Source organism: Nocardioides sp., from assembly GCF_041913365.1.
GTDB lineage: Bacteria > Actinomycetota > Actinomycetes > Propionibacteriales > Nocardioidaceae > Nocardioides.
Map to the genome: position 1 here is coordinate 56,307 of NZ_JAYSFM010000003.1, position 56,764 is coordinate 113,070.

A 56,764-nucleotide genomic window follows, 5' to 3' on the forward strand; every position below is an offset into this window, starting at 1 on the left:
GGCGGAGGTCGAGGAGGAGCGGCGCCTGCTCTACGTCGCGATGACGCGGGCGCGCGACGAGCTCGCGGTCTCGTGGGCGACGGCCCGGGAGCCCGGTGGCCGCGCCACCCGTGGGAGCTCGCCGTTCCTGGCGCCCCTGCTCGACGGCGTGCCGGGGGTGTCGGCGCAGCGCCGCGAGCGCAGCAAGCGCAACCGCGCGGCGATGCACTGCCGCGAGTGCGGCAAGGCCCTGTCCACCTCGCGCGAGAAGAAGACCGGCCGCTGCGCGGACTGCCCCGCGTCCTACGACGAGGCTCTGTTCGAGCGGCTGCGGGAATGGCGCCTGGCCCGCGCCTCCGACGACGGTGTCCCCGCCTTCGTGGTCTTCACCGACGCCACCCTCCAGCTCATCGCCGAGCACGTCCCCCAGGACGCCGCAGGGCTGCGCACGATCAGCGGCGTCGGCCCCAGCAAGCTCTCCAAGTACGGCGACGAGGTCCTCGCCGTGGTCGCTGGAAACGCCGTCCAGGAGGCCCTCGACGGCACTTCTGAAAAGAAATCTGAGTAATACCCATAAAATCGTTTGCCCCTGACGTCGGTCAGGGTCTAGCGTTCCTCTCACAACAACCCCGCGCATGGGATCGCTGACAACGATCCGCGCCCGATGCCCCGAAGGAGGTGGCCCTCATGGAGAACAACACGATGACGATGACGGCGTGGACGCCGTCCCTCGGCATGTCCACCCTCGGCCGCCCCTGCGCGCACCTGCGCGCCTTCGGCGCTGCCGTGGTGGCCGTCCAGGGCGACGCCGCCATCGTTCGCATCAAGGGCGATTTCCCGGGTTCACCTGCCTGGAGTCCGTCGAGCTAGGTCCACACCTCGCACCGGCAGCCTCCAGGCCGCGGAACCCACACCGGGATCCGCGGCCTTTCTGTTTGTCCCACCGAGTTTTTCCAAACCCGCGATCAGGTCAACGAGTAGGAGGTGAACACATGACCATCAGCGTTCTCGACCGCAACCGAGCTGCCGACAAGACCGAGCTGGAGCCCCAGGCCCCGCTCGGAGCCCTGCACGACGCAGCTGCCGGAGTGGATGAGGAGTTGCTGCCCTGCCGCGTCAACGACGCAGAGCTGTGGTTTGCCGAGTCCCCCGCGGACGTGGAGCACGCCAAGGCCCTTTGCACCGACTGCCCCGTGCAGGCGCTGTGCCTCGACGGAGCCCTCGAGCGGCGTGAGCCGTGGGGCGTCTGGGGAGGCGAGCTCTTCCTCCAGGGCGTGGTGATCCCGCGCAAGCGGCCGCGAGGCCGGCCCCGCAAGTCCGACCAGACCGTCCAGGTCGCCTAGGTCGGGCAGCACCCAGCAAGGACGGGGCCGCCGCGAGGCGTCACCGCGAACTCATCCCTCCGAGGAATCACAGGAAACACACCTCAATGAAGACCTACCGAAATGGAAGCAACGACATGAATCTCATGCATGAAGAACTCGCACGCGCGCAAATGACCGCGCGCCTGGGAGAGGCGCACGAGCTGCGGCGCGGCCACCAGCTGGCCCTGGCCCGCCGTATGAGCCGCAAGGCCGAGCAGGCCGCGCAGCAGGCGCGTCTCGCACTCGCCCGCGCGATCTGATCAATCCCCCACGGGGGAGGCTCTCGCCCTGATCGCGGGTGAGCAACACACGAGCCGGTACGACGTCACCGTGACGTCGTACCGGCTCGTGTCGTGTCCGGACCGGACGCGGGGGAGTAGCCTCGACGAGGTGAGCGAGCTCGTCACCTGCGCCTTCTGCGGCACCCAGGCTCCCGAGGCGGAGACCCTGACCTGGACGACGGCCGTGGAGAACGGGCGGCGCCGTGCCTTCTGCGACACCTGCTCGCGCACCCACCTGCGGGCGATGGAGAGCAAGCTCGACAGCGAGTGGTGGTGACCGGCCGGCGACGAGTCACGCCGTGTCGAACCACGTGCACCCGCAGTAGGGGTGGCGCTCCCACCGCCGCTCGCGCGGCAGCGGCTCGTGGTCGAGCTGCCACGAGGTGAGCCACGTGCCGGGCGTCTCGCCGCGCGACCAGGCGGCGAGGTCACGTGCCGCGAACCCGGCAGCCATCGTCAGCAGCGAAGGCTGCAGGTGGCGGGACGAGCTGCGGCTGCCGTCGTCGAGGACAGCCGCGGCGACGCACCGGGCGCACGGCCCGACGCCCGCCAGCACCCACGGCCCGACCTCGACCGCATGCGGGCGCACGCCGACCAGCAGGTGGGGGAGCGAGGAGACGGTCCAGTCGTCGAGGGTGTGCGACACCAGGCGACCCGGTGCGACGGCGAGACCCACCGGGGCCGACCGGTCGGTGGCCACGCCGGCCACGAGGAGGGCGGCGGTCACAGGCTCGAGCCACTCCTCGGGGCAGTCGAGCTGGGCGCGCAGCGGGGCGTCATACATGCCGCCCACGCTGCCAGCCCGCGGTCCCGCCCGGGCCGTCATCCACAGGCAGGCCGAAATGCAGAGCGGCGGCGCCACCCGAGGGGTGTCGCCGCCGCTGTCAGCTCACGGGGTGAGGCTCACGCCTTGCCGAGGATGCGGTTCAGGTTGGTACCGCAGACCGGGCACACGCCCTTGGCCATCTTGGTGCCCTTGTCGTTGACCTTGATCTCGCCCTCCGCCTCGCGCTTCTCCTTGCACTTGACGCAGTAGAACTCACCGCTCCAGGTCTCCGCCATGACGGCCTCCTTGCTTGTTTCTCTTTGGTCGTCGCGACGGGGTTGCTCGTGGGGGAAGCCCGCCGGGGAGCTCAGGCGGCTGCCCATGCTCCGACGACGACCCTACGCCACGCGTGGCCCACGCTCACGCACCACACGCGCTGAGCGTGAATCCGGATGATTTCACGCTCAGTCGCATCAGTACCCTCACCCCATGTCCGAGCACCCTCCTGGCCCCCTTCCCGGCCCCCTTCCCGGCCCCCTTCCCGACCTCGTCCACCTGCGCCTCGAGCGCCCGTCGGAGGGGGTCGTGCTGCTGACCCTCGACAACCCCGACATGCGCAACGCGATGAGCGACGAGATGACCTCGTCGTGGGTCGCGGCGATCGACGCGCTGGCCGCCGACCCGACCGTGCGAGCCGTGGTCGTGACCGGCGAGGGCAGCGCCTTCTGCTCCGGCGGCAACACCTCGTGGATCGCCAGCGAGCCCGACGCGAGCGTCGACCACCTCCGGGCGCGGATGATGCCGTTCTACCGGGCGTGGCTCTCGATACGCCGGCTCGAGGTGCCGACCATCGCCGCGGTGAACGGCCACGCCATCGGCGCCGGACTCTGCCTCGCGCTCGCCTGCGACATCCGCTACGCCGCGTCGGGCGCCAAGCTGGGCCTGCCGTTCAACAAGCTCGGGATGCACGCCGGCATGGCCGGCACCTACCTGCTGCCCAACGTCGTCGGGCCCGCGCACGCCCGCGACCTGCTCCTCACCGGCCGCGTGGTCGACGCTGACGAGGCGCTCCGGCTCGGCCTGGTCTCGCGCGTGGTCGCGGGCGACGGCTTCCTCGACGACGTGCTGGCGACCGCGGCCGACATCGCCGCGACGGCCCCGATCGCGGCCCGCCTCACCAAGATCGCGCTCGCCGACGGCGGCCACGCCGACTTCGAGTCCGCCCTGCAGTGGGAGGCGCTCGCCCAGCCGATGACCCTGGCGACCGCCGACCTGCAGGAGGGCATCGCGGCCGCGCGGGAGAAGCGAGCGCCGCAGTTCCGCGGCCGCTGAGCGGATCGACCCACGGCCCGAGATGAAGAAGGGCGCCCCTCGGGACGGAGAAGGGGCCCCGCAGCCATCGACGCCTGCCTTCCCCTGCTGACGTCGACGAGCCGTGGGGCCCTTCTGGGGCGCAACGCTAGGAGGCCGGTCACGCACGGTCAACGGGTCGACGTCCACCCCTGTGGACAGGCCTGTGGACGCGGTGTGCACAGCAGCCGGCCGGTGGTGGAGGGCGGCTCCGGCGGTGGGGAGAGCCCTGTGGGCGACACGCCCGGCGCGTCGCCGTACTGTGCGGGTGACCAGCGCGTTCGGCGGGACCGGGCCTGTGGAGGGGAAGAAGTTGACGGAGAAGGGCCAGATCGAGCGCGGTCCGGTGGCCACGCTGCGCCGGATCGCCTTCCTCATGGAGCGCCAGCGCGAGGAGAGCCGCCGGATCGAGGCGTTCCGCAAGGCCGCACGCACGATCCTGCCGCTGCCCGAGGACGAGGTACGCCAGCGAGCCGCTGCCGGCACGCTCACCGAGCTCCCCGGCATCGGGCCGAGCACCGCCGCGGTGATCACCGACGCCTGCAACGGCGTGGTCCCCGAGCGGCTGGTCAAGCTCGAGCAGACCGCCGGGCCGCTGGCCCGGGGCGGTGAGGAGCTCCGGGCCAGGCTGCGCGGCGACCTGCACTCCCACTCCGACTGGTCCGACGGCGGCTCGCCGCTGGAGGAGATGGCGATGACGGCCATGGAGCTCGGCCACGACTACCTCGTCCTCACCGACCACAGCCCCCGGCTGCGCGTGGCCAACGGCCTGAGCGCCGAGCGGCTGATCCGCCAGCTCGGCGTGGTGGAGGCCGTCAACGAGCACCTCGGCGGCAGCTTCACCCTGCTCAAGGGGATCGAGGTCGACATCCTCGACGACGGCTCGCTCGACCAGACGCCCGAGATGCTGGGTCGGCTCGACGTCCGGGTGGCGTCGGTGCACTCCAAGCTCAAGATGGACCCCGAGCCGATGACGCGGCGGATGGTCGGCGCGGTCCGCAACCCGCACACCAACGTGCTCGGGCACTGCACCGGGCGGCTCGTGACGGGCAACCGGGGCGTCCGGCCGCAGAGCCGGTTCGACGCGAAGGCCGTCTTCACCGCCTGCGCGGAGGAGGGCGTCGCGGTGGAGATCAACTCCCGACCCGAGCGACGCGACCCGCCGACGAAGCTGCTCGAGCTCGCCCGCGACCTCGGCTGCCTGTTCTCCATCGACTCCGACGCGCACGCGCCGGGCCAGCTCGACATGCTCGACCACGGCGCCGCGCGGGCCACCGAGGCCGGCATCGACCCGGACCGGATCGTCAACACGTGGGAGCGGGACCGGCTCCTCGCGTGGGCGTCCGCCCGCCTGTGACGGGACCGCGCCCGCGCGTACGACGTACCGGCGTGGGTGGTGGCGGCTAGGTTCGAGCCATGACCCAGTCGACCGGGGCCGCGCCCGAGGTGGAGGTGCGCCGTTCGCGGCGGCGCCGGCGCACGGTCTCGGCCTACCGCGACGGCGACCGGATCGTGGTCCTCATCCCCGCCACCATGAGCAAGCGCGACGAGGCGACCTGGGTGGCCGACATGGTCGCGCGGATCCAACGCCAGGAGCGCCGCAAGGTGCGCTCCGACGACGAGCTCGTCGCGCGGGCGGGCAAGCTCAACGACCTCTACCTCGGCGGCATGGCGGTCCCGTCGTCGGTGCGCTGGGTGACCAACCAGAACGCCCGCTGGGGCTCGTGCACCCCGGGCGACCGCACGATCCGGCTCAGCGACCGGCTCAAGCAGATGCCGGCCTGGGTCGTCGACTACGTGCTCGTGCACGAGCTCGCCCACCTGCTCGAGGCGGGGCACACGCCGGCCTTCTGGGCGTGGGTGGACCGCTACCCCCGGGCCGAGAAGGCCAAGGGCTACCTCGAGGGCTACTCCGCCGCGGCTCGCCTCGAGCCGCCACCGGGCGGCGACGAGGACGAGTGAGTCAGCCGCGCACCCGCGCGAGCGCCGCGTCGATGAGGGCGTACATGTCGTCGAACGTGTGCGGCAGCGCGTCGACCGGCCACCACCGCACGTCGAGCGACTCCTCGCTGGTGGCGTGGGAGGCGTCGGGGCCGGCGACCGCGACGAAGCGGACGTCGAGGTGGTGCACGGTGCCCCGGTCGGAGCAGAACTCCACGGCGTGCGCGTCGAGGCACAGCGGCTCGGGGTCGAGCTCGAAGGCGCTCAGCCCCGACTCCTCGACCAGCTCGCGCCGGGCGCCGTCGACGAGCGTGGCGTCGCCCGGCTCGAGGTGACCGCCGAAGGCCAGCCATGCGTCGGCCTTGCGGTGGTGGTTGAGCAGGACCGCGTCCGCGGCCGGGGACACCACGAGCGCGCCGGCCGTCAGGTGGTCGGGGAAGCACGCCTTCGCGAGCCCGTCGCGGTGTGCGTGGAGGTGCGTGACGAAGCGGTCGCGCAGGGCGGCCTGGTCGGGAGCGGGCGGCGTCCAGCCAGTCAGGGTCGCCAGCGCGCTCGCGTGCAGGTCGCTCACTCGCCGGGGCGCGGGTCGGAGCCGCCGTCGAGCAGGTCGCGCAGGCCGGCGTCGAACTCCTCCTCCGACAGCTCGCCCACCGCGTCGGAGCCCTCGCGGAAGCCCAGCGGGTCGTCGAGGTCGGCGGCCGTCGGGAGCAGGTGCGGCGACATCCACACGCCGTCGCGGGCCTCGGCGCCCTGCCGGGTGCGCAGCGCGCCCCACAGCGTCGAGGCGTCGCGCAGGCGGCGGGGCCGCAGCTCGAGGCCGACGAGGGTGGCGAAGGTCTGCTCGGCCGGGCCGCCGGCAGCGCGGCGACGGCGTACGGTCTCCTGCAGCTTGGCGGCGGCGGGCATCCGGTCGGCCGTGGCGAGGCCGACGACCTCGTCGACCCAGCCCTCCACCAGCGCGAGGGTCACCTCGAGCTTCTCCAGGGCGGCCTTCTGCGCGGCCGACGGCTCGGGGTCGAACAGCCCGCCGGCGAGGGCGTCCTGCATGGCGGCGGGGTTGGTCATGTCGATCTCGCGGAGCTTGGCCTCCATGCCGGAGGTGTCGAAGTCCATGCCCGCGCCGTACTCGGCCACCGCGCTGATCAGGTGGTCGCGCAGCCACGGCACGCCGGCGAACAGCCGCTGGTGGGCGGCCTCGCGCAGCGCGAGGTAGAGGAGCACGTCGTCGGTGGTCACGTCGGGCAGCTCGGCGGCGAAGGCCGCGACGTTGGTCGGCAGCAGGGCCGCCTTGCCGATGGGGCCGAGCGGCAGGCCGATGTCGGAGGCGCTGAGCACGTCGCCGGCGAGGGCGCCGAGGCCGCTGCCGACCTGGGAGGCGACCATCGCTCCGCTGGCCTTGCCGAGCATCGCCATCAGCGGCCCGGCGAGCTGGCGCATCTCCTCGGGCATCGCCTGGCCGAGGGCGGTGGTGGCGGAGCCGGCGATCGGCTCGACCAGCACCTTCCAGACGTCGATGGTCTCCACGATCCACTCAGCGCGCGACCACGCCGCAGTGGTGGAGACGCCGGAGGGGAAGGCGGTGGTGGTGTCGAGCCAGTGGTCGGCGAGGCGTACGGCGTCGGCGACCGCGCCGGACTGGGCGGGGCTGACGGCCGGGTCGGGCTCCTGTGCCGCGGTCTTGCGGGCGAGGTCGACCACGGTGTCCCAGTTGACGGGGCCGTCGTGCGGCGCGAAGAGCGACTGCATCTGCGCCATCAGCTGGTTGAGGTCGGGCATGCCGCCGCCCGGGCCGAAGCCGCCCATCTGGGAGAAGATCTGCTCGAACGGCGTGCCCTTGAACGGGTTGTTGTCGTCGGGGTCCTGGCCGGACGATCCGGGGCCGCCGGGGGTCTCACTCATGGACCCCACGGTACTCACCGGGCCCAGACCGGCGCCGGTGCGCGGGCCTACACTCGGCCCGTGACCGACGCCCCGTCCGATCCCGTACGCCTCGTCGCCATCCGCGACGCCCCCCTCGACGTGGCGGAGGTGGTCGACGCCCTGGGTGACGAGGGCGCCGGCGGGCTGACCCTCTTCATCGGGCAGGTGCGCGACCACGACGGCGGCAAGGGCGTGACCGCGCTCGACTACTCCGCCCATCCGACCGCGCTCGCCCGGCTCGAGGACGTGTGCCGCCGGGTCGCGGACGAGCACGACGTACGCGGCGTGGCGGCCGTGCACCGGGTCGGCCAGCTGCGCATCGGTGACCTCGCGGTCGTCGTCGCCACCACGGCGGCGCACCGGGGCGACGCCTTCGCGGCCTCGCGCGCGCTGATCGACACGCTCAAGGCCGAGGTGCCGATCTGGAAGCACCAGGTCTTCGACGACGCGACCGAGGAGTGGGTCGGCACGCCGTAGTGCCTCCCCGCCGCAGGCCGCGCGCGCACCTACGCTCACCACGTGGAGATCCTGCTCTGGCTCGCGCCGGCCGCCGTCGTGACGGTCGTGGCCATGCTCTGGGTGAGCTGGGTCAGCCGGGACGGTCGTGGCGAGGTCGACCGGGACGTCGCCGTCGAGCGGCTCGGCAGGGCGCTGTCCAAGGAGCTCCCGGCCGGGACCCGTCGACCCTCGGCACCCGCGCGCGACCGCAGCACGGGCATCGCGGTGCGGCCCAGCCACGGCGGTCCGCCGGCAGGCGACCGCACCCGCCGGGCGTCCTAGCCGGCTGCTGGGTGTCGGCTGGTTGTCGCGTGGTTGTGGTCGTTTGAGAGAGTTACGCCCATGAGTCAGCGGACCAGGGCGGGGCTTCTCGCGCTGTGCCTGCTGGCCGTGCTGTGGGGGACCGCCGCCTTCGTGCCGCTGCCCTACGTCACCTACTACCCCGGCCCGACCGTCGACATCCTCGCCGAGAACGACGGCGCCGAGACCGTCAAGGTCACCGGGCACCGGGCCTACCACGACGACGGCGAGCTGCGGATGACCACGGTCTACGTCAGCCAGCCCGAGGACGACGTGACGCTGCCCGAGCTGCTGCGGGCCTACTTCGACCCCGACGCGGCGGTGTGGCCACGCTCCTCGATCTACGCCCCGGACGAGACCGACGAGTCCAGCGACCGGGAGTCCGCGGTCGCGATGGTGTCCTCCCAGGACACCGCCGTCGCGGCCGCCCTGACCGAGCTCGGCGAGAAGGTCGACCCGATCGTGGAGGTCCAGGACGTCACGCCGTCGCTGCCCGCGGACGGCAAGCTCGAGGTCCGCGACGTCCTGCTCGAGGTGGGCGGCACCCCGGTGACGGACGCCCAGGACGTCGTCGACGCGGTCGACGCCGCCGAGGTGGGCGAGCCGCTCGCGTTCGTCGTACGCCGTGACGGCGAGAAGCTGACCGTGGAGGTCACCCCGCGCGAGGTCGACGGCGACAAGCGCATCGGCATCACGCCGGGGGTCGGCTTCGACTTCCCGTTCCAGGTGAGCGTCAGCATCTCCGAGAACATCGGCGGCCCGAGCGCCGGTCTGATGATGTCGCTGGCCATCCTCGACACGCTGACGCCCGGCTCGATGACCGGAGGCGAGGAGGTCGCCGGCACCGGCACGATCACCCCGTCCGGCGAGGTGGGGCCGATCGGCGGGATCCAGCAGAAGGTCGCGGCCGCGCGCGACGCCGGAGCCGAGCTGTTCTTCGTGCCGGCCGACAACTGCGATGCGATCGGCGACGTCGACACCGGCGACATGCGCCTGGCCAGGGCGACGACGATGCACAAGGCGGTCCAGACCCTCGCGGACTGGGTGGCCGACCACGACACCGAGCTCCCGACCTGCGAGGACACTGCCTCATGACGACCGACGACCCGGCCGCCCCCGCCCTCCTGCCCGAGGACCCCGCGCTGGCGGCCGCCGTGCTCGAGATCGAGTCGCACGTCGCGGCCGACGGGTGGGACCAGCCGGCCCGGCTCTACGCCCTCGTCGACACCGCGGAGCTGGTGGCGCAGGAGCCCGCTCTCGCCGCGGCGATGGCCATCGACGGCCCCGGCGACGAGGGGTCGTTCACCCCGATCGAGCAGGAGGGGCTGCCACCCGGCCAGCCGCTCGAGGAGGCGCTCCACTCGATCGCCTGGCCCGACAGCGTCGCCGGCTGCGCCGCGGTGATCGAGCGGCTGGTGCTGCCTCCGGGCGTCGACGACGACATCCCCGACGACCCGATGGCCGCCGAGCTGTTCGCTCGTGAGCACCCCGACCGCCAGGAGGTCCGGATGGTCGCCGGCGTCACCCGCGCCGGGGCGTCGTACTGCGCCCTGCGGCTGCGGGCCCACGACGACGAGCTGTCGGTGGTCAACGGCACCGAGCTGGTGCCCGGACTCCTCGAGCTCCTCCACGCGACGTTGCACGACACCCCCACCGAGAACGCCTGAGCAGGGACCGTCATGAGCACTCCGTTCGACAACACCCGACCGACCCCGGCGCGACCGGCGTCGACCTCCCGGCGCCCCGGCGCGCTGGTGATCACCGCGATCGTGCTGATCATCGCGTTCATGGTGCTGAGCGGCTTCGCGTCGTTCTGGACCGAGCGGCTGTGGTTCCGCTCGGTCGGCTACGGCGAGGTCTTCACCACGTTGCTGCTCACCCGCGTGGGGCTGTTCCTGGTCTTCGCCGGCCTGATGGCGACGACCGTGGCGCTGGCCATGGCGATGGCGTACCGCTTCCGGCCGGTGCTGTGGCCCGGGATGCCGGGCATGCCCGACGACGGCATGGACCGCTACCGCGAGCTCCTGGCGCCCCGGATGGGCTGGGTCATCGGTGGCGCGGCGGTGGTGATGGGCCTCTTCGCCGGCGCCTCGGCGACGGGCCAGTGGCGCAACTACTCGATGTGGCGGCACAGCCAGACCTTCGGCAGCCGCGACCCGTACTTCGAGAAGGACGTGGGCTTCTACGTCTTCGACCTGCCGTTCTGGCACTACGTCGTCGACTTCGTGATGGCGCTCGCGGTGGTCGGGCTGCTGGCCTCGATCCTGGTCAACTACCTCTTCGGGGGGATCCGGCTCTCGGCCCGGCCGGGGGAGCGGCTGACCAGCGCGGCGCAGATCCAGGTGTCGGCCCTGCTGGCGCTGTTCGTGCTCGCCAAGGCCGTCGACTACTGGCTGGACCGCTTCGACCTGGTGACCAACTCCGGGTCGATCTTCACGGGGATGGGCTACACCGACGACAAGGCCGTGCTGCCCGCCAAGGAGATCCTGGCCGGCATCGCGATCGTGTGCGCGATGCTCTTCCTCGCCAACATCTGGCGCCGCACCTGGCTGCTGCCGTCGGTCGGCGTCGCCCTGTTCGCGCTGTCGGCGATCATCCTCGGCCTGATCGTCCCGACGCTCGTCCAGGCGATCCGGGTCAACCCCAACGTGCCCGACCGCGAGGGGCAGTACATCAAGGAGAACATCGACGCGACCCGCGAGGCGTACTCCCTCGACGAGGTCGAGATGGGCACGGTCACCGGCTCGCCCGTGACCGGCGGCGGACGGCTCGACACCCTCGACGGGATGACGTCGAGCGTGCCGCTGGTCGACCCCGAGGTGGTCAGCCAGGTCTTCGAGACCCAGCAGCAGGTGCGCGCCTACTACTCGGTCAACGACGTGCTCGACGTGGACCGCTACGAGATCGGCGGCAAGGACCGCGCGGTCGTGCTCGGCGTGCGCGAGGTGGACCAGAGCGGCATCGCGGAGGGCGACCGCAACTGGGCCAACCTGCACACCGTCTACACCCACGGCAACGGCGTCATCGCGGCCTACGCCAACCAGCGTCCCGAGGACGACGAGAGCCAGTCGCTCAACATCCAGTGGGCCGAGGGCCAGGAGGCCGACGAGGACGCGCTGACGAGCCTGTCGCCCGAGGGCTACGAGTCCCGTGTCTACTACGGCGAGAAGAGCCCGTCGTACAGCATCGTCGGCAGGCCGGCGTCCAGCAACGACGTCGAGCTCGACCTGCCCAAGGGCGCCCGCGAGGAGACCAGCGACGCCACGACGTACACCGGCACCGGCGGCGTGCCGGTCGGCAGCCTGTTCAACCAGCTGCTGTACGCCGTGAAGTTCAGCGAGCCGAACTTCCTGCTGTCCAGCCGGGTCTACGACAACTCCAAGGTCCTCTACGACCGCAACCCGCGCACCATGGTCGAGAAGGTCGCGCCCTGGCTGACCGTCGACTCCGACCCCTACCCGGTGGTCGTCGGCGGCCGGATCCAGTGGGTGCTCGACGGCTACACCGTCACCGACAAGTACCCGCTGTCGCAGCGCGAGTCGCTGGAGACGATGACCGACGACTCGCTGCAGGAGAACACGGGCTTCCAGACCCTGCCGACCGACGAGATCAACTACCTCCGCAACTCGGTCAAGGCCACCGTCGACGCCTACGACGGCACGGTGACGCTCTACGCGTGGGAGGACACCGACCCGATCCTCAAGGCCTGGGACGAGGTGTTCCCGGGCGTGATCAAGGCGCGCGACGAGATCCCCGACGAGCTGCTGGAGCACCTGCGCTACCCCGAGGACCTGTTCAAGGCCCAGCGCTACCAGTTCCAGCGCTACCACGTCACCGACGCGCTCGACTGGTACGAGGGCTCGGGGCGCTGGGAGGTCCCGACGGATCCCCAGTCCTCCAACAGCCTCCAGCCGCCGTACCGCCTCTTCGCCGACACCGGTGAGGGCGAGAACTGGTCGCTGACCTCGGTCTACGTGCCGCGCCAGAAGGAGAACCTGGCCGCCTACATGGCCGTGAACAGCGACGCGACGAGCGACGACTACGGCAAGATCACCGTCCTCGAGCTCCCCAACGAGCGCACCGACGGACCCAACCTGATCGCCAACACGTTCGCATCCAACGAGGACGTCAGCCGGGCCCTGCTGCCCTACACGACGGGTGACGCCAAGCGCGTCCCGGGCAACCTGCTGACGCTGCCGGTCGGTGACAGCTTCATGTACGTCCAGCCGGTTTACACCCAGCGCGCGGGAGCGTCGAACTTCCCGATCCTGCGCTTCGTGCTGGTGTCGTACAACGGCAGCGTCGGGATCGGTACGACGTTGCGCAGCGCCATCGAGGACGCCCTGCTCGGCGACACCTCCTCGGAGCCGACGGAGACCCCGACCGAGACGCCGACCGAGACGTCGAGCGCGTCGCCGACCGAGTCGCCCACGGAGTCCCCGACGACCCCGGCGGGTGGCACGCAGGCGCAGATCCGCGAGCTGCTCCGCCAGGCCGAGGCGAAGTTCGCCCAGGCCGACGCGGCGCAGCAGGCCGGCAACACGGTCAAGTGGGCCCGGCTGATGGAGGAGGGACGCGCGCTGATCGAGGAGGCCGTGCGGCTGGCGGGCTGACCCCGATTTGGGTTCCCCAGCACCACCCCTGTACTGTTCCTTTCACCGACGCGGGGTGGAGCAGCTCGGTAGCTCGCTGGGCTCATAACCCAGAGGTCGCAGGTTCAAATCCTGCCCCCGCTACTCAAGAATCAAAAGATTCGCACCTTGGCCCCCACATCTTGTGGGGGCCAAGCGCATTTCAGCCCACATCTAGTGGCCCGATGCGCCTATCCGGGGTCGATTGTCGGCTTGATTGTTTCTCGAATGACCTAGGTGACCCTGGTCGCACCAGGTGCATCCCCCGTTCGATCCACGCGTGTACTGCACCGCCTTGCGTCCCCGATCGAGGGCGATCGGGGGCTTCCGGGGGCGTCGAGGGACGACTCCTGAAGAAAGTTGAGCCCGGCTGGTGGCGGGGATTGCCGGACCCTGATCGCCTCGGACGGTCCTGCGACATGACCCCCATGACGCCCGGCGACACGCCGGCCACCTACAGCCCCGACACCACCCTCACCCTCAGCGAGATCGCCGACCTCACCGGCCGCGACCTCAAGACCATCAAGACCTGGAACGACTCCGGCAAGGGCCGCTGGCCCAACGCCACCCAGGACGAAACCGGCCGCAAGACCTGGCGCGTCCCGGTCCGCGACCTCGTCGCCACCGACGTCCTCGACGCCTCCCAGATCGAGCAGGTCGCGAACGAGCTCGCCGCCCGGCGCGAGTCCAAGGAGACCAAGGCCCTCCGCGAGCAGGTCATCCGCCTCGAGGAGAAGCTCACCGCCGCGGCGGCCCTCGCCGATGAGCGCGCCAACACCATCGCCCTCCTCAAGAGCCTGGTCCGCAAGGGCGGTGCAGCATGAGCCGCAAGCTGACCGGTTCCAAGAAGCAGACCGACGGCGGCTGGACCGCCAGCCTCCCGATTCGCCGCGGCGCCACCAAGCGCCGGACCTACACCTTCACCACCGAAGAGGCCGTCGACCGCTGGATCGCCGCCGGCATCGCCGCCATCGAGAGCGACACCGACCTCCCCACCCCCGGGGCCGAGGGACGCGTCGCGAACAAGCGCACCCAGAAGACCGGGACCGACTTCCGCGCCATGGCCGACCGGTGGCACGCCGAGCGCTACGAGGAGCTGCGGCGCGGCAAGCACGACCGCGCCACCTCGACCCTCGGCCACATCAAGCGCATCGCCGCCTTCATGAACGAGCGCGGCCTCGTGCTCGAGACCATGGTGCGTGACGAGGTGAAGGCGTTGCAGGCGACCCTCACCCGGTCGAACACCGACATCACGGTCCGCGTCCCGGACGGCGTCGACCCGACCCAGCTGGTCACCATGGCCGAGGCCCTCGAGCTCCCCAAGATGGCATCCAAGTCGACGCTGAAGCGCCGCAAGGCCGAAGGCAAGCTCGTTCCCGTCGACCCGTCTTCCGCGGTGCACCGCTTCCTCGTCTCCGATCTCTACAACGAGGACATCCTCGGCCCCGGCGGCGAGCTCCGCCGAGGACCGCGCACCAACGGCAGCCTCTCCCAGGACGTCGCCAAGGACGTCATGTGGGCCTTCGAGGAAATCTGCAAGTACGCCCTGGACCACGGCGTCGACGTCCCGCAGGACCGCAGCAGCCTCGCCATGCACATCACCGACAAGGCGCCCAGCGCTGAGCGCCAGCCCGTCAGTCTCACGCGCTGCGCCGACATCGCCTCGCGGTTGCACGTCGTGCACCAGCTCGCCCTGTGGGTCATGCGCATCCTCGGGCTGCGCATCAGCGAGGCCTACGGCATCCGCGTCTACGACGTGCTCGACCAGGGGCCGGGCCAGTACGGCGCCGTCGCGGTCAAGACGCAGGGCGGCAAGAAGTTCACCCAGATCGCCCCGGACGGCACCAAGGTCACCAGCGACGACAAGGACGAGCTCAAGACCAAGAACTCCAAGCGCGCGCTCGTCGTCCCGCCCGCCCTCATGGACTTCATCCGCCTCGTCGTCGCTGTCTTCCACACCGACGCCGACGGCGTGATCCGCCAGGACGCTCGCCTCATCCCCGGCCTCAACCGCCGAGACGCCGGCGGCCAGGCTGCCTTCCGCACCGCCCTGGCGGATGCTGCCGAGGCCGCCCGCGTCGACTGCACGCCTGAGGAGGAGGTGATCGACGAGGTCTTCTCCTGCACGCCCCACGACATGCGACGGACCATCCTGTCCGACCTCGATCGCCTCAAGGTGAAGGGCACCCACACGCGGCGATTCGCCGGCCACCTCGCCGGCACCGCCGTCCTCCACCGCAGCTACCTCCTCGACGACCCGAAGCTCCGCCCCGCGCGGAAGATCGCCGTCCTCATCCAGAAGGAGCTCACCACCAACCTCCCGGTCGGACTCGTCATCCCCACCACCGTCCGCTGCACCACCGGCAACCAGAAGTTCCTCGCGTTGGACGGTCCGCGCATCGACGCCGAGCTCGCCGAGCGTGGCTCCCTCGTCCTCACGACGGACGAGGGCGGGGAGCCGCTCCTCGGGACCGTCGAGGCTGCCGATCTCTGGGACGTCACGCCCAAGACGGCGCGTCTCTGGATGGCCGAGGGTCGAGTGCCGTCAGTCCCGTGCGGCGGTCGTGGCAAGGGGCAGGAGCGGCGGGTGCGTCTCTGCGACGCCATGGCACTGCGCCAGCGGCTCAGCACCCAGATCACGCTCGTCCGGCTCGCCGATGAGGTCCAGACGACCTACCACACCGTGTACCAGTTCGTCCGCGCGAAGGGGCTCGAGCTCGAGGCCTGGGGCGAGCGCGACTTCATCGTCCCGCCCGCAACTGCCGCCCTCCTGCGCGAGCACTACGCACACCAGGCAGAACTGCACCGCCGCGCCGTGCCCTACTCCAAGGCAGCGAAGGAGCTCGGTACGACGGTGGCTGCGGTCGAGCACCTCGTGGAGGACGGGACGTTGGACAAGGACGAGCGCGCCTACGACGGTCGTCGCATGGTCACCCGCGAGAGCCTCGCCGGGGCCACCCAGCAGCCGGTTCGCCGTCCCACTCCGACGGTCCGCGACGACCTGATGACGTGGGCCGAGGTGTCGGCCGCAACCGGACTGGCGAGCGCGGACATCGACGCACTCGTTGCTGACGGAATGCTGGTGCGCGTGCAGCACCAGCGGCGACGCCACGTGACTCGGGTCAGCGTGCTGAGGTATCTCGCCGAGCACGACCCGTCACGCCTCGCGCTGGCCGTCTGACGGGTCCAAGCTCGATACCCCTCCCTCCACGCGACCGATGAGGCGGTCCGGCTCGCGTGGAGGTCGTGGGTGCCGCCGTCAGCGTGACTCTTTGCTGCGCAGGGCGTGGCCAACGGCACCCGGAACAAGGTGCCTACGACCCTTGACTACATACCCCCTAGGGGTATGGTTGAGGACATGAACGCGCACGTGCACGAACCGGACACCGCTACGACGCACCAGATCACGGACCCGGTGTGCGGAATGAGCGTCGACCCGACCGCGACAGAGCACACGCTCACGCACGACGGACGGGAGTTCTACTTCTGTTCGGCGAGCTGCAAGGACAAGTTCCAGGCCACGCCCGACCGGTACGCAAGCCACGACCAGCACGACCAGCACGACCACGCCGGGAACGCTCACGATCGCGGCGGACACGCTGCGACGGCCAGCGGCACTGCCCCACCCACGCCCGGCGACGGGGAGGCTGTGGAGTACACGTGCCCGATGCACCCCGAGATCCGTCGACCCGGCCCCGGGGCGTGCCCCATCTGCGGCATGGCGCTCGAGCCGGTCGTGGTCACGGTCGACTCCGGCCCGTCGCCGGAGCTGCGCGACATGACCCGCCGCTTCTGGTTCGGCGTCGCGCTCTCCATCCCCGTCGTCATCCTCGGCATGGGCCGCGACCTCGTCGAACCGCTGCACGACGCCGTGTCCGCCACGACGTCCGCGTGGATCCAACTCGTCCTGGCCACACCGGTGGTCCTGTGGGCCGGGTGGCCGTTCTTCACCCGCGGCTGGGCGTCGGTACGCACCATGAGGCTGAACATGTTCACGCTCATCGCGATGGGCACCGGCGTCGCCTGGCTGTTCTCCGTCGTCGCAACGTTGGCCCCGGGCATCTTCCCCGCGGCGTTCCGCGAAGACGGCGCAGTCGACGTGTACTTCGAGGCGGCCGCCGTCATCACCACCCTCGTCCTCCTGGGTCAGGTGCTGGAGCTTCGCGCCCGTGAGGCGACCTCTGGTGCCATCAAGGCGCTTCTCGACCTGTCCCCGAAGACCGCCAGGCGGGTGCGTGACGACGGCACAGAGGAGGAGGTCACTCTCGACCAGGTTCAGCTCGGCGACCTGCTCCGCGTCCGCCCCGGCGAGAAAGTTCCCGTCGACGGCGTCGTCGAGGAAGGGAAGTCCGCGGTCGACGAGTCGCTGGTCACTGGCGAGTCCATGCCCGTGACGAAGGAGCCGGGCGACAACGCGATCGGCGGCACCCTCAACTCCACCGGGGCGCTCCTCGTGCGCGCCAGCGCGGTCGGTCGAGACACCATGCTCGCCCGCATCGTGCAGATGGTCGCTGAAGCGCAGCGCTCCCGTGCGCCCATCCAGCGCACCGTCGACAAGGTGTCCGCGGTGTTCGTGCCGGCCGTCATCGGCATCGCCGTGCTCGCGTTCATCATCTGGGCCCTCGTGGGCCCCGACCCGAAGCTCGCCCACGCGCTGGTCGTCGCGGTCAGCGTCCTCATCATCGCCTGCCCGTGTGCGCTCGGCCTGGCCACGCCCATGTCCATCATGGTCGGGGTCGGCCGGGGCGCCCAGATGGGTGTCCTCATCAAGAACGCCGAGGCGCTCGAGCGGATGGAGAAGGTCGACACAGTCGTCGTCGACAAGACCGGGACGCTTACCGAGGGCAAGCCGGCGGTCGTCGCGGTCGAACTCGCAGACGGGTTCAGCAACCTGAGCGCCGCGGAGCTGCTGCGGCTCGCAGCCGCGGTGGAGAACGCCTCTGAGCACCCGCTCGCGCGTGCCATCGTCGACAAGGCCCAGGCCGACAGTGCCGGCGGCTCGAGGGCGAGCGGGGCGCGGCTGCCCGAGGTGGCTGACTTCGACGCCCCGGCCGGCAAGGGCGTCCTCGGGACCGTCGAGGGCCGCAAGGTACTCATCGGCACCGCGGGGTTCCTCACCAGTCAGGGCATCGACCCCGCAGGACTGGCCGAGACGGCGGACCGGCTGCGCCGTACGGGGGCGACCGCGGTTCTCGTCGCCGTCGACGGCACCCCCGCGGGTGTCATCGGCATCGCCGACCAGGTCAAGGAGACGACCCCGGCTGCTCTGGCGGCGCTGCGCAAGGAGGGCATCGAGGTCATCATGCTCACCGGCGACAACCAGGTCACCGCTCAGGCTGTCGCCGCCGAGCTCGGCATCGACCGAGTCGAAGCCGAGGTGCTGCCCGACCACAAGGCCGACGTCGTCAACAAGCTCCGTGCTGAGGGCCGCGTGGTCGCGTTCGCCGGCGATGGCGTCAACGACGCTCCGGCGTTGGCCGCTGCGGATGTGGGCCTGGCGATGGGCACCGGCACGGACGTCGCGATGGAGTCTGCCGGCGTCACGCTGCTGCGCGGCGACCTCAACGGCATCGCCCACGCCCGCCAGCTCTCCCACGCCGTCATGGGGAACGTTCGTATCGGAATTCTCGCCGCCTTCGGCTACAACACCGTCGGCATCCCCATCGCCGCCGGTGTGCTCTACCCGGTGTTCGGGTGGCTGCTGTCGCCGGTCATCGCCGCGGCCGCGATGGCGTTGTCGTCGGTCAGCGTCATCATCAACGCGCTCCGGCTGCGGACCCAGAAACTGGCGTGAGACCAGCGGCTCCGTACCATCGAGAACGATGAAGCCAGTGCCTTCCACCGCCGTCAGCACCCGTAGGCGAGTCCTACGGGCGCTGACTGCTGGGCGCGGCGCCCGCCGCCCCTGGCTGCCCGCCCTCGTGGCGGCCCTGGTCGTCGGCATCCTCGGCATGCACGCCCTGGCCAGCCACGGCGCCCCGTCCGCCGCCGCGGCTCCTGCAAGCACGATGGCCGCGATGAGCACGCCGGCAGGCCACGACGCGGCGATGGCAGCAGGGACATCCGACGCCAGTCACCACCACGCCGCCGCTGCCGCACACACCGCGATGGCGGCCGCCGGCACCAGTGTGAACGGTGACTTCGGCTCGGGACACGGCTCAGGACACGGGATGGCCGGCATGGTCATGCTGTGCGTCGTCATGCTCGCCGCGGCGGCGCTCACGCTGCTGGTGGTGCTCGCCGCGCGACTCTTCCGACCGCTGCTGCCGGCCGCGTTCATGCCCGCCGCTGTGCGTGAGCGGGCGTTGCAGTGGGTGCGTGGCACCGGCCCGCCCTACGAGTGGCAGTTCTCCGTCATCAGGTGCTGACAGGTCCTGCGACCGCCCGCCACCGCTGAGCTCGACCGCGACTGCCTCGCGCGTTCGACAGCAGCGTTCCGGCCGGGTGACGCCTCCGCCTGCCTCCAACACCCCACTGACTACCTGAGACCAGGAGAACTTCCCATGCACAAGACCAAGACCCGCACGCGTGCGCTCACCGCGCTCGCGCTCACCCTTGTCCTCGGCGCCGGCCTCACCGCCTGCGGCGACGACACCTCGGACGCGGCCGGCCAGGCCGAGGTCAGCACGACCGAGCACAACGACGCCGACGTCACTTTCGCCAGCGACATGATGACCCACCACGCGCAAGCGCTCTCGATGGTCGACCTGACCCTCAACCGCCCCCTCGACCCGGAGGTTCAGGGGCTGGCCGAGGACATCCGAGAAGCGCAGGGCCCCGAGATCGAGACGATGGCCGACTGGCTCACCGAGTGGGGCGAGGACGTGCCGGAGACGATGCGCGACCACGTCAACGGTGGCCACGACATGGACGACATGTCCGACAACATGGACGACATGGGCCACGACGACATGCCCGGGATGATGACCGCGGACGACATCGACGACCTGGAGAACTCCGCCGACGGCGAGTTCCAGGACATGTGGCTCGAGATGATGATCGAGCACCACGAGGGCGCGGTCGAGATGGCGCAGACCGAGCAGGCCGAGGGCAAGTTCAAGGACGCCGTCGACCTCGCCGGTCAGGTCATCGAGACGCAGACGGCCCAGATCGACACCATGAAGGAGCTCCTCAGCTCCTGAGCTCGAGCGCAGGCGGACGCCATCGGCTCCTCGGTGACGTCCGCCCGCGCGCCTCCCCCGTCCCGCATACCGGCCGAGACCGGACGCGTCCCCCTCTCTTGGAAAGTAGAGCGTCGTGAAGACCCCCACCCCCATCGTGCTTGCGGCCGTCGTCACGACGGCCCTCACGTTGACCCTCGCCGGATGCAACAACGAGCCAGCCACCACCAGCGACACCAGTCCGACCGGCGCGAGCGGTTCGACCTCGTCCAGTACCGCCGCGGCGGCGCCCGACGACGCCTCTCTCCCGCCGTGGCCCGCCCCGGCCGACGTGCCCGCCCGCGTCGCCGCCGCCGGCCTCGACCTCGGCCCGATGGGGACCGCCGAGCACTACCACCCCCACCTGGCCGTCACCATTGACGGCCAGCCGGTACCCGTGCCGCCCAACATCGGCGTCGACCCGAACACCGGCGCCATGTCCGCGGTCCACACTCACGAGGGTGACGGCACCATCCACATCGAGGCCCACACGGTCGGTGAGAAGTTCACCCTCGGCCAGCTGTTCACCCAGTGGGGCGTGACCCTCACACCCACCCAGGTCGGCGGCGTGAAGGCAAAGGGTGACGCGAAGGTGACCGTCACCAGCAACGGCACCCCGGTCGCCGGAGACCCGGCCGACCTGCGGCTCGAGCCCGACCAGCAGATCGAGCTCACTCTCGGGTGAGTTCGCCGGCACGATGAAGCGTCTGGGGTAGCGGCCCACCGGTTCGACCTCTGGCCGGCGTGTTGTGGACCAGCCGGTCCTGCTGTCGGGCGCGCTGACAGGATGCGCCTGCTGGCGAGGGGAGACGATGTGGACTGGCAGCGGGACCTGGTGGGGCTGGTGGCCGGCTTCGTGCTCGCCACGGTGACCACGCCAGTGGGTGTGTCCGGCGCAGTGTTCCTGCTCCCGGTGCAGCTCTCGGTGCTTCACGTGCCGAACCCGCGGGTGACCCCGACGAACCTGCTCTTCAACGTCATCTCCGGACCCGGCGGATTGGCGCGCTACCGCCGGCGCGGGCAGTTCGACCGCGCGCTCACGCGCCAACTGCTGGCCGGCTCGGTGCCCGGGGTGGTGCTCGGGGCGCTCATCCGCGTGTACGTGGTCGCGGACCCGGACGTGTTCCGGGCGCTGGCGGCGGCGGTGCTCGCCCCGGTCGGGCTGTTCATCTTGCGCAAGCCCGCACCAGGCTCGATCGAGCGGCGGCTGTCCCCGAGGACGGTACGTGTGCTGGCGTTCGTCATCGGGGTCGTGGGCGGCATCTACGGCATCGGCGGCGGCTCCGTCCTCGGCCCCATCCTGGTCGGCACCGGCATGGCGGTGGCCACCGTGGCACCGGTGGCGTTGCTCTCAACCTGGGTGACGTCCTTGGTCGGGGTGGTGACGTACGCGGTCATCGCTTTGGATGCGACCGGCCCGGTGGCGCCGGACTGGTCGTTGGGCGTGGCGACGGGTCTCGGTGGGCTGGCCGGCGGGTGGGTCGGAGCCTCGCTCCAGCCCCACATCCCCGAACGGGCGTTGAGAACGCTGCTCGGGGTGATGGCGCTGGCGCTGGCGGTGCTCTACCTGGTGCAGGTCGTACTCGGCTGACCCAGGCGGCGTGGGCCAGTTGTCGTCGTCCACGGTCGGCAGCACCCGCGAGAAGCTGAACCGGCGTCAAGGCGGGACGAAAGACCCTACCCCCGGGGGGTATGCGGGGCGACCATGGGAGCAAGAGCTGAACCCGTGAGGAGCCCGCCATGGCCGCAACAGAAAGCACCCGAGACGCGACCCGCCCGACTAGCGCGGCAGCGCACGAGTGCCACCTGCCATCCGACGCGTCCGCCGGTACGCCCCTACCTGCTACCCGCGGCTACGCCGGCAGGCGTGAGGACTACCTGGTGCGGCTGCGTCGCATCGAGGGCCAGGTCCGCGGCGTGCAGAAGATGGTCGCCGACGACCGCTGGTGCCCGGACGTGGTCAACCAGCTCGCCGCCGTGACCCGAGCGACCGAAGAGGTCGCCGCCGGGCTGCTCGACGACCACGTGCGCCACTGCGTCCTCGAAGCCGCCCGCCAGTCCGGTGACGCCGGACAGGCCCGCATGGACGAGGTCGCCGCCGCCATCCGCCAGGTCATCCGCCTCTGAACCCACCCCACGCGCTCACCCACGAGCCACCCGTTCACCCACCCACGAGAAGGAGCAGAACGATGAACACCAACATGACCCGGAGCCCGAACCTCGGGCTGTTCGCGGTCGCAGCCGCCATCGCCGTCGTCGGCGCACTGTGGGTCGGCGTCCCCGCCGGCACCCTCGCCGTCGTCGGCATCGCCCTCATCTGCCCGCTGATGATGATGGTGATGATGGGCGGAATGATGGGGATGCACCACGGCGGCAGCAACGACAGCAGCACGCCGTCCCACGACCGCTCCGACGACCAGCACCCTCAGGACCGCTGAGGTCGTCATGACCGCCCACGCCACACCTCACCCCGCCGGCCACACCGCATCTGCGGCGGCTGGCCGGCCGCTGATGACCGCGTCCGGTGTCGAGAAGTCGTACCGGCGCGGCATCTGGCCGGCCCGTCACGCCCAGGCGGTCCTCAAAGGCGCGAACCTCGAGCTGCTGCCAGGTGAGGTGGTCGGCCTGGTTGGGGAGAACGGGTCGGGGAAGTCCACACTGATGAAGGTCCTCTTCGGCGAGCTCGCCCCGGACGCCGGCACCGTGGAGCACGTCGGACGGCTCGGCTACTGCCCCCAGGAGCCGGTCGTGTACGAGCGCCTGACGTGCGATGAGCACTTCGAGCTGTTCGGGCACGCCTACCGGATGAACCCGGCCGACGAGCACACGTCGCGTCGCCGGCTCTACGAGACCCTCGGGTTCACCCGCTACGCTGGCACGCGCGCGGACCAGCTCTCCGGCGGCACCTTGTCGAAGCTCAACCTGGGGCTGGCGCTGCTCGCCGACCCCGAAGTGCTGCTCCTCGACGAGCCGTACGCCGGGTTCGACTTCGACACCTACCTGCGGTTCTGGGACCTGGTTGCCGAACGCCGGGCCGCAGGCCGAAGCGTGCTCATCATCAGCCACTTCGTCGTCGACGAGCACCGCTTCGACCGCATCGTCCAGCTGCACGACGGCACCACCCACGACCGACCACCGCACGACCGTCCGTCTGAGTGAGCACCCGATGAGCACCGTCGACACCTCCGTTCGCGTCCCCATCGGCGGCGGACTGCTGGTGCGCCGCTTCCTCGTCGAGGCAGCCCGCAACCGGGTGACCCTCGGCCTGCTCGTCGTCGTCCCGGTCGTGTTCGTCGCCATCGTGGGCGGTGTCATCACCGACGCCGGTGAGCTCCTCGGCGGCCAGGGTGGACCTCAGGCCGAGACGACCACGGCCGGCTGGACGGCCGGGTTCGTTGCCGCGGTCGCGATGTACTTCCAGGTCCGCTCCGCCCGCGCCGCCGACCAGCGCCTCGTCCTGGCGGGACTACCCGCGGCACGCCTGGTCCTGGCACGCATGACGACCGGAGCCGCGCTCGCGGTGGTGGCCGCCACCGCGTCCTACCTGACGCTCGTGGTCCGCGTCGGTGGCCTCGACCACCCCGCCCGAGTCGCCGCGGCCACCGTGATGTTCGCGGTCATCTACCTGGCCCTCGGCGCCCTCATCGGCGCCCTGGTGGCCAACCCGGTCAACGGCACGGTGCTCGTCCTGTTCGTCTGGCTCGTCGACGTCGTCTTCGGGCCCGCGTTCCGGCCCGCCGACACCCTCGTGTCCAAGGTCTTCCCGACCCACTACCTGAGCCTGTGGATGATGGACGAGCCGTCCGGTCACGCGGGCGGGCCGGGCGACCTGGGCTGGGCGCTCATCTGGACGGTCGTCGCGGTCGCAGTCAGCTGGACGGTCGTCGCGACCACCAGTCGCACCGCGCGGACCCACGCCCGCACCAGCTCGGGCTCGGCCCGCGGCCAGCTGGCCGTGGGCACCCGGATGGGACTGAGGGAGGTCGGCCGCAACCGGGTGCTGTGGGCGCTCCTGGTCGCTGTCCCGGGCCTGTTCGTCGCCCTGTCCGCCTTCACCACGCCCGAGGGCTACGAGATGATGATGGTCCGCGAAGCCGGCCGGAACGTCGCCGCGACGTTCTGGTTCCCGGACACGCACCCAGGTCTGATGGCGCCCATCTCGGTCGGAGCGCTGGCTGCCGTCGTGGGGCTGTTCACCGCGCTCGGTGCACGCGCCGCGGACCGCCGGCTCGCCCTCGCGGGGTTCCACCCGGTCAGCCTGCTCACGTCCCGGCTTCTCGTCGTGGCCGTGCTGGCCGTCGTCGTCACCGCCGCCTCGCTCGCGGTCACCGCGCTGTTCTTCGAGCCCAGCCAGTGGGCCCCGTACGTGCTCGCCAACCTCCTCATCGCCCTCACCTATGCCCTCGTCGGCGTCCTGGTCGGCTGGCTCTTCGGCCGCGTCGGCGGCGTCCTCGTCGCGTTCCTCCTCCCGTTCCTCGACCTCGCCATCGAGCAGAGCCCCATGCTCAACCCCGAGCTCTCCACCCTGGCGCACCTCCTGCCGGGGTACGGAGCCAGCCGAGTCCTCTACGACGCCGCCCTCACTAGCAGCTTCGACGCGTCGCGGTCAAGTCGCGGCCGCCGCCGGCCTCAACATCGAGACGCTGCGCTACTACGAACGCCGCGGCCTCCTCGCCACCCCCGACCGCAGCCCGGGAGGACACCGGCTCTACCCACCCGAGACCGTCACCGTGCTCAGGGTCATCAAGGCCGCCCAACGCCTCGGATTCACCCTCGACGAGATCTCCGACCTGCTCGAGCTCGGCCGGCACCGCCACGGAAGGCGCATCGACGCCGGACTCCAGCAACGCGCCCGCACCAAGCTCGTCGAAGTCGAGGAACGCATCGCCGACCTCACCGCCATCCGCGACAACCTCACCGCCGCACTCGACGCCGGCTGCGACGACCTCCTGGCCTGCGCGTCATCGCAGTGCTGCCCGATCCCGTTCGAGGCCATCACCCTCCACCCCGACAGCGCGCACGCACCCGCGACGAGCAGCCGGGCGAGCTCGAGGACGCACCGATGACCGAGGCCCCCGACGCCGACAGCGGCGCCACGGGCGACCGGCCCGGCAACCATCACCTCGTCGGCGCCGCAGCAGCCGCCTGTGCCGTGTGCTGCGCAGCTCCCATTGTCGGGTTCCTCGGTGTGGCCGGCTTCGCCGCCACAGCGGTCACGCTCGTGTTCGCCGGTGTCGTGTTCGCCTTCGTCGTCGGCCTGCTCACTGTCGCCGCCGTGCTCACCCGCCGTGCACGCGTGCGACGCATGTCCTGCGCGCCAACCGGCCCAACCGCCAGCGTCCCTGAGCTCGTCGAGCTCGGACCCACGCGCACCACCGACGACGCCTGACCACTAGCTCGAACCAGAGCTCCAGACTCGACCACAGCGCGGCCGTCGCCACGCGGCCGCACTCTGGTTGGGAGACTGCACGCATGACCGTCGCGAAGTCCCTGCTCCTGTTCGCCCTCGCAGCCGTCGCCGAAATCGGCGGCGCCTGGCTCGTGTGGCAGGGCGTTCGCGAACACCGCGGCTGGCTGTGGGTCGGCGCCGGCGTCATCGCACTCGGCCTGTACGGGTTCGTCGCCACGCTCCAGCCCGACGCGAACTTCGGCCGCATCCTCGCCGCGTACGGCGGCGTGTTCGTCGCGGGTTCCCTGGCGTGGGGCATGGTCATGGACGGGTTCCGGCCCGACCGCTACGACATTGTCGGAGCGCTCGTGTGCCTGGTCGGGGTCGCCGTCATCATGTACGCGCCGCGACCCGTCTGACCGGTTCGCAGGACCCCAGGCAGCGCTTGATCTACCGCAGGCCGCCAGCGGCGGCGTGCTCGACCTCGCCTTGGGTTTCAGGCTCCAACAGCTTGTGACGCCACGGGAACACCCACCGGAACAGGCTCACGCCGGGACGGCGGCACCAGCAGTCTTCCGGACATCCGCAACACCTCGCTCCGAGAGCTTCCGCAACGCGAGTGCCCCCGGCTACCGCGACGTACGCCCCGACCACGACGAGGAGACCCTTCCTCACGACAACGCCTCCACGAGCTGCTCGACCTCCGGTGAGCCCCTCAGGCCAGCCGGCGTGGGGTACATGCGGCACGACAGTCCGACCTGTTCGCCGCCAGTGACGAACGGGTCTCGTCCGTTGATGCGGATGCTGGGAGAGCCGATGAAACCCAGCTCGCCGGCCTGCTCAGGGGTCTCGACGCACCGCCGGTGCACTGTGACGTCATCCCGGCCCGCCAGAGAGAGCGCCTCCTGGAGGCGCTGGTCGGCGACCTGCCAGTTCGGGCACCCGTCGAAGTACAACAGCTCGACCTGCACGTAGAGCTCCTCATCGGCTTGAGCTGGAGACGGCTTGGGTTTGTCTCCGGACCTCCACTGTCCCACCTGGGTGCCGAGTCGACACCCCTCGCCGGCAACGGTGCGTGGTTGCTGTTCTCAGGGGGTTCCGCAGGCGGGAGACTGCCTCATGGTGTCGCAAGAGCCGGTCGACCGGGCGAGCATCCACGCCGAGCTGGAGCGGGTGCGCACCGACCTGCACCAACTCGTCTCTCGCGCCACCCCGGACGATCTACGCCGACGAACGAACGGGACCCGGTGGACGAACGGTCAGATGCTGTGGCACATGGCGTTCGGGTACCTGCTCGTCCGTCGGCTGCTTCCGCTGGTGCGACTCCTCGGACAGCTACCGGACCCGTTCAGCCGCACCTTCGCCGCCACCTTGAACGCGGGCACACGACCCTTCCATCACATCAACTACGCGGGTGCTGTCGGAGGCGCCCTGGTCTTCCACGGTCCTCGGCTGACGCGTCAGTTCGACCGCACCATCGACCGGCTTCATCGACGCCTGGACGCCGAGTCCGACGCGGCGATGGCCCGTGGGATGCACTTCCCGGTCGACTGGGACCCGTTCTTCCAGGAGACGATGACGCTCGAGCAGGTCTACCGCTACGCGACGCAGCACTACGACTTCCACCGCGCGCAGCTCACGCTCGAGTAGCCCCGCTTCGGCTCAGGCCAGGACGGAGGGAGGCAGCTCCGGGAGAGCTCGAGGAGGAGCGTGGGGACGCGGCCGTCGATGTCGCCGATGGTGGTCGCGCACGGTCTCCTCGTCCTGGCCGCCCGGGTCGGCGACCGGCCAGTCGATGTACTTCACGCCGGGCACGTAGGGGCTTTCTTGCGCCCTAAGGCTGCGCTTCCCAGCCCCCTCCTCGCCATCACACGAGAAGGGGGGCCGGCCTCACCGGGGACTTGGGATGGTGCGCGGAGCCTCCCGGAGGCTCCCGCCGCCGCCGGCGCTGGTCCAGCGCCCGAGGTACGTGGTCGGGTACTGCGTCGTGGGCCAAGCACCGTCCTCTGCCGGTGTGCGACGGCAGTGCGAGCAGATGACTCCGTAGCCGCTTGCTGCGACCTCAGGGAAGAGGGTGACGTGGTCGGCGTGGCGACGTCCACGGCACCGGTCGTGCGGGCACGGGATTGCCTTGACGTGCGTCTTCGCCTGGTTGGCGTAGGTCAGGTAGGCGGGCCGTGTGAAGCCTCCGGATCGCCGCTGCGGCTTCACCAGCTCCCGGACCTCGTCGTCGGTCTTGCCCAGGGCGAGTGCGACGTCGAGGATCGGAAGGCCGTGACGGCGGGTGGGTGTGTCGACGGTGAGCAGGGCTAGGGCTTCGGAGATCCAGGCGGTGTCGTCCGGGACCGCGGCGTCGCCCCACGAGAGGCTCGGATCGGTGTAGGTCGAACGAAGCCGCTCCGTGTAGGCGCTGGTGGTCGACTTGGTGTTGTCGTCTGCCGCCCGCGTCACCCATCGGTGGAGCTCTTGGCGGACCTCGGCGATCGGGTGGTCGACGAGGGCGCACTTGGCTCCGCGTGAGGTGACGCCGTTGGCCACCAGCCAGGGCATGACACGCTTCTTCAGCAGCGTCGCGCGGGTCACCTGCAGCAGGTCTGCCGTTGCGGTCAACTCGCGGCCTTCCTCGAAGAGGTAGCGCACGACGGTGTCGGTGTTGGCGAGGTTGCGTCCGGTGCGGGTGCGGACGTTGCGGATCCGGCCGGTGAGGGGGAGCTGGGCGTGTGCGCCCGACGCGAGTGGGAGCAACGCGGTGCAGGACCACAGGACGTCCTCACCGTCGACATGGAAGCGCCATTCGATGAAGGTCTCGTCGCACAGGGTGCCGAACTTGGAGGGGCTTTCTCCGTTGTTTCGTGCCGCGGACTCGAGTCCGGCTACGAGGTGGACAGCGACGGAGACGTCGGTGGTCGTGTCGCACAGTGGCGGATCCGGACTCGTGCTTGCGGATCTTCGCCTTGAGCCGTTCGATCTCAGCGTCGTACGCGGCGACCTTCGTCTTCACCTCGGTGACCTGGGCTGCGTAGGCCTTGGCCTCGTCCTCGTCGCCTGCTGCTGCGCTGATGGCTGCCATCGTGCGGTGCCCCTTGATCTCGTCCTCCAGCGGCGTCCTAGCCGCTGTCTTCAGTGCGATCTGGTGGCGCCAGGTCGTGGTGGGGTCGGCGTCGTCGCTGCGTCGCTGCGCCTCTGTGAGCTGGGCGATCGTGGTGGGGTCCAGCAGGCTCCTCACACCGTGGTCGAGGCGGGAGGCGACGGAGGCCTCGAGCTCGATCAGGGAGAACGTTGCGGCGGTGTGGTCGGGGCGGCTCTCACCCACGCCGAAGTAGGACCAACCGCGGCCGGTACGGCTGCCCGCAGCGGCCGACTCACGCCGGAACAGCAGGATGGCGTTGGCGCGCCCACTGGTGTTCACGCGGGCCTGCACGCCCCACTGCGTGGGCTCGTCGTCGTACTTCGACCCGAAGTGGCCGGGCGAGACGACCCAGTTCGGGAAGCACTGCAGCGCGCGGCGAGTCGGCGTGTGGTGAGCCTGTCCACCGGTGGGTGCCTTGGGAGCTCGGAGCTCGCGCAGGAGCCGCGCGGCCACTTGGCGGCAGACACGGTCAGGAACTCCGAAGCGGGGGATCTCGTTGCCCTCCTCGTCCGTGGGCCACTCCCAGGGCGCAGAAAGGACGTCGAAGTACCCGTACTCGTCGAGGTCGTCGCGGTAGGTGGCCGGGATGCCGTCGAGGACGATGTTGCGGCCCCGGATGTCGTTGTTGAGGCGCCGGAAGTACCGGCCCGTCCGGATGAGCTCGACCTTCGCGATGAAGAAGCGGACGTCGGCATCGAAGACCTCGGCGGGGTCCTCGCCCTCCAGGTAGCGGGCGATGTCGAGATCGGTGGGGATGACGCGCGGGTTGGAGTCGCTGCGGCAGAAGAAGCTCTTGGCGGCTCCGTAGGACGCGTTGTCGTCGTCCAGTGCTCGGGCGAAGGTGTTGTCGAGGTCTGTGTGGTCCCGGCGGACGACGAGGCCCTCTACCTCGTACGCCGCGAGGCGCGCGGTGATGTCCTGGTAGGTCTCGCCGTCGGCGTGGGCCTGGTAGAGGCTCGCGATGACCGGTGCCATCTCGGGCTGGGCCTCCGGGACGAGCCCGCGGTTGCCCTCTTCGACGGAACGGCCGTGCTTGTCCTTCTTGTGGCACCAGCCGTACGGCATCTGACGTTCGGCAAGGGCCGCACCTCCGGCCTTGTACTTCATGAGCCGCTTGCCGGTCATGCGTCGGCGACGGTTGGGGTCGTCGCTTCCGCCGACGAGGCCGAGGGCACCGAGGGCGAGCTCGTCGCCGGGGATGGACTGGTCGTAGCGCTGACCGCCGAAGACCATCGTGACGTCGCGGATCTTGCACTTGTTGGTGATCGTGGACCAGTCGGCGCGGTCGCGACCGGCGCGCGTGACGTCGTCGGCCCAGCAGACCTCCCGGAGCGTAGGGAAGTGGTTGAGCAGCGACATGACCAGCACGGTGACACCGTTCAGGTCCTCGCCGTCGAGGCGGACGATGTGCTTGATCGTCGAGGACAACGTGATGTTGAGGAACACCACGTCGCCCACGCAGACGACCGCGGCGATCGGCTCATGACCGGTCGCGTCGTGATGGAGGTCGGCCATGGTGATCCACGTGATGCCGTGCGTCGCTCCGACGTCGGGCTGGGCAGGGTCCCAAGCAGCGTCGGGGAACTGGCTGATCGCAGCGATGTCCGGGTCGCCGCCGTAGATGCTGAAGTGGGAGTCGCGCTGACCGGCGCTGCCGCCGGCGTCGCCGACGAGTGAGTAGCGGATCAGGTGACCGCTGATCGGTCGGCCGGCGCCGAGCTTGGTGGCGAGCGGGTTGTAGACCTTGCGGGCGGTGTACAGAGTCAAGGGGTCCTCCTCGGGTAGGTGCGGTGCACCGTGCCGGCGAGGTCTCCTGACGCAATGGGATCGATGGAGGAGTTCTGGCTCACCGAGATGGGCGAGCACTTCTCCACCTTGGGGAAGACCTTGAAGTTGGCGGCCTCGGAGGCTCACCGTCCGTTCCCGGCCGGTCTGATCGATGCGGCGTCCGGGTCGGTTGCAACGGCAAGGCCTCGGGCCCGCAGCCGGTCGCTGATGTCAGGGACGACGTGTACGGCCGCGTACGCGAGCTGGACGAGGAGCGCGGCGTAGCTGCCGGGGGTCCTGCCGGTCATTGCCGAGACCAACGCGGACCGAACGGCTAGGGCATCGTCGGCTCGTAGTGAGAAGAGCGCCGGGCCGAGGACGGGGTGGTCACTCAAGGCGGTTCGCGGCGCCCACGACCAGCAGGCCTCCACGAGGCAGAACGCGACGAGCACGCGGTCATCGACAGGTGCGAAGGCGAGTCTGGTGGCGAGGAGTGCGCAGGCGTCGTCGTCCGCGTGGGCGGCTGTCATCAGCGCGACGGCAGCCGCCTCGGCTTCTGGGATCTTCAGGTCGTGCTCCTGTCGCAGGCCGAGAGTGTTGGCCGCGGTTCAGGGTGCGCACCCGCCGCCACGCGACAGTGCCACGCAGAACCGGTGAGGTCACCCGCGCGTCGGAACCGCCCTGCAGGGTCGGTTCTTCCTCAGGCTGAGGTCGAGCACACGGTCACCGGTGCCCACAGCGCGGTCATGGTGTCGAGATCGCGGACACGCTGATCCGGGTCCATGGCGCGCACGCGTGTCAGCTCGGTGAGGTACGACTGCAGAACGAGGTCACGGGTAGGGGCCATGCTTCCTACCCGTGCGCGCGTCTGATCGTCAGACAACGTGCCAGGCAGGTCGTTGTCGGATGCGGACTACAGCGCCGACGAACAAACGAAAGAACGAAGGAGCCCTAGGGACTTCTTCGTTCTTTCGTCTTCTTCGTCAGCGCACGGCTGTCAGGATGGAGCTGGGCCTCCCTCCAGACGCTCGGGCCGACACCGTGGCCATGCCCAGGTCGACCAGCTTCAGGACGAGCGCGTCGAGCTCGTACCTGGCCTTGTTCTTGGAGAAGACCTCGCTGACCTGGGTTCGGTTGAGGCCCTCGGCGCCGGCCGCGGACACCGCGGAGTAGAGGCGATCGAGGTCGGGGTTGCCGAGGGTGGCTCCCCAGATGTGGGCGACGGACGCCTCGGAGTACTCCCAGAGCGCCGCCGCGGCGCTGAGGTGGACCGGCTCCATCGTCGCCGACTGGTCGAGCAGCGCGTAGATCGTGGCGAGGCGCAGCATCTGGGGGCTCGCTCGGACGGTGAGCGAGTCGTAGACGTCGCCGCCGGACGGCTGTGACTCGACGATGTTGTACAGCGAGTCCCACCGCTGGCGGAACGCTTCGCTGCGGGCGACCTCGCCGGCACTGCGAGCGAAGGTGACCGCAGCGCGCAGCTCCGTCCCGAACGCATCGACCTCGGCCGGGGCCAGACGCCCGGGCTCAGGAAGGAGCGCACCACGGTGGCTCAGGACGTGGATGAACCGGTTCGCGTACCCGTTGGCGATGTCTACCGGCTTCAGGACCGCCTTGAGCTCGTTGATCGTCAGATGGCCAAGCACGGACAGGTGGGGCTGCTCCGCCACGAGCGTCGCCGCCCTCGTCCGGGCGCTGAGCGCGTCGCCGTCCCAAGCCGACCGCAGGATGGGGGAGATGATCGAGCCTTGACGTCCTGCGACGGTGAGCAGACGCCCGTACTCCTCCTCGGTCAGAAGGAGGCGCTGATCCCCGTCGTTCTCTGGACCCTCGGCCAGTGACGCGAGTGCCTGGATGAGGGCTTCTCCGGACTGGATGCCACCTCGCATGTGTCGCGTGGCCATGAAGTCCCCGTCGGCGGCGTCCAGGACAGGCCGGACCGCGGCGGCTGACGTGCCCTTCCGCGCCCGGGCTGATGATCCGACCACCACGCCGAAGAGGATCGGGTAGTGCTTCTGGTGCCCGACGCTCACGTAGGCGCTGCGCCCCACCATGGCGGCGAAGGAGACGAGCAGGGTCAGGAGCATCGCCGGGGGCGACGCCTCGGTGAGGGGGGCGAGGGCCTGGACGATCCGTCCGGAGATCCCGTGCAGTGCGTCCGGGCCGAGCTCAGGGGGCGTGCTTCGGCTGTCGAGTCGGCTCGCCAGTCGCAGGCGGGCCAAGAGCTCGTACGACACGTCGGGGGCCGCAGTGCCGTCGGTGGCCGCCGGCTGCAGCGTCTGGGCGGTCACAGGGTCACCTCGCTCTCGACGTACTGCCGTGCCGCCAGGCGCATGACCGAGGCCACGGACCTGTCCTCGGCTGCGGCGCGTGCCTTGAGGGCCTCGCGGAGGTCCTGAGGGAGGCGGACGACGATCGCGACGTCGTTGGCGGGCGCGGGGGAGACGGTGATGGGGGACTGCGTGGAGGTGGGCATGTGGATCCTCGGTGTGATCGGGCAGATGGGTTGCCGCTGTCGCGACGACTACTGAAAGTCGCCGTCGTCGATCACTCCGCAATCAGGCTCACCCCCCTTCTTGTGTGATCTGGACCACTTTCTTGTGTCGGGCGCCTCCGCGCAGACCTGTGCCAGTGGGCCACACAACAGAGCCCCCGCAGACGGCGGGGGCATCCGGCCCCTTCTGCTGCGGTCGACACCCGCTGGAGGGTCCACGTGACACCAACGAACCAGCCGCAGCCCGCGCTCGCGCTGGCCGCCACCCCGGCTCCACCCCGTGACCGGGAGACCCAGCGTCTCCTCGACCTCTGGGCGCAGCTCGCCTACCGCACCGCCTCCGCGGCGGCGCACCACAGCCCCGACGAGACGCCGCTCCGGGACCTGCAGCTGCAGGTCGAGGACGCCCTCAGAGATCGGCTGGACGACCCGTACCCGCTGCTCGACGAGCTCTGGGGCTGGGAAGCAGCACTGCTCCACACGGCGGAGACCCCGCCCGAGGACTGCCTGATCTGCCGCAAGGCACGGCTCGGCCTCCCGGCTGACCTGCCGTTGCCGGCTGGGCTGGGAGGTGCCCGATGACCGTCGCCCACATCCCGCAGGGAGCAGCTCCGGTCGCCGTGAACACCGACACGGTCGTCATCCACGACCTCTCGGTCACCCACGGTGAGGCGGCGGCGCTCGTCCGGTCCCACATGTCCGAGCACGGTCCCGAAGCGGCTGCGGACCTTGTCCGGCGGGCAATCCCCGTCGGTCTGGTCGCGCTCTCGCTCGGCACTGCCGGCATCGACACCGGCAGCCTCACCCGCACCCTTGACGCGTTCGCCGAGCGGGTGGACGAGAAGTCCGGAGCGGCGCTGGCCAGCCTCGACCAGACGCTGACCCGGCTCCGCGGGGGCGAGGAGGCTGTGGCCCGAGCGGCAGGTGCCGTCCTCGACAAGCTGCCAGCCCAGGTTGAGGCCGCTCTGGCCGGCCAAGCCGGAAACGTCCGGGCCAGCGTCATGGAGGCAGCTCGAGCCGTCCAGGATGCCGGAGTCCAGGAGATCACCACGGCGCTCGCGCGCCATTCCGAGTCGGTTCGTGACGCACTCAGCCTCGATCGGGAGGGACCCGTCCGCATGCTGCGGCAGGACCTCCTCGAGGAGCTGGGCGGCACGCGACGTGAGCTCGGCGAGCAGCTGGCTCTGGTCAAGGGTCTGGTCGAGGCCGCTCAGGTGGCCAAGACCGCTGGTGCCAAGAGCAGCCGCGCGATCGGAGCCGCCAACGAGGACGACGCCATGGCACTCTGCCACGACGTGGTCACCGCCGCCGGCGACCTCTTCGAGCGCACCGGCAGTCAGCCGGGCGCAGGGGGCACGCGTCGCTCGGGCGATGGTGTGGTGACGTTGTCCCAGGCCATCACCGGCCACGGCCGGCAGGTCCGGCTCGTCGTGGAGGCGAAGTCGAGAACCAGGCCCTTGTCGGCCAAGCAACACCGCGACGAAGTCGCCAACGCGTGTCGCGTCCGAGACGCGGCCGGAGGTCTCGTGCTCGTCCCGACCGATGCTGAGGTGCCTGGCGGCGGGTCGTTCGCCCGCGTCGACACCTGCGCCTACGTCGTGAGCTGCTCACAGCCGGCGAGCGTGGAGCTCATCTACCTTCTCCTTCGCGAGCACGTGGCGATGTTGAAGGTCAGACACGACGACGGGTCCGAGATCGACCTCGACCAGGTCGAGGCGCGTCTCAACGTCGCCCTCGCCGGCATCAGCCAGCTCGACGAGGTCGGCCGCCTGGCCAACCAGGCCAAGAACTCGCTCGAGAAGCTCATCGTGCTCGGACGAGACACCCAGCAGAAGGTGAGGGAGACCCTGACCGAGGGCATCGCCCTCATGCACCCGTAGAACCAGTGAGGAGGAGCGCACCCATGCGCTCCTCCTCACTCTGCGTTGTCGTGCCCCTGCGGGGCGGGGTCACTGTCAGGTCCGGGGCCATCGGTGTCGGAGACGAGCCACGGCCACTCGGACACGTCGCCGAGGAGGATGCGGGCTCCCGGGGTGAGGTGGTCGTAGAGCCAGACGCCGATGCGGCGCGACTCGCGAAGCTCGTCCTCGAGGCGCTCGATCTCGTTCAGGAGGTCGAGCACAGCATGGCTGACTTCTTCGACGGCCTTCGTCGGTGCGGGGTCGTCTGGGGCCAGTCCCAGCTGGGTCAGCCAGGACGCACGTCGGCGCCAGCGGACGCGCTCTTGAGAGGTGCTCATGCCGTCAGAGTCCCGGGTCGGTGCGACATCCGCGCGTAGCCGGCGATGAGCTGTGGACTCGCGCCTCAGCTAGTCGGAGCGCCGGCGGATGTGGAGTCGGTACTTGTGCCCCAACCGGACCTCGTCGAGCGCGACGACCTCGGCATCCCAGAAAGCGAGACCCTCGTCGCGAAGGACGAGCCGGTCGCCCACTACGGGTTCCTGGCCGGCGATGAGGTCGACGTCGTGCAGGTACGTCACCCCGAGCTGACGCGCGACAGGGGAGAGCTCGATGTCGTAGGTCGCCGAACGCCCGCTCATGCGGGTGAATCTAGCCCGGCGCCAGAGCGTCGGCGAGCCCTCCTGTCGATCTGGCGGAGTGCCCCATCGCCGGCTTCGGCCGCGAGGCCTTCCGGCGTGAGGCACAATCACGCGCATGTCGGTGACGATCCACGAAGTCCTGGGGGAGCTTCGGGCCTCGGCCCTCGATGAGCGCGACAAGGGGGACAAGTTCGAGCGACTGGTGCAGTCGTTCCTGCGCACGGACCCGGAGTGGACGGCGAAGTTCGACGACGTCTGGACCTGGACCGAGTGGCCCGAGCGTGGGACGCGCGCCGACACCGGCATCGACCTTGTCGCCAGGGTCCGTGAGACCGACACCTTCGCCGCCATCCAGTGCAAGTTCTACGACGAGAACAGCACCGTGTCGAAGGGCGACATCGACTCGTTCCTCTCCGCCTCGTCCAAGGCGGAGTTCAGCGCGAGGTACATCTTCGACACTGCCAAGGGCTGGTCGAGAAACGCCGACGAGACGCTGGAGGGCCAGATGGTCCCCGTCCAGCGGGTCGACATCGGGTACATGGAGGACGCGGGGATTGACTGGTCCGGCTACTCGTGGTCGACCCCTGAGGTGCTCCCCACCACCGGCCCCAAGACGTTGAGGCCGCACCAGTCGCGCGCGCTGGACGACGTACGCCGCGGCCTGTCAACGGCAGACCGCGGCCGCATGATCATGGCGTGCGGCACGGGCAAAACCTTCACCTCCTTGCGCATCGCCGAGGACCTCGTCGGTGTCGGGGGGTCAGTGCTGTTCCTGGTGCCGAGCATCCAGCTGATGAGCCAGAGCCTGCGGGAGTGGATGGTCAACAGGGAGGTGGACATCCGCCCCTTCGCCGTCTGTTCGGATGTCCGTGTCGGGCGCAAGACCTCCGACGATGCCGACCTCTCGACGGTCGACCTCACCGAGCCGGCCACCACCGACGCCGCGACGCTCGCCGCCCGGATGGGCGTCGGACGCCACTCCACCCCGCGGATGACCGTCGTCTTCGCGACCTACCAGTCCATCGACGTCGTCGCCGAGGCTCAGCGGCTCGGTGTACCCGGGTTCGACCTGGTCATCTGTGACGAGGCCCACCGCACCACCGGCGTGACCCTCGCCGGCCAGGACGAGTCCCACTTCGTCAAGGTCCACGACGGCGACTACCTCAAGGCCGACCGCCGGCTCTACATGACCGCCACCCCCCGGGTGTTCGGCGACGCCGTCCGCAAGAAGGCCACTGACGCCGAAGCCCTCCTCGCCGACATGAGCGACGAGACCATCTTCGGCCCCGAGCTGCACCGCCTCGGCTTCGGCGACGCCGTTGAGGCTGACCTGCTCACCGACTACAAGGTGCTCGTCCTCTCCGTCGACGAGTCCTACGTCGCCGAGCACTTCCAGTCCGCCATGGCCCAGTCCGGGGAGATCGCCCTCGGCGACGCCGCCAAGCTCATCGGCTGCTGGAACGGCCTGCGCAAGCACTTCGGCCCGGCGGACGTCGCCGGCGACGACGCCCCCATGCGGCGCGCGGTCGCCTTCGCCAAGGACATCAAGGCCTCCAGACTGGCCTCGGCGTCCTTCCCGGTCATGGTGGACCGCGCCCGGCAGGACGAGACCGACGACCGCGCCGACCTGCGCGTCGAGGCCCGCCATGTCGACGGCACCATGGGCATCCACGAGCGCAACACCCACCTCGCCTGGCTCAAGGAGGAGCCGCCCGCCGACGCCTGCCGGGTCCTGACTAACGCCCGCTGCCTCTCCGAGGGCGTTGACGTCCCCGCCCTCGACGCGGTCCTGTTCCTCACCCCGCGCGGCTCCCAGGTCGACGTCGTCCAGTCCGTCGGCCGAGTCATGCGCAAGGCCCCCGGCAAGCAGCTCGGCTACATCGTGCTCCCGATCGTGGTGCCCTCCGGCGTCGCGCCGGAGGAGGCGCTGCGGGACAACGAGCGCTACAAGGTCGTGTGGCAGGTCCTCCAGGCGCTGCGCTCCCACGACGAGCGCTTCCACGCGATGATCAACCAGATCGAGCTCAACAAGCGCAAGCCTGACCGGCTCCGCATCATCGACGTCACCCCGCGTCCCGACCGGCCCGCGCAGCCGGCCGAGCCCGAGAGCGAGCAGCTTGCCCTCGACTACGGCTTCGACGGCTTCCGCGACGCCATGTACGCCCGCATCGTCCAGAAGGTCGGCGAGCGGAAGTACTGGGAGACCTGGGCCAAGGACGTCGCCGACATCGCCCAGGCCCACATCACCCGCATCAACGGCCTCCTCAAGGACCCCGACTCCAACCCCGCCAAGGAGTTCGAGGAGTTCCTCGCCGGCCTGCGCGGCAACCTCAACGAGGGCATCACCCGCGACGAGGCGATCGAGATGCTCGCCCAGCACCTCATCACCCGTCCCATCTTCGAGGTCCTCTTCGACGACTTCGACTTCACCGCGCACAACCCCGTCGCGCGCACCATGGAGCTCATGCTTGCCTCCCTCGACGAGCACAACCTCGCCGCAGAGCAGTCCAAGCTGGACCGCTTCTACGCCTCCGTACGCCGCCGCGCCGACGGTCTCGACAACGCCCACGCCAAGCAGCGCGTCATCGTCGAGCTCTACGACCGCTTCTTCTCGGCCGCCTTCTCACGGACGGTCGACCGGCTCGGCATCGTCTACACGCCGGTCGAGATCGTCGACTTCATCCTCCAGTCCGCCGACCAGGTCCTCCGCGCCGAGTTCGGCCAGGGTCTCACCGACCGCGGCGTCCACATCCTCGACGGCTTCGCCGGCACGGGCACCTTCCTCACCCGGCTGCTGATGTCCGACCTCATCGAGCCCCACGACCTCGCCCGCAAGTACGCCTACGAGCTCCACGCCAACGAGATGGTGCTCCTTGCCTACTACATCGCGGCCGTGAACATCGAGACCATCTACGCCGACGTGCGACGCGAGCTCGCCCCGGTACTGGGGGAGGAGCAGGACGACTTCGGCGACAACGTCCCGACCTACGAGCCCTTCCCCGGGCTCGTCCTCACCGACACCTTCCAGTCCTACGAGGACGGCGACCGCGACGACCTCCACATCTTCCCCGAGAACAACGAGCGCATCGCCCGTCAGCGCGCCCTGCCCATCACGGTGATCGTCGGCAACCCGCCCTACTCGGTGGGGCAGGACTCCGCGAACGACGACAATGCCAACCAGGCCTACCCGACCATCGACGCCGCGATCAGGGGCACGTACGCCGCGCGTTCGTCCGCGAAGTCGGCGCGCACCATGTACGACTCGTACATCCGAGCGATCAAGTGGGCCTCTCTTCGTGTACGTGATCGAGGCATTATCGCCCTCGTAACCAATGGCGGCTGGCTCGACGCCAACACCACGGACGGGATGAGACTCGCGCTGGTCGACGAGTTCTCGGCCATTCACGTGTTCAACTTGCGCGGTAACCAACGAACGGCGGGCGAGCAATCTCGCCGGGAGGGCGGGAAGGTTTTCGGGTCCGGCTCTCGCGCGAGCGTAGCAATCATGGTGTTGGTCAAGAACCCAAGCGCCGCTCGCCCTGGAACCGTGCATTACACAGACGTCGGTGAGTACCTCGCGCGAGAAGAGAAGCTTGCAAAGGTCGCTCAAGCCGTCGGCATTCACGGACTGAATCCGGTCGTGCTGACTCCGAATGAACACGGAGATTGGCTCAATCTGAGGGACGAGAAGTACCTAAAATTCACTCTCCTCGGCGATAAGGCAAACGGACGTCGAGTGTTCGCTGTGCACTCGATGGGAGCAGGAACTGGCCGAGACGCTTGGGTCTACGGCTCTAGCCGCGAGCAGCTCGCGGCGAACATCGAGCGCAGTGCCGCCGCGTTCAACGAGTCCGTTGACACAGGCAAGATCTTCGACCCCTCCCGTGTGAGTTGGACGTCTAGCCTGGACTCGCGGCACAAACGAGGACTGCGTGTTTCGCCGGGTTCAGGGGACACTCGTCGAGCGACCTACAGGCCGTTCTTCAGGCAGCACCTTCGCTTCGAGGCCCCGTGGATTCATCGTCCGAGCAGGCTGCTTCAGCTCTTTCCCGCACCGGGTATCGCCAACCTCGGCATTCAGGTCAACACGGGTGGGACGGATCTTCCGTTTGCGGTGCTTGCCTGCACCGACATCCCGGACCTCAACTACTTCGGTCAGGGTGGCCAGTTCTTTCCGCGTTGGACGTGGGAGCCCGTCGCTGAGGAGGGCACGCTCGATCTAGGTGAGTCCGGGGACGGCGAGGTCGTCGACGGCTACCGACGCGTCGACAACGTCACTGACGAAGCGCTGCGACGTTGGCAGGCGACGTACGGTTCTGAGTGGACCAAGGACGACGTCTTCTTCTACGTCTACGGCCTGCTGCACTCGCCGGACTACCGCGAGCGCTACGCGGCCGACCTCAAGAAGATGCTTCCGCGCATCCCGCTCGTGGCGACGGTCGAGGCGGCGAGGGCGTTCACCGACGCCGGCCGCGCGCTGAGCGACCTGCACATCGGCTACGAGACGGTCGAGCCGTACCCGCTCGCCGGCCTAGCGGTGGGGCCCGCCGGCGACCCCTACGGCTTCTACGCCGTGGGCCCCAAGAAGATGACGTTCGGCAAGGCTTCGGCCGAGCGGAAGGCCGCAGGGGAGAGGTACGACCGGTCGGTCATCCACTTCAACGACCGCATCACCTTGACGGGCATCCCGGAGGAGGCGTACCGCTACCAGCTCGGCTCGCGGTCCGCCATCGAGTGGATCATCGACCGCTACTGGGTCAAGACCGACAAGCCGTCCGGCATCGTCAACGACCCCAACGACTGGTCGAAGGAGGTCGGCGACCCGCGCTACATCCTCGACCTCCTCGCCCGGGTGGTCACCGTCAGCGTCGAGACGATGAAGATCGTCGACGCGCTGCCGGCGCTCACGATCGCCGAGGACCAGCGCGCGTCAACCTGACGCAGCGGCCGGTGTCGGTGGGTGTGGCTAGGTTCGCCGCACGGTCGGGACAGAAGGTGTCGGCCATGACGGAGGGAACCATCACCATGTCCGTGAGGACCTGTTCGGGATGCGCAGCTCAGGTGGACGACAACGACGCGGGACGCCACCAGCAGTGGCACGACCAGATGGCGAAGGCGTTCCAGGCCCTCGCGTCGCGAGTGTCTTCCGTGGAGGGCCTGGCGGCCGCGGCGATGGAGGAGGCCGAAGACGCCCACCAAGAGGCACAGCAGGCCGCGAACGTGCTCTACCAGAACAACATCAGCGTCTGACGTGGCCCGCAGAGAGAAGCCCGGCTGGGACGTCGTCGGCCGGTTGTTCGTGCAGGAGCTGCTCGCGCAGACGATCACCGGCGAGCCGACGGCGCTGACGGTGGCGGATGCGATCGACATGGACGAGGCCGAGTCTGCGAACCTGATGGGATGGCTGGCAGGGGAGCGCCTGGTCTGCGAGGTCGACAACCCGGACGTGACCTACTGCGACCCGTACACCACCGGCCCGATCGGCGCGACGGCTCGTGGTCGGGCGTTCGCGGAGTCCGGGGTGGTGCCGGAGGGTCCGGCGATGGGGTGGCCGGACGCATGGGATCAGCTCAGCACGAGGTGGTAGCGCCGTTGCTCGGCAAGGGAGACGGAGCTCAGACCATTGCGACAGCGCACGCGGGAGGCACCCTGATTGTCGGATCGATTGTGTGAATTCGCGCCGGCGTGAACCTCCCAGATGGGGGCCGACCAGGTGCACGACCAGGGAAGTGAGCGTGGATGACCAGACCGAACAAGCCAAGGTGCGCGGGACCAAACAATGCCCCCGCTACAAAGTTCGAGAGGCCCTCACAGTTCCGACTGTGAGGGCCTCTCGCATGTCCGGGACCATCGCGGTCCGGACGGTCACTCGTGCTCGGTCCGCTCCTGCTCGGCGGCTCGGGCCTCCTCGCTGAGCTCGTGGTACTGCTCGGCGCTCAGGTAGCGCTCCATCGCCGCCTCGACCGCGCTCGTCGACGACGTGCGCGGCGACGAGACGACATGGTCCTGCGCCTCGCGGGCCGCCCTCATCGACTCTGCCTTCGACATCTCGCTCATGACGTCACCTCCTCGTCCCAACCCCCAGCCAACGCCTCGCGGACACGGATGGGCAGGGGCGATCGACCTCGGGCCGGGAGCAGTTGGTCACGTGCACCGGGCGTCCGGGCCGTGGGCCTCAGACGTAGCGGAAAGCGCGGCGCTCCCGCTGGTGGTAGCCGCGCCGGAACAACCGGAGCGCGACGGCGTACGCCAGGCCGGCGCCGCCGATGAGGCGCTGGACGACCTCGTCGGGCAGGCCGTCGGCGACCCAGGGGAGCAGGAAGGGCATCAGCCGCGGCGGGTAGCCGGCGGCGGCGGCCTTCTCGGAGGCCGCGAACTCCTCGGCGGTCATCACCTTCTGGAGGTAGGGCAGTGCCTCGGTCTCCTCGTGACGGAGGTGGTCGAGCAGGGCTGCCCGGGTGGCGGTGACGTGCACGTCGAGGGCGTTGCGGTGGTCGTCGCAGGGGTGCTCGACCATGTGGGCGAAGCCCTGCCGCACCGCCGCGAGGGCGGGGTCGATGTCGGCGTGCTCGTCCTCCATCGCCTGGAGCGTCTGCTGTGCCGCGACGTCCTCGGTCCGGGCGGCGTGCCGGACGAGCACGGGCCAGATGGAGACGTCCTCGACCTCGTGGTGGTGGTGCAGCACGGTCGCGAACCGCTCCCACCGGGCCTGCTGCGCCTGCCACGTCGCGTGGTCGCCCACCGGCGTCTGCCGGACGGCGGCCTCGAAGGTGGTGAGGTCGCGACGGAACGCGTGGTGCATGACGTACATCCCGGTCTGGTCGTGCGGTCCTTCGGCGGCGTGGGTCTGGCCGGGGAGGTTGATCTGGGTGGTCTCTTGAGCAGTCATGGGACGAGATTGCGGGAGACCTCTTGCGGCCGGCTTGGGCCGCGCTTGGGTCCTCCGCCGCTACCGTCTGCGTGTGCGGATCAGCGTCCTGGGCAGCAGCCGGGTGACGGCCGACGACGGCACCTGGCTCGACCTCGGGTCACGCAAGCCGCGTGCGGTCCTGGCGGCGCTCGCCATGCGCCCGGGCAGGCCGGTGTCGGCCGAGCTCCTGGTCGACCTGGTCTGGGCGGGGGAGCCGCCGCGCGCCGCCCACGGCGCCCTCCACGCCTACATCTCCGGCCTCCGCAAGTCGCTCGAGCCCGACCGTCCGGCGCGCTCGGCCACCTCGGTGCTCGAGACGACGGACCACGGCTACGTGCTCCGCGTGCCGGACGAGGACGTCGACGCGCGCGCCTTCGCCGCGCAGGTCCGGGACCTGGAGCGGGTGCTGGCGCCGCTGGACTCCCAGCTCGCCACCGGGCCCGACACCTCCTGGCCGACCCGCGCCGAGGTGGTGGCCGCCCTCGACGGGATCGATGCGGCGCTGGCGTCGTGGACGGGCGAGCCGTACGCCGACCTGCCGGACCACCCCGACGTGCTGGCCGACCGGGCCGCGCTCGAGCAGCTCCGCGCGGGCGCCGAGGAGGCGCGGCTGCTCGGCCTGCTGGCCCTGGGGGAGCACGCATCCGTGCTGTCGACCACCGAGGCGGCGACCGGACGGCACCCGCTCCGCGAGCGGCTGTGGGCGATCCACGCGCTGGCCCTGACCCGGTCCGGGCGGCAGGCGGACGCGCTGGAGGCGCTGCGGACCGTACGGTCGGTGCTCGCCGAGGAGCTCGGCCTGGATCCCGGCGCGCAGCTGCGCACGCTCGAGGAGGCGATCCTGAGGCAGGAGCCGGCGCTGCTGGCGACGATGACCCGCCCGGCGACCGAGGTCGCCGAGGCCACGGCGGACGCCATCCCGGTGTCCCACGGCCCGGTGGAGCCGGTTGCCGGCGGCGTCCTGGGCCGCACCGCGGAGCGCGAGGCGCTGGCCGCACTGGTGGCGGCCGTGCGGGCGGGCTCGTTCGGCGCCGCCCAGCTGGTCGGCGAGCCCGGGATCGGGAAGTCGCGGCTGGTCGACGACCTCGTCGCGACCGCCCGCGGCAACGGCCTCGTCGTCGCGGTCGGCCGATGCTCCGAGGACGACGGAGCGCCGCCCCTGTGGCCCTGGCGCTCGGTCCTGCGCGACCTGGGCGTGCCCGACGAGGACCTCGTCGTGCCTGCGGCGGCGCCGGGGGAGCCGGAGGCGAGCCCCGAGCAGCGGGCGTTCCGGCTCGCCGATCTGGTCGCGGACCTGGTGGTGGGGCTCGCCCGCGCCGCCCCGACGGCGATCGTGCTCGACGACCTGCAGTGGGCCGACGACGCGACCCTGCGCACCCTGGCCCACCTGGTGTCCGTCGCCCCCGCCGACCTGCCGCTGCTTCTCGTGGTGACCCGGCGCACGCACCCGGAGCCGTCCGGGGCGCTCGCCGCCGCGGCCGACGCGCTGGCGCGGCGGCACGCGCTCCACCTCGAGCTCACCGGGCTGGCGTCCGCCGACGCGGCCGCCCTCGTGCGGTCGGTGCGCGGACCGGACGTCGACGACGCGGCCGTCGCGCGCTGGGCCGAGCGAGCCGCGGGCAACCCGTTCTTCCTGATCGAGCTCGCCCGGCTGGGAGCCACGGACACCGAGGTGCCGGCCACCGTGCGTGACGTCGTCACGCGCCGCCTGGGCGACCTGCCCGCCGACGTCCTCGCGACCCTGCAGACGGCATCCGTCGTGGGCGAGCGGTTCCACGTGCTCGTCGTCTCCGGGGCCGACGACCGGGACGTCGACGACACCGTGGCGGACCTCGAGGCGGCGCAACGGGCCGGCCTGGTCCGGGAGACCGACGTCGAGGAGTTCGGCTTCGCCCACGCGCTGACCCGGGACGCCGTGCTGGCGTCGCTCTCCGGCACGCAGGCCGCGCGCCGGCACGCGCGGGTGGCGCACGCCCTGGAGACCCGGCCCGAGGTCGCGGCCCTGCTGACGGCCACCGAGCGCACCGCGGAGCTCGCCCGGCACTGGCTCGCGGCGGGCTCCTCGCACGTGGAGACCGCCTGGCGGGCCGCCCGGACGGCCGCCGACCAGGCGCGGCGGCTGACGGCGTTCAAGGAGGCGGTGGACCTGCGGGCGGCCGCGCTCGCCGCCCACCGCCGGTCGCCGGGCGCGGCGGACGCCGAGCGCTACGACCTGCTGCTCGAGCTGGCCACCGATGCGGCGTACGCCGCGCGCTGGCCGGAGGTGGAGGCTGCCGCCATCGAGGGGATGGCCCTCGGGCGGGCGCTCGGTCAGCCCGAGCTGGTGGGACGCGCCGCCGCCCAGCTCACCCTCTACTGCGTGTGGCAGCCCCACGCCTCGGGCGTGGTGGTCGAGGACTCGGTCGACGACCTGCGGTGGGCGCTCGCGCACCTGCCCGACGACGACCTGCCCACCCGGGCCCGGCTGCAGCTCGCGCTGGCCGTCGAGCTCTACTTCGACCCCGACCACCGCGTCGAGATGGCGGCCCTCGTCGACAGCGGGATGGCGTTGGCGCGGAGGGTCGCCGACCCGCACCTGCGCTGGTGGGCGGCGCGCGCGGCCTGGACGGCCATGTGGATGCCCGAGGAGGTCGAGCGGCGTACTGGCTGGACCGCCGAGGGACTGGCCGCGGCGCGCGCCGACGGTGACGCCGCCGCCGAGGCCGTGCACCTGGTCGCCGCCGCGGTCGACGCGTTCGAGCTGGCCCGGCGCGAGGAGTTCGAGGAGCTCGCCGCCGAGGCCGAGCGGATCGCCCGCCGCGAGCGCCTGCCCTACGTGCTGCTCACCCTGCTGTGGCTGCGGATGTCGCTGGCGACGATCCGCGGGGACCAGGAGCAGGTACTCGCCGCGCTCGCCGAGCTCGGGCAGACCGCCCCGCTGGTCGCGGTGCCGCACCAGGAGCTGCAGTCTGCGGCGGCGTACGCCATCTCGGCGCTGTGGTCGCCCGAGCAGCTGCGTCCACTCATCGAGCCCCTGCGGGCCGCCCAGGCCGAGTACAGCACCGGGGCCAACCTGCTGCACGCGGTGGTGTCGCGGGCCGGCACCCCCGAGGAGCTGGCCGAGGTCCTGGCGATCCCCGTCGAGCACGAGCCGGTGTCCTACTGGGCGAGCGTGTGGGACTGGTGCACCGAGGCGGAGGCGGCGTTCCTGACCGGCGACCGCGAGCTCGCCCGTCGCGCCCTCGACGTGCTCGCCCCGTTCGCCGGACGGCTCACCATCTGTGGCGCCGTCTTCACCCTCGGCCCCCTCGACGGCTACCTGGCCCTGTGCCGGGCCACCCTCGGCGAGCCCGGTGTGGAGGCCGACGTGACGGCCGCGGTCGCGCTGGCGAAGGCGTGGGACATGCCGGAGTACGTCGACTGGCTCACGGGCCTGCTGCCCGGCACCTAGGCGGCGGCCGGGGCGACCTGCCGCCGGTGCAGCTCGCGCCCGCGCAGGACGGCGGCCAGCCCGACCGCACCCGTCACCGTCAGCAGCACGACCTGGAACGCGACGAGCGCCCCACCCAGGGCGTCGTTGGCCAGGCCGCCGTCGAAGAAGCCGCTGATCACGGAGACGAGGCAGGCCAGTGCCAGGAGGTACGCCGGCACGGCGGCCCAGCGTCGCCCCGACCGCACGGCCAGCACGGTGCACAGCAGCTGGGCGACGATCATCGGCAGGGGCGCCGCCAGCAGCGCCTCGCCGCTCCACGCGGTGCGCCAGGTGTTCACGTCGTTGGTCACCGCCAGCACGCCGCCGACGGCGTCGGTGGCGAGGAGGGTGGTCATGGCAAGGGTGAGCCGCCGGGCGGCAGGGGTCATGGTGTCCATGGCTCCATCCCGCCCGACGGCTCTTGTGCCGCCCTTGTGGCCGGCTTGTCACGGCGGCCTCAGGGGGCGCCGACGAGCTCCCGCTCGGGGTCGACGAGCCCGGCGAGGTCGGCCTCGGTGAGCTCGGCGCGCACGCCCGGCAGCAGCCGGTCGAGCCACGACGGGAGCCACCAGTTGGCCCGGCCCAGCAGCGACATGGTCGCCGGGACGAGCACCATGCGGACCACGGTGGCGTCCAGGAGGATCGCCGAGGCCATCCCGAGGCCGAGCATCTTCAGCAGCACGTCCACCTCGGTCGCGAAGCCGAGGAAGACGGCCACCATGATCGCGGCGGCGCAGGAGATCACCGTGCCGGTGGAGGCGAGCCCGCGCACGACCGAGCCGCGCGCGTCGCCCGTCGCCTCGTAGTCCTCCTTGACCCGCGACAGGAGGAAGACCTCGTAGTCCATCGAGAGCCCGAACAGGATGGTGAACATCAGCATCGGCATCCAGCTCGACACCGGCACCGCGTGGTCGAGGCCGAGCAGCCCGGCGCCCCAGCCCCACTGGAAGACGGCCGTCACGACGCCGTACGCCGCGCCGATGCTCAGCAGGTTCATCACGGCCGCCTTCAACGGCACCACGACCGAGCGGAACACCAGGGCGAGCAGCAGGAAGCTGAGCGTGACGACGAAGCCGATCACCAGCCACAACCGGGTGGCCAGCAGCTCGGCGATGTCGGCGAACATCGGCGAGGAGCCGGTCACCTCGACGCCCTCGGGCACCGCTCGACGTACGTCGTCGACCAGGTCGGGGGTGCGCTCGTCGGTCGGGCCGAAGGCGGGCACCACGCTGAACACCGACAGCGCGCCGTCGGGCGAGACGTTCGCGGGGGTCACCGCCACGACGCCGTCGCGCTCGCCGAGCGTGCGGGCCAGCGTCGCCGTCTCCGCGTCACCGACCTGCTCGCGGTCGACGACGATCGTGAACGGCCCGTTGAATCCGGGGCCGAACTCCTCCGCGACCAGGTCGTACGCCTGACGGCTGGACAGGTCGGGCGCCTGGGACGACGGGTCCTGCGGCCAGGTGCGCATGTCGAGCACCGGCAGCGCGAGCAGCACCATCACCAGCGCGGCGCCGACGGCCCACGGCAGCGGCGTACGTCCCACGCGCTCGGCCCAGCGGGCGGTGAGCGGGGTGCGACGGGCGCGCCCGCGACGCTCCCGCCGGGGGAGCAGCCGGCGACCGGCGAACCGGCACAGCGCGGGCACGAGCGTGACCGCCGCAGCCATCACCGCCACGACGGTGATCGCGGTGGCGAAGCCGAAGGACGCGTAGACCGGGAGGCCCGAGAGCCGCAGCCCCATGAGGGACACCAGCACGGTGGCCGCGGCGAAGACGACCGAGCGACCTGCGGTCGCGACCGCGCGGCCGGCCGCCTCGGCGACGGGGTGGCCGTCGCGGAGGTACTCGCCGTGCCGGGTGGCGATCAGCAGCGCGTAGTCGATGCCGACGCCGAGCCCGACCATGCTGGCGACCATCGGGGCGGCGGTGGAGACGTCCATCGTGGCGGCCAGCACCAGGACCCCGCCGCTGGCGACGGTGAGGCCGGTCAGCGCGACCGCGATCGGCAGGCCGGCGCCGACCACCGAGCCGAAGGCCAGCACCAGGATGACCAGGGCGGACACGACGCCGATCAGCTCGCCGTAGCCCTTCATCGGGGCGGCGCCGGTGCCGGGCAGCTCGCCGCCGAGCTCGACCTCGAGGCCGGTGGCGACGGTGGGCGCGACGGCCTCCTCGAGCGGTGCGAGGTTCTCCATCAGGTCGGGGTGGGTGATCGGCGCGTCGTAGGCAACGTCGAGCAGGACCGTGTCGCGGTCGGGGGAGGAACGCGGCTCGGAGACGGTCAGCACGTGCGGCATCGCCGTGAGCCGCCGGGTCAGGTCGGCGAGCGCTGCCCGGCTCGGGGCCGCACCGTCGGGGTCGTGGACGACGACCTGCGCACTGGTGTAGCCGGCGGCCGGGAGGTGCTCGCGCAGCTGGTCGATGCCGACCTGCGCGCGGGCCTCGGGGACGTCGTAGTCGTCGCGCGGCTCGCCGCCGAGGCCGGAGCCGAGGGAGAGGACCGCGCCGGCGACGACCGCCCAGGCGACGAGCGTCCGCCAGGGATGGGCGGCGCAGGCGCGGCCGAGCAGGTACAGGAATCGGGACATGGTGGCTCCTCCGGAGTGGTCGCCTCGACGTCGTCGTCGAGTGGCCCGAACGCTCGCGGCACGCGCTTGTGCGGCGCTTGGGGCGCTCTTGGAGCCACCCGGGACCGAGTCGCTACGCTCGGCCCATGGCACGCAGCGTGTACGTCGCCGGGGTCGAGGGGTTCACCGGCAAGTCCGCCGTGGCGCTCGGGGTGCTCGAGCAGCTGTCCCGCCGCGTGGCGCGGGTCGCGGTCTTCCGCCCCGTGGTCCGCACCGATGCCTCGACGGACGACGACCACGACTACGTGCTCGACCTGCTCGTCTCGCACGACGCCGTCGCCCTGACGTACGACGAGTGCGCCGGGGTCAGCTACGACGACGTGCACGCCGACCCGGACGGCGCCATGGAGCGCATCGTCGCGCGGTACCACCGGGTCGCCGAGCAGAGCGACGCCGTGGTCATCGTCGGCAGCGACTACACCGACGTCGGGGCACCGGCCGAGTTCGCGTTCAACGCCCGGGTCGCCGCCAACCTCGGCGCACCGGTGCTGCTGGTGCTCAGCGGCAACGGCCGCGACGTGTCCCAGCTCTGCACCGCGGCTGCGATGGCGGAGGCCGAGCTCGCCGCCAACCACGCCTCGCTCTTCGCGATCATCGCCAACCGCGTCGACCCGTCGGCGACGGAACGCACGGCCGCGGCGCTGCGCCGCGACGGCGTACCTGCCTTCGCGCTGCCCGAGCAGCCCCTGCTCAGCGCGCCTTCGGTCGCGGACCTGATGGCGGCGTGCGACGGGCACCTGGTGCGCGGCGACGAGTCGCAGCTGACGCGCGAGGTGCCGGGCCTCGTGGTCGCGGCGATGACCCTGCCCAACGTCCTCGACCGGCTCTTCGACGGCGCGCTCGTGGTCACGCCCGGCGACCGTCCCGAGGTCGTGCTCGGCGTGCTCACCGCCCACCAGTCCGCGAACTTCCCGCAGATCTCCGGCATCGTGCTCAACGGCGGGCTCGAGCTGCCGGAGCAGGTGGACCGGCTGCTCGACGGCCTCGAGGTCGCGCTGCCGATCGTCGCCACCGACCTCGGCACGCACGCGACCTCGACCGCGCTGACCAACCGGCGTGGCCGGCTCGACAAGGACTCGCCGCGCAAGATCGCGACCGCGCTGACGCTCTTCGCGGACCACGTCGACGGCGAGGAGCTGATGAACGGCCTCGAGGTCGCGCGGACCTCGGTCGTCACGCCGCTGATGTTCGAGCACCAGGTGCTCGACGACGCGATCGCGGACCGCCGCCACATCGTCCTGCCGGAGGGGGAGGAGGAGCGGATCCTGCGCGCCGCCGACATCCTGCTGCGCCGCAACGTCGCCGACCTGACGCTCCTCGGCGACCCGATGATCGTCCGCGCGAAGGCCGCCCACCTGGGCATCGACGTGTCGGCCGCGCGCGTGCTCAGCCCGTACGACGAGGAGCTGCGCGAGCGGTTCGCGGGGGAGTACCACCAGCGACGCGCGCACAAGGGCATCGACCTCGACGCGGCCCGCGACATCGTGGTCGACGTGTCGTACTTCGGCACCATGATGGTCGAGCTCGGCCTCGCCGACGGGATGGTGTCGGGTGCGGTGCACACCACCGCGCACACCATCCGCCCGGCGCTCGAGGTGATCCGCACGGTGCCCGAGGTGTCGGTCGTGTCGTCGGTGTTCTTCATGTGCCTCAAGGACCAGGTGCTGGTCTACGGCGACTGCGCGGTCAACCCCGACCCGACCGCCACCCAGCTCGCCGACATCGCGATCGCGTCGGCCCGCACGGCCGCGGCGTTCGGGGTCGAGCCGCGCGTCGCGATGCTGTCGTACTCCACCGGCACGTCCGGGAGCGGCACGGACGTCGAGAAGGTCACCGAGGCGACGGCACGGGTCCGCGAGCGGGCGCCGGACCTGCTCGTCGAGGGCCCGATCCAGTACGACGCCGCGATCGACGCCGCGGTCGCCCGCACGAAGCTGCCCGACTCCGCGGTCGCCGGGCGGGCGACGGTCTTCGTCTTCCCCGACCTCAACACGGGCAACAACACCTACAAGGCCGTGCAGCGCTCGGCCGGCGCGCTCGCCGTCGGACCGGTGCTGCAGGGGCTGAACAAGCCGGTCAACGACCTCTCGCGCGGGGCGCTGGTGAGGGACATCGTCAACACGGTCGCGATCACCGCGATCCAGGCACAGGAGCGCGCGTGAGCGAACGGGTGCTGGTCCTCAACGCTGGGTCGTCGTCGCTGAAGTACCGCCTGCTCGACGGTGCCACGGGCGAGGCCGAGGCGTCCGGGTCGGTGGAGCGGATCGGCGAGTCCAGCGGCACGCTGACGCACTCGGTGGGCGGGGAGGAGCACACCGAGGAGCGCAGGATCGCGGACTTCGAGGACGCACTGCGCTCGGCGATGGACGCCTTCGAGCGGCACGGCCCGGCGATCGACCAGGGCGACCTGGCGGCGGTCGGCCACCGGGTGGTGCACGGCGGCGACCTGTTCGCCGAGCCGGTCGTCGTCGACGACCGCCTGCTCGAGACGGTCGAGGAGCTCGTCCCGCTCGCGCCTCTGCACAACCCCGCCAACCTCGAGGGGCTCACGGTCGCGCGGCGGCTCTTCCCCGACGTGCCGCAGGTGGCGGTCTTCGACACCGCCTTCCACCAGACGATGCCCGAGCACGCCTACACCTACGCGGTGCCCGTCGGCTGGCGCGAGGAGCACCGGATCCGGCGCTACGGCTTCCACGGGACGTCGTACGCCTTCGTGTCCCGGCGCGCTGCCGAGCTGCTCGACCGCCCGCTCGAGGACACCAACCTCGTCGTGCTCCACCTCGGCAACGGGGCGTCCGCGGCCGCGGTCCGCGGCGGGAGGTCGATCGACACGTCGATGGGGCTGACCCCGCTCGAGGGCCTGGTGATGGGCACCCGCTCCGGCGACCTCGACCCGGCCATCCACGGCCACCTGCACCGCGAGCTCGGCTGGTCGCTGGAGGAGATCGACCGCGCGCTCTACCGCGAGTCGGGGCTGCTCGGGCTGGCCGGCGCCAACGACTTCCGCGAGGTCTCGCAGCGACGGGCGGCCGGCGACCGGGCAGCGTCCCTGGCCTTCGACGTCTACGCCTACCGCGTCCGCAAGTACGTCGGCGCCTACTACGCCGCCCTCGGCGAGCTCCACGCCGTCGTCTTCACCGGCGGCGTCGGGCAGCACAGCGCCGAGCTCCGCGCCGCCGCGCTGTCGGGTCTCTCGCGGCTCGGCATCGAGCTCGACCCGGCCCGCAACCCGGCGCAGGCGTCGGACGCCCGCGCCGTGTCCACCGACGACTCCGAGGTCGCGGTGCTCGTCGTGCCCACCGACGAGGAGTGGGAGATCGCCCGCCAGGCTCTCGAGGTCGTGCGGGGCTCCTAGCCTCTGGCGCGCACACGTGTCCGGGAAGTCGCCCTCCGACAAGCCCCGCGAGGGCCAGAAGTCGGACACCTGTGCGCACGTGCGGCGGACGCGGCGACGGCCTCAGGTCACCAGGCGCCAGAGCTGGTCGTCGGCGATGAACCAGAGCGACGAGGACGCGTCGTCGTAGCGCGCGGCGCGGAGGACGTGGCCCGGGAGGTCCTGGTGGAGCCAGCCCTGTGCGGTCGAGGTCCAGAGCTGGATCCCGTCGACGGTCTGGAGCACGAGCCGGAGGCTGTAGGGGTCGTGGTCGTACTGGCTCGTGGCGACCAGCACGGTCGGTGCGATCGGGTCGAGGTCGACCGGCGGCGCCGGCCCGAGGTCGCCCTCGGAGCTGACCAGCTGGGGTCGTCCGTCGAGGCTGCCGGCGAACCAGGCTCCCTGCCCGTCACTGATGTCCGAGATCTCGGTGAAGCGGACGTCGGCGTTGATCTGCCTGGCGTCGCCGTCCCCGAGAACCCCCAGCATCCACATCGTCGGACGTGACGGGTCGACGTCGGGGGACGAGAACCGCCCCGCGAGGTGGATCCTCGAGTCCCCCTGGTTCACCAGCGGCAGCTGGTCCGGGGAGCCCAGGCGGAGGCCGGCGCCCGGCATCCAGTCCCCGTCGCCGAACTCCATGCCGCGCAGCCAGCCGTGGTCGTCCAGGGCGACGTACACCGGGTCCTCGTCGCCGCAGGCCACCCAGACCCGCTTGGCCTCGTCCAGGCCGCGCAGGGCGTCGTCCGTCCAGTCGCAGTCGTCCGGCTCCACGCTGAGGGGAGCGCGCTCCGGCGTGCTCACGTCGTAGCGCTGGCAACGCTCGCCGTCGTGCGTCACGACCAGAGTCCGTTCCCAGCCGGCGACGCTCGTCACCGATCCTCGCCCGGGCAGCAGGGCCTCGCGAGGCTCGCCCTCCTCCGAGTACGACACCAGGAAGGGCGCACCCTCCCGGGACCCGAAGGCCGACATCTGGGAGCCCCACGTGCGCGCCAGCCCGACGACGACCGCGCTGCCGAGGTCCATCCGCTCCGACTCCACGTCGCGCAGGGTAGGCGGAGAAGGCGTGCGTCGTGCGCGGAACGCGCCCACGGGCTGACGTACATTCGCGCCCGTGAAGGTCGTGGTGGCGGGTGGGTCGGGTGCGCTGGGACGTCGGCTGTGCGCCGACCTCGTCGCCGCAGGGCACGAGGTGGTCGTCCTGACGCGTCGTCGGAGGCCCGGGCCGTACCGGCAGGTCGAGTGGGACGGACGCACGGTGGGGCCGTGGGCCGAGGAGCTCGCCGGCAGCGCCGTGGTCAACCTCGCCGGTGAGCTCGTCGACCGCCGGCCGACCGCGGCCAACATCGATCTGCTCACCACGTCGCGCGTGCAACCGACGCGGGCCCTCGTCGACGCGAGCCGCACACTCGACGCGCCGGTCCCGGTCTGGGTGCAGGCGAGCACGCTCGCGATCTACGGCGACGCCGGTGACGCCGTCCTCGACGAGGCGGCACCGCCCGCTGCGGGGCCGCCCCAGATGGCCGGCGTCGCCCGCGCCTGGGAGGCGGCGGTCGAGGGCGCGAACACCGATCGCCTCGTCGTGCTGCGCACCGGGATCGTGCTGGACAACGACACGCCGGCCCTCGACCGGCTCTGGTCGCTCGCGCGCTGGGGCCTCGGCGGTCGCGTCGGGCCGGGCACCCAGTGGGTGAGCTGGACGCACGTCGACGACTGGCTGGCCATCGTCCGCACGGTCCTCGAGCCGGGCTCGACGCTCGCGGGCGTGCTGCACGCGACCGGGCCGGAGCCCGCCCGCAACACCGACCTGATGGCAGCGCTGCGTCGCAGCCTCGGTCGCCCGGCGGCCCCGCCGACGCCGGCCGCGCTGGTGCGTCTGGGTGCGGTGCTGCTGCGCACCGACCCGGCGCTCGCGCTCACCGGACGTCGCGCGGTCCCCGCCCGCCTCCTCGAGAGCGGCTTCCGCTTCGCCCACCCCGACCTCGACGAGGCGCTGGCGGACCTGCGCACCCGGCAGTCGGCAGGCGCCTGATGGTCCAGGTCGTCGTCGGCGCGCTCGTCCACGAGGGGCGGGTGCTGCTCGCGCACCGGAGCCCCGACAAGCACGCGTTCCCGGACGTGTGGGACCTGCCCGGTGGCGTGGTGGAGGCGGGTGAGTCGGAGGAGCAGGCGTTGGAGCGGGAGCTCCGCGAGGAGCTCGGTGTGCGGGTGACCTCGGCGTCGCACCTGTGCCGGGTGACCGTCCGTCCCGGGGCCGGGGAGGCCGTCCTGAGTGCCTGGCTGGTGAGGGAGTGGGAGGGAACGCCGACCAACGTCGCACCCGAGGAGCACGTCGACATCGGCTGGTTCACCGCGGAGGACGTGCCGCCGCTCGTGCACCCCCACGTGCGCGCGGCCGTGCTGGGCGCGATGGGCTAGGAGCGCAGCCGCCGCGGGATCCCTGTGTCGAGCTCGGGCGGCTCGGCGATGCGCACCTTGACGTCGACGCAGAAGAGGCCGTGCGCGTTGACGACGACGGGCTCGAGGGTGAGGTCGGCGACGTGGGGCACGTCGACGGCGAGGCGGCCCACCGACACCACCAGCGCCTCGAGCGGGGCGAGGTCGACCTCCTCCAGGCCGTGGTCGCCGACGAGCTGGGGCCAGAGTCGCAGCGCACGCACGGCCCGGGCGGCGTCGGCGGCCTCCACCGGGGGCAGCAGCAACACGTCCTCGGCCCAGCTGCCGGCGGGTCCGGCAGCACCGCCGCCGACCCGGACGAGCGGACCGAGCTGCGGGTCGCGCACCAGCCCCACCGAGGCCTGGTGACCGAGCACGAGCGGCTGGACCAGCACGTCGACGTCGGGCCGGCCGAGCTCGTCGGCGAAGCGGCGTACGGCATCGGAGACGTCACCACCGGTGCGTACGTCGATGCGCACCAGCCCGCGGTCGGACTTGTGCAGCGCCGTCGGGTCGGCCACCTTCACCGCCACCGGGTAGCCGGTCTCGTCGGCGAGGCGCGCCGCGGACTCCGGGCCGGCGGCGAGGCCGCCGACGAGGTGGATGCCGTAGGGCGCCAGCAGCTCGGCCTGGGCCGAGGGCGCCAGCCACTCGGGCTCGCCGTCGCGCGCGGCCAGCCGCGACCGTGCCCAGGTGCGGGCGTGCACACCGCGGGTGCCGAGCTCGACCTCCGGCTGGTCGGGCGGGACGCGCCGCCAGGCGGCGTAGCGCATGGCCCGGCCCAGCGCCCCGATCGCGGCGTCGGTCGTGCGGTAGGCGGTGACGCCCGGCAGGCCGCGCGCCGCGTCGAAGGCCGCACCGGGGGTGACGAGCAGCAGCGGCACCTCGGGCCCGGACGGACGCGCCTCCGCGACCGCCGCGAAGAGGGCGTCGCGGTCGGTCAGCCGGTTGGCCACGAGCATGACCAGGACGGCGTCGGCCTCGCCGCTGTCCAACACCGCCCGCAGCGCCGCGGTCAGCTCGGCCGGCGTGACGTCGGCGCCGAGGTCCACCGGGTTGCGTACGTCGACCGCGCCGGGCGCCGCGGCGTGCAGGGCCTCGCCGAGCCCGGCCGAGGTCGCGGCGACGAGCATGCCCTGGCCGCCGGCCCGGTCGGTCGTGAGCGCACCGACCCCGCCGGTGTTGGACACGATGCAGACCCGGAGGCCCGCCGGGAGGGGCTGCTCGACGAGCAGCAGGGCGGTCTCGGTGAGCTCGGCGCCGGTGTGGCAGGCGATCACCCCGGACTGGTCGAGCAGGGCGTCGACGCCGACGCCGACGGTGGACGTGGTGTCCTGGCGCGCCCGCGAGCGTCCGCCGACCACCGCCAGCAGCGGCTTCTGCTCGGCGAAGCGCCGTGCGGTCCGCGCGAACTTCAGCGCGTTGCCGAACGACTCGAGGTAGAGCGCCCCCGCCGCGACCGCGTCGTCGTCCATCCACGCGGCGAGCAGGTCGTTGCTCGAGACGTCGATCTTGTCGCCGAGCGAGACGAACGCGTGCACGCCGAGGCCCACGTCGCGGGCGAGGTCGAGGAGCGCGAACCCCATCCCGCCCGACTGCGACGCGACGGCGAGGCCGCCGACCTCGGGGACGTCGTGGAGGAGGGTCGCGTTGAGGCCGTCGGCGTTGTCGAGGACGCCCTGCGAGTTCGGCCCGACCAGCCGCAGGCTGTGGCTCCGGGCCAGCTCGAGCAGCTCGTGGCGGCGCTCGTCGCTCCCGGAGCCCGAGAATCCGGACGAGATCACGACCGCGGCACCGGCGCCGTTGGCGGCGGCGTCCCGCAGCACGTCCGCCACCCCGTCGGCCGGCACCGCGACCACGACGAGGTCGACCGGGCCCTCGAGCCCGGCCAGGCTGCGGGCGGCGGGGAGGCCGTCGATCGACTCGGCCTCGGGGTGGATGACGTGCAGGGTCCCGGCGTACGGCGAGCTCCGGATGGCCTGCAGCACGCCGTGGCCGAAGCCACCGGCAGAGCGGCGGACGCCGACGACGGCCACGCTGGTCGGGTGCAGCAGGGGCCGGAGGGACCGGGCGGCCGCCCGCCACTCGCGCCGGTCGGCCGCCTCGACGGCCTCGCGCGACGCGTCGGTGCGGAGCTCGACCTCGACCTCGCCCTCGACGGTCCTGCGGGTCGCACCGAACCCGGCGGCGCGGAAGACGCGCAGCATCCCGTAGTTGTCGCCGAGGACCTCGGCCGCGAAGCGACTCACCCCGTGCTGGCGACCGAGGGCGGCGAGGTGCTCGAGCAGCAGGCTCCCCAGGCCGCGGCCGCGGTCCTCGTCGGCGACGAGGAAGGCGACCTCGGCGCTGTCGGGCGTGAGCAGCTCGGCCGTGGCGAGCCCCGCGACCCGGCCGCGGATCACGGCCACCAGTGCGGCCGACCGGGTGTTGTCGGGCGCGAAGAGGTGGGCGACGTA

54 protein-coding genes and 1 tRNA gene (2 of these 55 only partly in view) are annotated in these 56,764 nt (G+C 71.3%); 37 read left to right on the top strand and 18 right to left on the bottom strand.

Features of this window, described 5'->3' with window-relative positions:
* The 5 genes from ACE3QY_RS08585 to ACE3QY_RS08605 all read left to right on the top strand — a co-directional run.
* Positions 1-547: the 3' end of an ATP-dependent DNA helicase UvrD2 gene (locus ACE3QY_RS08585; RefSeq protein ID WP_374455607.1), read on the top strand. The gene continues 1,535 nt to the left of window position 1, outside the view; only the last 547 of its 2,082 coding nucleotides appear in the window; its start codon lies beyond the left edge, outside the window; its stop codon occupies positions 545-547.
* A 119-nt stretch (positions 548-666) separates the two neighbouring features.
* Complete coding sequence (locus ACE3QY_RS08590; protein WP_374455608.1) at positions 667-849, top strand: hypothetical protein; 183 nt, start codon at positions 667-669, stop codon at positions 847-849.
* 122 nt (positions 850-971) lie between these two features.
* Complete coding sequence (locus ACE3QY_RS08595; RefSeq protein WP_374455609.1) at positions 972-1,322, top strand: WhiB family transcriptional regulator; 351 nt, start codon at positions 972-974, stop codon at positions 1,320-1,322.
* Positions 1,323-1,408: 86 nt separating this feature from the next.
* Positions 1,409-1,603: a hypothetical protein gene (locus ACE3QY_RS08600; RefSeq protein ID WP_179620109.1), complete on the top strand. Its 195-nt coding sequence runs from the start codon at positions 1,409-1,411 to the stop codon at positions 1,601-1,603.
* Positions 1,604-1,733: 130 nt separating this feature from the next.
* Positions 1,734-1,901 (top strand): hypothetical protein, encoded by a 168-nt coding sequence (locus tag ACE3QY_RS08605; RefSeq protein ID WP_374455610.1) that lies wholly within the window; start codon positions 1,734-1,736, stop codon positions 1,899-1,901.
* 15 nt (positions 1,902-1,916) lie between these two features.
* Here ACE3QY_RS08605 and ACE3QY_RS08610 read toward each other — a convergent pair whose 3' ends face one another.
* Complete coding sequence (locus ACE3QY_RS08610) at positions 1,917-2,408, bottom strand: hypothetical protein (RefSeq protein ID WP_374455611.1); 492 nt, start codon at positions 2,406-2,408, stop codon at positions 1,917-1,919.
* A gap of 119 nt (positions 2,409-2,527) precedes the next feature.
* Positions 2,528-2,686: a DUF5679 domain-containing protein gene (locus ACE3QY_RS08615; RefSeq protein ID WP_090969683.1), complete on the bottom strand. Its 159-nt coding sequence runs from the start codon at positions 2,684-2,686 to the stop codon at positions 2,528-2,530.
* A gap of 193 nt (positions 2,687-2,879) precedes the next feature.
* Between ACE3QY_RS08615 and ACE3QY_RS08620 the strand changes: the two genes are divergently transcribed.
* From ACE3QY_RS08620 to ACE3QY_RS08630, 3 genes are all read left to right on the top strand, one after another.
* Entirely contained in the window at positions 2,880-3,722 is an 843-nt protein-coding gene (locus tag ACE3QY_RS08620) for an enoyl-CoA hydratase/isomerase family protein (RefSeq protein ID WP_374455612.1), read from the top strand.
* 331 nt (positions 3,723-4,053) lie between these two features.
* Positions 4,054-5,097 carry a PHP domain-containing protein gene (locus tag ACE3QY_RS08625; protein WP_374455613.1) on the top strand — a complete coding sequence of 348 codons (1,044 nt, stop codon included), beginning with the start codon at positions 4,054-4,056 and terminating at the stop codon, positions 5,095-5,097.
* A 59-nt stretch (positions 5,098-5,156) separates the two neighbouring features.
* The gene (locus ACE3QY_RS08630; RefSeq protein WP_374455614.1) at positions 5,157-5,702 is read left to right on the top strand and encodes a M48 family metallopeptidase; all 546 of its coding nucleotides are present in this window, start codon (positions 5,157-5,159) and stop codon (positions 5,700-5,702) included.
* A 1-nt stretch (position 5,703) separates the two neighbouring features.
* Here the strand turns inward: ACE3QY_RS08630 and ACE3QY_RS08635 are convergent, their stop codons facing one another.
* Both ACE3QY_RS08635 and ACE3QY_RS08640 read right to left on the bottom strand, forming a co-directional pair.
* Positions 5,704-6,252 (bottom strand): NUDIX hydrolase, encoded by a 549-nt coding sequence (locus ACE3QY_RS08635; RefSeq protein ID WP_374455615.1) that lies wholly within the window; start codon positions 6,250-6,252, stop codon positions 5,704-5,706.
* Positions 6,249-7,580 carry a zinc-dependent metalloprotease gene (locus ACE3QY_RS08640; RefSeq protein WP_374455616.1) on the bottom strand — a complete coding sequence of 444 codons (1,332 nt, stop codon included), beginning with the start codon at positions 7,578-7,580 and terminating at the stop codon, positions 6,249-6,251. The genes ACE3QY_RS08635 and ACE3QY_RS08640 overlap by 4 nt, the downstream gene beginning before the upstream one ends.
* A 60-nt stretch (positions 7,581-7,640) precedes the next feature.
* Here ACE3QY_RS08640 and ACE3QY_RS08645 point away from each other — a divergent pair, with 60 nt between their 5' ends.
* The 18 genes from ACE3QY_RS08645 (at position 7,641) to ACE3QY_RS08730 (ending at position 25,998) form a co-directional block, all read left to right on the top strand.
* The gene (locus tag ACE3QY_RS08645; protein WP_374455617.1) at positions 7,641-8,078 is read left to right on the top strand and encodes a molybdenum cofactor biosynthesis protein MoaE; all 438 of its coding nucleotides are present in this window, start codon (positions 7,641-7,643) and stop codon (positions 8,076-8,078) included.
* Positions 8,079-8,120: 42 nt separating this feature from the next.
* Complete coding sequence (locus tag ACE3QY_RS08650; RefSeq protein WP_374455618.1) at positions 8,121-8,381, top strand: hypothetical protein; 261 nt, start codon at positions 8,121-8,123, stop codon at positions 8,379-8,381.
* Between the two features lie 60 nt (positions 8,382-8,441).
* A complete protein-coding gene (locus ACE3QY_RS08655; protein WP_374455619.1) occupies positions 8,442-9,494 on the top strand; it encodes a PDZ domain-containing protein in 1,053 nt (350 codons plus the stop codon).
* Entirely contained in the window at positions 9,491-10,066 is a 576-nt protein-coding gene (locus tag ACE3QY_RS08660) for a PPA1309 family protein (protein WP_374455620.1), read from the top strand. The genes ACE3QY_RS08655 and ACE3QY_RS08660 overlap by 4 nt, the downstream gene beginning before the upstream one ends.
* A 12-nt stretch (positions 10,067-10,078) precedes the next feature.
* Positions 10,079-13,012, top strand: a complete 2,934-nt coding sequence (locus ACE3QY_RS08665) for a UPF0182 family protein (protein WP_374455621.1) — start codon at positions 10,079-10,081, stop codon at positions 13,010-13,012.
* Positions 13,013-13,061: 49 nt separating this feature from the next.
* Positions 13,062-13,135, top strand: a tRNA-Met gene (locus tag ACE3QY_RS08670).
* A gap of 314 nt (positions 13,136-13,449) precedes the next feature.
* Positions 13,450-13,854: a hypothetical protein gene (locus ACE3QY_RS08675; RefSeq protein ID WP_129456439.1), complete on the top strand. Its 405-nt coding sequence runs from the start codon at positions 13,450-13,452 to the stop codon at positions 13,852-13,854.
* The gene (locus ACE3QY_RS08680; RefSeq protein WP_129456440.1) at positions 13,851-16,211 is read left to right on the top strand and encodes a hypothetical protein; all 2,361 of its coding nucleotides are present in this window, start codon (positions 13,851-13,853) and stop codon (positions 16,209-16,211) included. Before ACE3QY_RS08675 ends, ACE3QY_RS08680 begins: the two co-directional genes overlap by 4 nt.
* A 177-nt stretch (positions 16,212-16,388) precedes the next feature.
* On the top strand, positions 16,389-18,824 hold the full coding sequence (locus tag ACE3QY_RS08685; RefSeq protein ID WP_253942242.1) for a heavy metal translocating P-type ATPase: 2,436 nt from the start codon (positions 16,389-16,391) through the stop codon (positions 18,822-18,824).
* 28 nt (positions 18,825-18,852) lie between these two features.
* The gene (locus ACE3QY_RS08690; RefSeq protein ID WP_129456442.1) at positions 18,853-19,398 is read left to right on the top strand and encodes a hypothetical protein; all 546 of its coding nucleotides are present in this window, start codon (positions 18,853-18,855) and stop codon (positions 19,396-19,398) included.
* Between the two features lie 135 nt (positions 19,399-19,533).
* Positions 19,534-20,172 carry a DUF305 domain-containing protein gene (locus tag ACE3QY_RS08695; protein ID WP_129456443.1) on the top strand — a complete coding sequence of 213 codons (639 nt, stop codon included), beginning with the start codon at positions 19,534-19,536 and terminating at the stop codon, positions 20,170-20,172.
* Between the two features lie 115 nt (positions 20,173-20,287).
* The gene (locus ACE3QY_RS08700; protein ID WP_172258569.1) at positions 20,288-20,875 is read left to right on the top strand and encodes a hypothetical protein; all 588 of its coding nucleotides are present in this window, start codon (positions 20,288-20,290) and stop codon (positions 20,873-20,875) included.
* Positions 20,876-20,977: 102 nt separating this feature from the next.
* The gene (locus ACE3QY_RS08705; protein ID WP_172258570.1) at positions 20,978-21,781 is read left to right on the top strand and encodes a sulfite exporter TauE/SafE family protein; all 804 of its coding nucleotides are present in this window, start codon (positions 20,978-20,980) and stop codon (positions 21,779-21,781) included.
* A gap of 215 nt (positions 21,782-21,996) precedes the next feature.
* Positions 21,997-22,317, top strand: coding sequence for a metal-sensitive transcriptional regulator (locus ACE3QY_RS08710; protein WP_224745142.1), 321 nt, complete (start codon positions 21,997-21,999; stop codon positions 22,315-22,317).
* A 62-nt stretch (positions 22,318-22,379) separates the two neighbouring features.
* A complete protein-coding gene (locus ACE3QY_RS08715) occupies positions 22,380-22,628 on the top strand; it encodes a DUF2933 domain-containing protein (protein WP_207206902.1) in 249 nt (82 codons plus the stop codon).
* A gap of 7 nt (positions 22,629-22,635) precedes the next feature.
* Positions 22,636-23,349 carry an ATP-binding cassette domain-containing protein gene (locus ACE3QY_RS08720; RefSeq protein ID WP_129456446.1) on the top strand — a complete coding sequence of 238 codons (714 nt, stop codon included), beginning with the start codon at positions 22,636-22,638 and terminating at the stop codon, positions 23,347-23,349.
* Between the two features lie 1,238 nt (positions 23,350-24,587).
* The gene (locus ACE3QY_RS08725; RefSeq protein ID WP_374456011.1) at positions 24,588-25,256 is read left to right on the top strand and encodes a MerR family transcriptional regulator; all 669 of its coding nucleotides are present in this window, start codon (positions 24,588-24,590) and stop codon (positions 25,254-25,256) included.
* A 406-nt stretch (positions 25,257-25,662) separates the two neighbouring features.
* Positions 25,663-25,998 (top strand): YnfA family protein, encoded by a 336-nt coding sequence (locus tag ACE3QY_RS08730; RefSeq protein ID WP_211732883.1) that lies wholly within the window; start codon positions 25,663-25,665, stop codon positions 25,996-25,998.
* A gap of 252 nt (positions 25,999-26,250) precedes the next feature.
* On the opposite strand, the gene ACE3QY_RS08735 is transcribed toward ACE3QY_RS08730, so the two are convergent.
* Complete coding sequence (locus tag ACE3QY_RS08735; protein WP_211732882.1) at positions 26,251-26,550, bottom strand: thioredoxin family protein; 300 nt, start codon at positions 26,548-26,550, stop codon at positions 26,251-26,253.
* Positions 26,551-26,752: 202 nt separating this feature from the next.
* Here ACE3QY_RS08735 and ACE3QY_RS08740 point away from each other — a divergent pair, with 202 nt between their 5' ends.
* Positions 26,753-27,229: a DinB family protein gene (locus ACE3QY_RS08740; protein ID WP_374455622.1), complete on the top strand. Its 477-nt coding sequence runs from the start codon at positions 26,753-26,755 to the stop codon at positions 27,227-27,229.
* 240 nt (positions 27,230-27,469) lie between these two features.
* Here ACE3QY_RS08740 and ACE3QY_RS08745 read toward each other — a convergent pair whose 3' ends face one another.
* The 5 genes from ACE3QY_RS08745 to ACE3QY_RS08765 form a co-directional block, all read right to left on the bottom strand.
* On the bottom strand, positions 27,470-28,324 hold the full coding sequence (locus ACE3QY_RS08745; protein WP_374455623.1) for a hypothetical protein: 855 nt from the start codon (positions 28,322-28,324) through the stop codon (positions 27,470-27,472).
* 25 nt (positions 28,325-28,349) lie between these two features.
* A complete protein-coding gene (locus ACE3QY_RS08750) occupies positions 28,350-30,476 on the bottom strand; it encodes a hypothetical protein (RefSeq protein WP_374455624.1) in 2,127 nt (708 codons plus the stop codon).
* A gap of 143 nt (positions 30,477-30,619) precedes the next feature.
* Positions 30,620-31,006: a hypothetical protein gene (locus tag ACE3QY_RS08755; RefSeq protein WP_374455625.1), complete on the bottom strand. Its 387-nt coding sequence runs from the start codon at positions 31,004-31,006 to the stop codon at positions 30,620-30,622.
* Between the two features lie 453 nt (positions 31,007-31,459).
* Positions 31,460-32,767 (bottom strand): DUF3987 domain-containing protein, encoded by a 1,308-nt coding sequence (locus ACE3QY_RS08760; protein WP_374455626.1) that lies wholly within the window; start codon positions 32,765-32,767, stop codon positions 31,460-31,462.
* Positions 32,764-32,952, bottom strand: a complete 189-nt coding sequence (locus tag ACE3QY_RS08765; protein WP_108343946.1) for a ribbon-helix-helix protein, CopG family — start codon at positions 32,950-32,952, stop codon at positions 32,764-32,766. Before ACE3QY_RS08765 ends, ACE3QY_RS08760 begins: the two co-directional genes overlap by 4 nt.
* A 237-nt stretch (positions 32,953-33,189) precedes the next feature.
* Here ACE3QY_RS08765 and ACE3QY_RS08770 point away from each other — a divergent pair, with 237 nt between their 5' ends.
* The gene (locus ACE3QY_RS08770; protein WP_374455627.1) at positions 33,190-33,552 is read left to right on the top strand and encodes a hypothetical protein; all 363 of its coding nucleotides are present in this window, start codon (positions 33,190-33,192) and stop codon (positions 33,550-33,552) included.
* Complete coding sequence (locus ACE3QY_RS08775) at positions 33,549-34,850, top strand: hypothetical protein (protein WP_374455628.1); 1,302 nt, start codon at positions 33,549-33,551, stop codon at positions 34,848-34,850. Before ACE3QY_RS08770 ends, ACE3QY_RS08775 begins: the two co-directional genes overlap by 4 nt.
* 35 nt (positions 34,851-34,885) lie before the next feature.
* On the opposite strand, the gene ACE3QY_RS08780 is transcribed toward ACE3QY_RS08775, so the two are convergent.
* Complete coding sequence (locus ACE3QY_RS08780; RefSeq protein ID WP_374455629.1) at positions 34,886-35,209, bottom strand: hypothetical protein; 324 nt, start codon at positions 35,207-35,209, stop codon at positions 34,886-34,888.
* 69 nt (positions 35,210-35,278) lie between these two features.
* Positions 35,279-35,509 (bottom strand): hypothetical protein, encoded by a 231-nt coding sequence (locus tag ACE3QY_RS08785; protein ID WP_374455630.1) that lies wholly within the window; start codon positions 35,507-35,509, stop codon positions 35,279-35,281.
* 115 nt (positions 35,510-35,624) lie between these two features.
* Between ACE3QY_RS08785 and ACE3QY_RS08790 the strand changes: the two genes are divergently transcribed.
* The 3 genes from ACE3QY_RS08790 to ACE3QY_RS08800 all read left to right on the top strand — a co-directional run bounded on the left by ACE3QY_RS08790 (position 35,625) and on the right by ACE3QY_RS08800 (position 41,096).
* Complete coding sequence (locus ACE3QY_RS08790; protein WP_374455631.1) at positions 35,625-40,448, top strand: DEAD/DEAH box helicase; 4,824 nt, start codon at positions 35,625-35,627, stop codon at positions 40,446-40,448.
* Between the two features lie 122 nt (positions 40,449-40,570).
* On the top strand, positions 40,571-40,759 hold the full coding sequence (locus ACE3QY_RS08795) for a hypothetical protein (protein ID WP_374455632.1): 189 nt from the start codon (positions 40,571-40,573) through the stop codon (positions 40,757-40,759).
* A 1-nt stretch (position 40,760) separates the two neighbouring features.
* Positions 40,761-41,096, top strand: a complete 336-nt coding sequence (locus tag ACE3QY_RS08800) for a hypothetical protein (protein ID WP_374455633.1) — start codon at positions 40,761-40,763, stop codon at positions 41,094-41,096.
* A gap of 278 nt (positions 41,097-41,374) precedes the next feature.
* On the opposite strand, the gene ACE3QY_RS08805 is transcribed toward ACE3QY_RS08800, so the two are convergent.
* Positions 41,375-41,566, bottom strand: coding sequence for a hypothetical protein (locus tag ACE3QY_RS08805; RefSeq protein WP_374455634.1), 192 nt, complete (start codon positions 41,564-41,566; stop codon positions 41,375-41,377).
* Between the two features lie 118 nt (positions 41,567-41,684).
* Positions 41,685-42,398 carry a hemerythrin domain-containing protein gene (locus ACE3QY_RS08810; protein WP_374455636.1) on the bottom strand — a complete coding sequence of 238 codons (714 nt, stop codon included), beginning with the start codon at positions 42,396-42,398 and terminating at the stop codon, positions 41,685-41,687.
* 73 nt (positions 42,399-42,471) lie between these two features.
* Between ACE3QY_RS08810 and ACE3QY_RS08815 the strand changes: the two genes are divergently transcribed.
* Positions 42,472-45,849: a BTAD domain-containing putative transcriptional regulator gene (locus tag ACE3QY_RS08815; protein WP_374455637.1), complete on the top strand. Its 3,378-nt coding sequence runs from the start codon at positions 42,472-42,474 to the stop codon at positions 45,847-45,849.
* On the opposite strand, the gene ACE3QY_RS08820 is transcribed toward ACE3QY_RS08815, so the two are convergent.
* Both ACE3QY_RS08820 and ACE3QY_RS08825 read right to left on the bottom strand, forming a co-directional pair.
* A complete protein-coding gene (locus ACE3QY_RS08820) occupies positions 45,846-46,268 on the bottom strand; it encodes a hypothetical protein (protein ID WP_374455638.1) in 423 nt (140 codons plus the stop codon). The two genes, ACE3QY_RS08815 and ACE3QY_RS08820, sit on opposite strands and share 4 nt — an antisense overlap.
* Before the next feature lie 59 nt (positions 46,269-46,327).
* On the bottom strand, positions 46,328-48,460 hold the full coding sequence (locus ACE3QY_RS08825) for an MMPL family transporter (protein ID WP_374455639.1): 2,133 nt from the start codon (positions 48,458-48,460) through the stop codon (positions 46,328-46,330).
* A 125-nt stretch (positions 48,461-48,585) separates the two neighbouring features.
* Here ACE3QY_RS08825 and pta point away from each other — a divergent pair, with 125 nt between their 5' ends.
* Positions 48,586-50,661: a phosphate acetyltransferase gene (pta, locus tag ACE3QY_RS08830; RefSeq protein ID WP_374455640.1), complete on the top strand. Its 2,076-nt coding sequence runs from the start codon at positions 48,586-48,588 to the stop codon at positions 50,659-50,661.
* A complete protein-coding gene (locus tag ACE3QY_RS08835; RefSeq protein WP_374455641.1) occupies positions 50,658-51,854 on the top strand; it encodes an acetate/propionate family kinase in 1,197 nt (398 codons plus the stop codon). The genes pta and ACE3QY_RS08835 overlap by 4 nt, the downstream gene beginning before the upstream one ends.
* A gap of 102 nt (positions 51,855-51,956) precedes the next feature.
* On the opposite strand, the gene ACE3QY_RS08840 is transcribed toward ACE3QY_RS08835, so the two are convergent.
* The gene (locus tag ACE3QY_RS08840; RefSeq protein WP_374455642.1) at positions 51,957-52,913 is read right to left on the bottom strand and encodes a hypothetical protein; all 957 of its coding nucleotides are present in this window, start codon (positions 52,911-52,913) and stop codon (positions 51,957-51,959) included.
* Positions 52,914-52,986: 73 nt separating this feature from the next.
* Between ACE3QY_RS08840 and ACE3QY_RS08845 the strand changes: the two genes are divergently transcribed.
* Both ACE3QY_RS08845 and ACE3QY_RS08850 read left to right on the top strand, forming a co-directional pair.
* A complete protein-coding gene (locus tag ACE3QY_RS08845; protein WP_374455643.1) occupies positions 52,987-53,904 on the top strand; it encodes a TIGR01777 family oxidoreductase in 918 nt (305 codons plus the stop codon).
* Positions 53,904-54,290: an NUDIX domain-containing protein gene (locus ACE3QY_RS08850; protein WP_374455644.1), complete on the top strand. Its 387-nt coding sequence runs from the start codon at positions 53,904-53,906 to the stop codon at positions 54,288-54,290. Before ACE3QY_RS08845 ends, ACE3QY_RS08850 begins: the two co-directional genes overlap by 1 nt.
* On the opposite strand, the gene ACE3QY_RS08855 is transcribed toward ACE3QY_RS08850, so the two are convergent.
* Positions 54,287-56,764 carry the 3' portion of a GNAT family N-acetyltransferase gene (locus tag ACE3QY_RS08855; protein WP_374455645.1) on the bottom strand. Its footprint extends 204 nt past the window's final position, so the window shows 2,478 of its 2,682 coding nt (coding positions 205-2,682); its start codon lies beyond the right edge, outside the window; the stop codon is at positions 54,287-54,289. The two genes, ACE3QY_RS08850 and ACE3QY_RS08855, sit on opposite strands and share 4 nt — an antisense overlap.

Coding starts and splice junctions, on each gene's coding strand:
- ACE3QY_RS08590 (WP_374455608.1), top strand. CDS start 667: ATGGAGAACAACACGATGACGATGACGGCGTGGACGCCGTCCCTCGGC.
- ACE3QY_RS08595 (WP_374455609.1), top strand. CDS start 972: ATGACCATCAGCGTTCTCGACCGCAACCGAGCTGCCGACAAGACCGAG.
- ACE3QY_RS08600 (WP_179620109.1), top strand. CDS start 1,409: ATGAAGACCTACCGAAATGGAAGCAACGACATGAATCTCATGCATGAA.
- ACE3QY_RS08610 (WP_374455611.1), bottom strand. CDS start 2,408: ATGTATGACGCCCCGCTGCGCGCCCAGCTCGACTGCCCCGAGGAGTGG.
- ACE3QY_RS08615 (WP_090969683.1), bottom strand. CDS start 2,686: ATGGCGGAGACCTGGAGCGGTGAGTTCTACTGCGTCAAGTGCAAGGAG.
- ACE3QY_RS08620 (WP_374455612.1), top strand. CDS start 2,880: ATGTCCGAGCACCCTCCTGGCCCCCTTCCCGGCCCCCTTCCCGGCCCC.
- ACE3QY_RS08630 (WP_374455614.1), top strand. CDS start 5,157: ATGACCCAGTCGACCGGGGCCGCGCCCGAGGTGGAGGTGCGCCGTTCG.
- ACE3QY_RS08640 (WP_374455616.1), bottom strand. CDS start 7,580: ATGAGTGAGACCCCCGGCGGCCCCGGATCGTCCGGCCAGGACCCCGAC.
- ACE3QY_RS08655 (WP_374455619.1), top strand. CDS start 8,442: ATGAGTCAGCGGACCAGGGCGGGGCTTCTCGCGCTGTGCCTGCTGGCC.
- ACE3QY_RS08660 (WP_374455620.1), top strand. CDS start 9,491: ATGACGACCGACGACCCGGCCGCCCCCGCCCTCCTGCCCGAGGACCCC.
- ACE3QY_RS08665 (WP_374455621.1), top strand. CDS start 10,079: ATGAGCACTCCGTTCGACAACACCCGACCGACCCCGGCGCGACCGGCG.
- ACE3QY_RS08675 (WP_129456439.1), top strand. CDS start 13,450: ATGACCCCCATGACGCCCGGCGACACGCCGGCCACCTACAGCCCCGAC.
- ACE3QY_RS08680 (WP_129456440.1), top strand. CDS start 13,851: ATGAGCCGCAAGCTGACCGGTTCCAAGAAGCAGACCGACGGCGGCTGG.
- ACE3QY_RS08685 (WP_253942242.1), top strand. CDS start 16,389: ATGAACGCGCACGTGCACGAACCGGACACCGCTACGACGCACCAGATC.
- ACE3QY_RS08690 (WP_129456442.1), top strand. CDS start 18,853: ATGAAGCCAGTGCCTTCCACCGCCGTCAGCACCCGTAGGCGAGTCCTA.
- ACE3QY_RS08695 (WP_129456443.1), top strand. CDS start 19,534: ATGCACAAGACCAAGACCCGCACGCGTGCGCTCACCGCGCTCGCGCTC.
- ACE3QY_RS08705 (WP_172258570.1), top strand. CDS start 20,978: ATGCGCCTGCTGGCGAGGGGAGACGATGTGGACTGGCAGCGGGACCTG.
- ACE3QY_RS08715 (WP_207206902.1), top strand. CDS start 22,380: ATGAACACCAACATGACCCGGAGCCCGAACCTCGGGCTGTTCGCGGTC.
- ACE3QY_RS08720 (WP_129456446.1), top strand. CDS start 22,636: ATGACCGCCCACGCCACACCTCACCCCGCCGGCCACACCGCATCTGCG.
- ACE3QY_RS08725 (WP_374456011.1), top strand. CDS start 24,588: ATGCCCTCGTCGGCGTCCTGGTCGGCTGGCTCTTCGGCCGCGTCGGCG.
- ACE3QY_RS08730 (WP_211732883.1), top strand. CDS start 25,663: ATGACCGTCGCGAAGTCCCTGCTCCTGTTCGCCCTCGCAGCCGTCGCC.
- ACE3QY_RS08755 (WP_374455625.1), bottom strand. CDS start 31,006: ATGACAGCCGCCCACGCGGACGACGACGCCTGCGCACTCCTCGCCACC.
- ACE3QY_RS08765 (WP_108343946.1), bottom strand. CDS start 32,952: ATGCCCACCTCCACGCAGTCCCCCATCACCGTCTCCCCCGCGCCCGCC.
- ACE3QY_RS08775 (WP_374455628.1), top strand. CDS start 33,549: ATGACCGTCGCCCACATCCCGCAGGGAGCAGCTCCGGTCGCCGTGAAC.
- ACE3QY_RS08780 (WP_374455629.1), bottom strand. CDS start 35,209: ATGAGCACCTCTCAAGAGCGCGTCCGCTGGCGCCGACGTGCGTCCTGG.
- ACE3QY_RS08785 (WP_374455630.1), bottom strand. CDS start 35,509: ATGAGCGGGCGTTCGGCGACCTACGACATCGAGCTCTCCCCTGTCGCG.
- ACE3QY_RS08790 (WP_374455631.1), top strand. CDS start 35,625: ATGTCGGTGACGATCCACGAAGTCCTGGGGGAGCTTCGGGCCTCGGCC.
- ACE3QY_RS08805 (WP_374455634.1), bottom strand. CDS start 41,566: ATGAGCGAGATGTCGAAGGCAGAGTCGATGAGGGCGGCCCGCGAGGCG.
- ACE3QY_RS08810 (WP_374455636.1), bottom strand. CDS start 42,398: ATGACTGCTCAAGAGACCACCCAGATCAACCTCCCCGGCCAGACCCAC.
- ACE3QY_RS08820 (WP_374455638.1), bottom strand. CDS start 46,268: ATGGACACCATGACCCCTGCCGCCCGGCGGCTCACCCTTGCCATGACC.
- ACE3QY_RS08825 (WP_374455639.1), bottom strand. CDS start 48,460: ATGTCCCGATTCCTGTACCTGCTCGGCCGCGCCTGCGCCGCCCATCCC.
- pta (WP_374455640.1), top strand. CDS start 48,586: ATGGCACGCAGCGTGTACGTCGCCGGGGTCGAGGGGTTCACCGGCAAG.
- ACE3QY_RS08850 (WP_374455644.1), top strand. CDS start 53,904: ATGGTCCAGGTCGTCGTCGGCGCGCTCGTCCACGAGGGGCGGGTGCTG.